The sequence below is a fragment of the Morganella sp. GD04133 genome (genome assembly GCF_029835375.1).
GTDB classification, from domain to species: Bacteria; Pseudomonadota; Gammaproteobacteria; order Enterobacterales; family Enterobacteriaceae; genus Morganella; species Morganella morganii_B.
In genome coordinates this window covers 57,672-115,342 of sequence record NZ_JAODZS010000002.1, presented here as the reverse complement: position 1 = coordinate 115,342, position 57,671 = coordinate 57,672, and the positions used below count along the sequence as shown (strand labels likewise).

Annotated in this window: 50 protein-coding genes (2 of these 50 cut by a window edge); 39 read left to right on the top strand and 11 right to left on the bottom strand. The window is 51.7% G+C overall.

What is annotated here, in order from left to right:
- The 5 genes in view from tssG to tssB are tightly spaced (at most 17 nt apart) and all read right to left on the bottom strand, a layout consistent with a single transcriptional unit that may run on beyond the window.
- A protein-coding gene (gene tssG, locus N7387_RS01410; protein WP_274369193.1) for a type VI secretion system baseplate subunit TssG crosses the window boundary here: on the bottom strand, positions 1-349 show its 5' portion. The gene continues 677 nt to the left of window position 1, outside the view; only the first 349 of its 1,026 coding nucleotides appear in the window; its start codon is at positions 347-349; its stop codon lies off the left edge, out of view.
- Positions 313-2,094, bottom strand: coding sequence for a type VI secretion system baseplate subunit TssF (tssF, locus tag N7387_RS01405; protein WP_279796211.1), 1,782 nt, complete (start codon positions 2,092-2,094; stop codon positions 313-315). The genes tssG and tssF overlap by 37 nt, the downstream gene beginning before the upstream one ends.
- Positions 2,095-2,098: 4 nt before the next feature.
- On the bottom strand, positions 2,099-2,536 hold the full coding sequence (gene tssE / locus N7387_RS01400) for a type VI secretion system baseplate subunit TssE (protein WP_262860906.1): 438 nt from the start codon (positions 2,534-2,536) through the stop codon (positions 2,099-2,101).
- Between the two features lie 5 nt (positions 2,537-2,541).
- Positions 2,542-4,026, bottom strand: a complete 1,485-nt coding sequence (tssC, locus tag N7387_RS01395; RefSeq protein ID WP_045137852.1) for a type VI secretion system contractile sheath large subunit — start codon at positions 4,024-4,026, stop codon at positions 2,542-2,544.
- 17 nt (positions 4,027-4,043) lie between these two features.
- On the bottom strand, positions 4,044-4,541 hold the full coding sequence (gene tssB / locus N7387_RS01390; protein ID WP_025152075.1) for a type VI secretion system contractile sheath small subunit: 498 nt from the start codon (positions 4,539-4,541) through the stop codon (positions 4,044-4,046).
- 1,238 nt (positions 4,542-5,779) lie between these two features.
- Here tssB and N7387_RS01385 point away from each other — a divergent pair.
- Entirely contained in the window at positions 5,780-6,673 is an 894-nt protein-coding gene (locus N7387_RS01385) for a DMT family transporter (RefSeq protein ID WP_262882099.1), read from the top strand.
- A 328-nt stretch (positions 6,674-7,001) separates the two neighbouring features.
- On the opposite strand, the gene N7387_RS01380 is transcribed toward N7387_RS01385, so the two are convergent.
- Positions 7,002-7,337 carry a helix-turn-helix transcriptional regulator gene (locus tag N7387_RS01380; RefSeq protein ID WP_279796210.1) on the bottom strand — a complete coding sequence of 112 codons (336 nt, stop codon included), beginning with the start codon at positions 7,335-7,337 and terminating at the stop codon, positions 7,002-7,004.
- 702 nt (positions 7,338-8,039) lie between these two features.
- On the opposite strand from N7387_RS01380, the gene N7387_RS01375 reads away from it, so the two are divergent.
- Positions 8,040-8,291, top strand: a complete 252-nt coding sequence (locus tag N7387_RS01375; protein WP_262860903.1) for a GDCCVxC domain-containing (seleno)protein — start codon at positions 8,040-8,042, stop codon at positions 8,289-8,291.
- Positions 8,292-9,230: 939 nt separating this feature from the next.
- On the opposite strand, the gene N7387_RS01370 is transcribed toward N7387_RS01375, so the two are convergent.
- On the bottom strand, positions 9,231-9,692 hold the full coding sequence (locus tag N7387_RS01370; RefSeq protein ID WP_279796208.1) for a hypothetical protein: 462 nt from the start codon (positions 9,690-9,692) through the stop codon (positions 9,231-9,233).
- Between the two features lie 344 nt (positions 9,693-10,036).
- On the opposite strand from N7387_RS01370, the gene trpS reads away from it, so the two are divergent.
- From trpS to map, 3 genes are all read left to right on the top strand, one after another.
- Positions 10,037-11,050: a tryptophan--tRNA ligase gene (trpS, locus tag N7387_RS01365; protein ID WP_279796207.1), complete on the top strand. Its 1,014-nt coding sequence runs from the start codon at positions 10,037-10,039 to the stop codon at positions 11,048-11,050.
- A gap of 108 nt (positions 11,051-11,158) precedes the next feature.
- The gene (locus N7387_RS01360; RefSeq protein ID WP_004241949.1) at positions 11,159-11,365 is read left to right on the top strand and encodes a ParD-like family protein; all 207 of its coding nucleotides are present in this window, start codon (positions 11,159-11,161) and stop codon (positions 11,363-11,365) included.
- Positions 11,358-12,134 (top strand): type I methionyl aminopeptidase, encoded by a 777-nt coding sequence (gene map / locus N7387_RS01355; protein WP_262860900.1) that lies wholly within the window; start codon positions 11,358-11,360, stop codon positions 12,132-12,134. The genes N7387_RS01360 and map overlap by 8 nt, the downstream gene beginning before the upstream one ends.
- Before the next feature lie 68 nt (positions 12,135-12,202).
- On the opposite strand, the gene N7387_RS01350 is transcribed toward map, so the two are convergent.
- Entirely contained in the window at positions 12,203-12,796 is a 594-nt protein-coding gene (locus N7387_RS01350) for a TetR/AcrR family transcriptional regulator (protein WP_108657410.1), read from the bottom strand.
- A 144-nt stretch (positions 12,797-12,940) separates the two neighbouring features.
- Here N7387_RS01350 and N7387_RS01345 point away from each other — a divergent pair, with 144 nt between their 5' ends.
- The 3 genes from N7387_RS01345 (at position 12,941) to tadA (ending at position 15,749) form a co-directional block, all read left to right on the top strand.
- Positions 12,941-14,419 carry an MFS transporter gene (locus N7387_RS01345; protein ID WP_279796205.1) on the top strand — a complete coding sequence of 493 codons (1,479 nt, stop codon included), beginning with the start codon at positions 12,941-12,943 and terminating at the stop codon, positions 14,417-14,419.
- A gap of 98 nt (positions 14,420-14,517) precedes the next feature.
- Entirely contained in the window at positions 14,518-15,156 is a 639-nt protein-coding gene (leuE, locus tag N7387_RS01340; RefSeq protein WP_025152083.1) for a leucine efflux protein LeuE, read from the top strand.
- A 65-nt stretch (positions 15,157-15,221) separates the two neighbouring features.
- Positions 15,222-15,749, top strand: coding sequence for a tRNA adenosine(34) deaminase TadA (gene tadA / locus N7387_RS01335; protein WP_279796204.1), 528 nt, complete (start codon positions 15,222-15,224; stop codon positions 15,747-15,749).
- Here tadA and mltF read toward each other — a convergent pair whose 3' ends face one another.
- Complete coding sequence (mltF, locus tag N7387_RS01330) at positions 15,750-17,189, bottom strand: membrane-bound lytic murein transglycosylase MltF (RefSeq protein ID WP_025152085.1); 1,440 nt, start codon at positions 17,187-17,189, stop codon at positions 15,750-15,752.
- Between the two features lie 261 nt (positions 17,190-17,450).
- Here mltF and purL point away from each other — a divergent pair, with 261 nt between their 5' ends.
- The 7 genes from purL to N7387_RS01295 all read left to right on the top strand — a co-directional run bounded on the left by purL (position 17,451) and on the right by N7387_RS01295 (position 28,085).
- Complete coding sequence (gene purL / locus N7387_RS01325; protein WP_279796203.1) at positions 17,451-21,338, top strand: phosphoribosylformylglycinamidine synthase; 3,888 nt, start codon at positions 17,451-17,453, stop codon at positions 21,336-21,338.
- A gap of 659 nt (positions 21,339-21,997) precedes the next feature.
- A complete protein-coding gene (locus N7387_RS01320) occupies positions 21,998-23,437 on the top strand; it encodes a HAMP domain-containing sensor histidine kinase (RefSeq protein ID WP_276023025.1) in 1,440 nt (479 codons plus the stop codon).
- A 21-nt stretch (positions 23,438-23,458) separates the two neighbouring features.
- The gene (gene qseG / locus N7387_RS01315) at positions 23,459-24,292 is read left to right on the top strand and encodes a two-component system QseEF-associated lipoprotein QseG (protein WP_262882090.1); all 834 of its coding nucleotides are present in this window, start codon (positions 23,459-23,461) and stop codon (positions 24,290-24,292) included.
- A 7-nt stretch (positions 24,293-24,299) separates the two neighbouring features.
- Positions 24,300-25,640 carry a two-component system response regulator GlrR gene (gene glrR / locus N7387_RS01310; protein WP_262858836.1) on the top strand — a complete coding sequence of 447 codons (1,341 nt, stop codon included), beginning with the start codon at positions 24,300-24,302 and terminating at the stop codon, positions 25,638-25,640.
- 107 nt (positions 25,641-25,747) lie between these two features.
- The gene (locus N7387_RS01305) at positions 25,748-27,370 is read left to right on the top strand and encodes an NAD+ synthase (RefSeq protein WP_279796201.1); all 1,623 of its coding nucleotides are present in this window, start codon (positions 25,748-25,750) and stop codon (positions 27,368-27,370) included.
- Between the two features lie 12 nt (positions 27,371-27,382).
- Positions 27,383-27,721, top strand: coding sequence for a nitrogen regulatory protein P-II (gene glnB / locus N7387_RS01300; protein WP_004236946.1), 339 nt, complete (start codon positions 27,383-27,385; stop codon positions 27,719-27,721).
- Between the two features lie 94 nt (positions 27,722-27,815).
- Positions 27,816-28,085, top strand: a complete 270-nt coding sequence (locus tag N7387_RS01295) for a hypothetical protein (RefSeq protein ID WP_279796200.1) — start codon at positions 27,816-27,818, stop codon at positions 28,083-28,085.
- A gap of 145 nt (positions 28,086-28,230) precedes the next feature.
- On the opposite strand, the gene hmpA is transcribed toward N7387_RS01295, so the two are convergent.
- Positions 28,231-29,412 carry an NO-inducible flavohemoprotein gene (gene hmpA, locus N7387_RS01290; RefSeq protein WP_279796199.1) on the bottom strand — a complete coding sequence of 394 codons (1,182 nt, stop codon included), beginning with the start codon at positions 29,410-29,412 and terminating at the stop codon, positions 28,231-28,233.
- A gap of 370 nt (positions 29,413-29,782) precedes the next feature.
- Here hmpA and glyA point away from each other — a divergent pair, with 370 nt between their 5' ends.
- Positions 29,783-31,036 carry a serine hydroxymethyltransferase gene (gene glyA / locus N7387_RS01285; RefSeq protein WP_279796198.1) on the top strand — a complete coding sequence of 418 codons (1,254 nt, stop codon included), beginning with the start codon at positions 29,783-29,785 and terminating at the stop codon, positions 31,034-31,036.
- An 80-nt stretch (positions 31,037-31,116) separates the two neighbouring features.
- Positions 31,117-32,268 (top strand): 3-phenylpropionate MFS transporter, encoded by a 1,152-nt coding sequence (locus tag N7387_RS01280; RefSeq protein ID WP_274369167.1) that lies wholly within the window; start codon positions 31,117-31,119, stop codon positions 32,266-32,268.
- Positions 32,269-32,323: 55 nt separating this feature from the next.
- Here N7387_RS01280 and suhB read toward each other — a convergent pair whose 3' ends face one another.
- Entirely contained in the window at positions 32,324-33,127 is an 804-nt protein-coding gene (gene suhB, locus N7387_RS01275; protein ID WP_262858829.1) for an inositol-1-monophosphatase, read from the bottom strand.
- A 119-nt stretch (positions 33,128-33,246) separates the two neighbouring features.
- Here suhB and trmJ point away from each other — a divergent pair, with 119 nt between their 5' ends.
- The 22 genes from trmJ to bamB form a co-directional block, all read left to right on the top strand.
- Positions 33,247-33,984, top strand: coding sequence for a tRNA (cytosine(32)/uridine(32)-2'-O)-methyltransferase TrmJ (gene trmJ, locus N7387_RS01270; RefSeq protein WP_274369165.1), 738 nt, complete (start codon positions 33,247-33,249; stop codon positions 33,982-33,984).
- An 84-nt stretch (positions 33,985-34,068) separates the two neighbouring features.
- Complete coding sequence (gene iscR, locus N7387_RS01265; RefSeq protein ID WP_132275522.1) at positions 34,069-34,560, top strand: Fe-S cluster assembly transcriptional regulator IscR; 492 nt, start codon at positions 34,069-34,071, stop codon at positions 34,558-34,560.
- A gap of 50 nt (positions 34,561-34,610) precedes the next feature.
- Positions 34,611-35,825, top strand: coding sequence for an IscS subfamily cysteine desulfurase (locus N7387_RS01260; protein WP_262861830.1), 1,215 nt, complete (start codon positions 34,611-34,613; stop codon positions 35,823-35,825).
- 25 nt (positions 35,826-35,850) lie between these two features.
- On the top strand, positions 35,851-36,237 hold the full coding sequence (gene iscU, locus N7387_RS01255; RefSeq protein WP_004236936.1) for a Fe-S cluster assembly scaffold IscU: 387 nt from the start codon (positions 35,851-35,853) through the stop codon (positions 36,235-36,237).
- A gap of 102 nt (positions 36,238-36,339) precedes the next feature.
- On the top strand, positions 36,340-36,663 hold the full coding sequence (gene iscA / locus N7387_RS01250; RefSeq protein ID WP_004236935.1) for an iron-sulfur cluster assembly protein IscA: 324 nt from the start codon (positions 36,340-36,342) through the stop codon (positions 36,661-36,663).
- Positions 36,664-36,692: 29 nt separating this feature from the next.
- Complete coding sequence (gene hscB, locus N7387_RS01245; protein ID WP_279796197.1) at positions 36,693-37,211, top strand: co-chaperone HscB; 519 nt, start codon at positions 36,693-36,695, stop codon at positions 37,209-37,211.
- 8 nt (positions 37,212-37,219) lie between these two features.
- Positions 37,220-39,067 carry a Fe-S protein assembly chaperone HscA gene (gene hscA / locus N7387_RS01240; RefSeq protein ID WP_262882084.1) on the top strand — a complete coding sequence of 616 codons (1,848 nt, stop codon included), beginning with the start codon at positions 37,220-37,222 and terminating at the stop codon, positions 39,065-39,067.
- Positions 39,068-39,077: 10 nt separating this feature from the next.
- A complete protein-coding gene (gene fdx / locus N7387_RS01235; RefSeq protein ID WP_046892506.1) occupies positions 39,078-39,413 on the top strand; it encodes an ISC system 2Fe-2S type ferredoxin in 336 nt (111 codons plus the stop codon).
- A gap of 14 nt (positions 39,414-39,427) precedes the next feature.
- Complete coding sequence (gene iscX, locus N7387_RS01230) at positions 39,428-39,628, top strand: Fe-S cluster assembly protein IscX (RefSeq protein ID WP_024473937.1); 201 nt, start codon at positions 39,428-39,430, stop codon at positions 39,626-39,628.
- Between the two features lie 156 nt (positions 39,629-39,784).
- A complete protein-coding gene (gene pepB / locus N7387_RS01225; protein ID WP_279796195.1) occupies positions 39,785-41,080 on the top strand; it encodes an aminopeptidase PepB in 1,296 nt (431 codons plus the stop codon).
- A 103-nt stretch (positions 41,081-41,183) separates the two neighbouring features.
- Positions 41,184-41,606, top strand: coding sequence for an enhanced serine sensitivity protein SseB C-terminal domain-containing protein (locus N7387_RS01220; protein WP_279796194.1), 423 nt, complete (start codon positions 41,184-41,186; stop codon positions 41,604-41,606).
- A gap of 141 nt (positions 41,607-41,747) precedes the next feature.
- A complete protein-coding gene (locus tag N7387_RS01215; protein ID WP_279796193.1) occupies positions 41,748-46,769 on the top strand; it encodes an alpha-2-macroglobulin in 5,022 nt (1,673 codons plus the stop codon).
- Positions 46,770-46,885: 116 nt separating this feature from the next.
- The gene (gene pbpC / locus N7387_RS01210; protein ID WP_279796192.1) at positions 46,886-49,195 is read left to right on the top strand and encodes a peptidoglycan glycosyltransferase PbpC; all 2,310 of its coding nucleotides are present in this window, start codon (positions 46,886-46,888) and stop codon (positions 49,193-49,195) included.
- A gap of 212 nt (positions 49,196-49,407) precedes the next feature.
- Entirely contained in the window at positions 49,408-49,833 is a 426-nt protein-coding gene (ndk, locus tag N7387_RS01205) for a nucleoside-diphosphate kinase (protein ID WP_004236924.1), read from the top strand.
- 135 nt (positions 49,834-49,968) lie between these two features.
- A complete protein-coding gene (locus N7387_RS01200) occupies positions 49,969-50,970 on the top strand; it encodes a hypothetical protein (protein WP_279796191.1) in 1,002 nt (333 codons plus the stop codon).
- A gap of 195 nt (positions 50,971-51,165) precedes the next feature.
- Positions 51,166-52,344 (top strand): bifunctional tRNA (adenosine(37)-C2)-methyltransferase TrmG/ribosomal RNA large subunit methyltransferase RlmN, encoded by a 1,179-nt coding sequence (locus N7387_RS01195; protein WP_262858819.1) that lies wholly within the window; start codon positions 51,166-51,168, stop codon positions 52,342-52,344.
- A gap of 71 nt (positions 52,345-52,415) precedes the next feature.
- On the top strand, positions 52,416-52,766 hold the full coding sequence (locus N7387_RS01190) for a tetratricopeptide repeat protein (protein WP_152689691.1): 351 nt from the start codon (positions 52,416-52,418) through the stop codon (positions 52,764-52,766).
- Positions 52,767-52,818: 52 nt separating this feature from the next.
- Positions 52,819-53,877, top strand: a complete 1,059-nt coding sequence (gene rodZ, locus N7387_RS01185; protein WP_346658582.1) for a cytoskeleton protein RodZ — start codon at positions 52,819-52,821, stop codon at positions 53,875-53,877.
- Positions 53,878-53,956: 79 nt separating this feature from the next.
- Positions 53,957-55,081: a flavodoxin-dependent (E)-4-hydroxy-3-methylbut-2-enyl-diphosphate synthase gene (ispG, locus tag N7387_RS01180; RefSeq protein ID WP_279796188.1), complete on the top strand. Its 1,125-nt coding sequence runs from the start codon at positions 53,957-53,959 to the stop codon at positions 55,079-55,081.
- Between the two features lie 148 nt (positions 55,082-55,229).
- Positions 55,230-56,510 carry a histidine--tRNA ligase gene (gene hisS, locus N7387_RS01175; RefSeq protein ID WP_045138198.1) on the top strand — a complete coding sequence of 427 codons (1,281 nt, stop codon included), beginning with the start codon at positions 55,230-55,232 and terminating at the stop codon, positions 56,508-56,510.
- Between the two features lie 10 nt (positions 56,511-56,520).
- Positions 56,521-57,138 (top strand): tetratricopeptide repeat protein, encoded by a 618-nt coding sequence (locus tag N7387_RS01170; RefSeq protein WP_262858816.1) that lies wholly within the window; start codon positions 56,521-56,523, stop codon positions 57,136-57,138.
- Between the two features lie 14 nt (positions 57,139-57,152).
- A protein-coding gene (bamB, locus tag N7387_RS01165) for an outer membrane protein assembly factor BamB (RefSeq protein WP_279796185.1) crosses the window boundary here: on the top strand, positions 57,153-57,671 show its start. It continues 654 nt past the right edge of the window; only the first 519 of its 1,173 coding nucleotides appear in the window; the start codon lies at positions 57,153-57,155; its stop codon lies beyond the right edge, outside the window.

Here is a 57,671-nt window from a genome sequence, read left to right as displayed (position 1 = left end):
GATTGAGAAAATCTGTGACGCTTTCGGTCTGCTGGGCTTCTTCCCACGCCAGGCTGTCGAGGTAATAGCCCGGCAGCGGAGACTGGCTGCCGTGCAGGCCCAGAAACGCTACTTTGACATCATAGCTGCCGTCCTCACGGCGGGTGACATCGGTTACATCCCGTGTCGGAAAGGCGATGCCGGCACTTGCCGAGAAACGGATACTCTCCTGTGCGGACTTTCCGGCCGCGGTCACGGATTTAATCAGTAACTCTGCCAGCTGATAAAAGTCATACTCCGTCATGGCGGCAGTACCATCGCCGGCGGAGGATGTCAGCGCAGAACGGTGTGATTGACTTTCGCCGGCCATACATACACTTCCCGGTTATCCATATTGATCACTTCCAGCTCATGAAAGGTATTCACGCTGGTATAGAGCCCGAAAAAGTGAGCAATAACGGAACAAAACAAATAGAGCCCGCCCTCGGATGAGAACGCACTCTGATGAACAGATAAGGTGGATTTCAGCCCGCGCACCGGCAATCCCCGGTACAGGTATTCAGCGGGCTGCGTGGTCATGCTCACCAGGGCATCAAGGCATTTCTGTGTCTGACGGGCCGTCTGCTGGTGGAAAACAGAGGTCAGATCATAAAGCTGTAACAGTTGCCGTAATGCATCCAGACTCAGTAGTGACTGATAATTCAGCGACATATTCGTCAGCACAGACCAGTGCAGCGAGTGGTCGAGCAACGGCCGCAATGTTTGTGTCGGTTTCATGATATTGCTGACTGCGGCAATATCCGGCAGTGGTGCCGTGCTGCGGGTAACGGAACCGGCCCGCAGATAACCGGCCACATCCCGGTTGGTGCAGAGCAGAGAAACGGAAATGGTTTCATCACAACCGATCAATGCCGGTTCATTACTGCGGACAAAAGACATCCGGTGGCGGAACCCGCCGTCATCCGGCGACGGCAGTGTGCGCAGGCGGTAATACAGCTCGTCATCACCTTTATTGACCGGCTCCTGATGATGGAAACTTTCAAACTGCGTGTAATGTGTCATTTTTGCCGGTTGTCCGGCACAGCGGCGCAGTCCGTCCACCCGGGTGACAGAAAAAATATCGTAGCTGCCGGGATGAGCAAAGCCCGGACTGAGCGGGTACTCACTTTGTCTGCCGTCCAGCTCAATGGCTTCACTTTCCATCGGGAACAGGTTAGCCGCCGGTACACAGTTAATCCGGATGCTGTCATTGTTAATATCCGCAGCCGGCGGCAGCGGACGGGAAAAGTGAATGGTCAGGGAAAAATGATCACCGGACATCACCGCCGGAATATCATTAAGTCCCTCAATATTCAGAAACAGAAAAGCACGCGGGAAACTGAAGTATTCCTGCAGCAGGCGATGCCCCTCATAACTGTTTTTAGGATAGGGCAGCAGTGCATCCTCACGGCTGAACCCGACTGGTGATACGGTCATGTTTTCCGGCTGATACGTATGCTTTCCGGTGGCCAGTGTTGCGCCGGATACCGCGTGATTCAGCAGAAAATAGAGTTCCTGCGAGGTGTAATCATCCCCGCCGAGATAAATCTGTAACTCCGCCAGACCGGCATCCGCTAACCGGACCGGTTGCGGCAGTGAAAACGAAACCGTGACTGACTGCCTGTCAGCGGTGACAGAGGAGACGGTAAACGGCATCACCCGCAGATCACGGCTTTGTGTGAAATGGCAGGTCATCTGATGCAGAATATCTTCCTCCGCATCACTTTCATCCAGTGTGACGGGCTGACTCTCAAACCGTGTTCCCGCCGGTACCGAAACAGGCCGGCTCAGGGAAGAGGACGGCACGAACTGCATCACTGTCATTGACGGAAACGGCCGGGCATAACTGGGCCACAGCATGGTGACGAGGCTGTTTGATAATTCCGGAAACTGGCGTTCAATCTGACTGCGCAGGGAGGCGGACAGATAAGCGAATCCTTCCAGCAGGCGCAGCACATCCGGATCAGTGCTCTTCTCCGCCAGAAAATTAACCAGATGCGGCTTGTGGCGCGCAACGGTATCTTCCAGCAGTTGCAGATATTCAAGTTCATCAGAAAAACGGGGATTACGTGGCATTCTGTCAGGCCTGCTTCAGTCTGTAATGCCGGTGACTGTCCATCTGCATATTAAATTCAATCAGCTGAGACTGATTTTCCAGTAACACCAGTGCGGTGATCCGGAACTCCAGAAGCAGCGGGTTATGTTCATCAATCACACCTTCCACCGCGACATCACTGATCCGCGGCTCATAGCGCAGGATGCAGTCTCTGATGGACGTTTCCAGACTGGCACGGAAATCCACCGCTGTTGCGGTGGCATCATTGAGATCCGTCACACCCAGTTCACTGCTGCTCTGACAGGTGTCCGGCCGGGTATTCAGCACCTGTGTCAGGTGTGATTTGACCGAATTAATCAGAGCGGCAGTACGGGACTGACGGGAAGCACCGGCGTGCTTCCCTCTTATCCGTTCAAAAAGGCGTACCGGTTGTGAAGACTGACGATGATAATACGCCCCCATGACGGTTATTCCTTATCGAGACGGCCAACCAGTGACAGTTCGAAACTGGCACCCATGTATTTGAAGTGCGGACGCACCTGGATAGCCACCTGATACCAGCCCGGATCCCCTTCGACATCCAGTACCTGAATCTGTGCGGAACGCAGAGGGCGTTTGCTGCGGACATCTGACGGCGGGTTTTCCTGATCGGCAATATACTGCTTCAGCCAGATATTCAGCTCACGCTCCAGATCCTGGCGCTCTTTCCATGCACCGATCTGCTCACGCTGTAACACTTTGATATAGTGTGCCAGGCGGTTGATAATGAACATGTATGGCAGCTGGGTACCCAGTTTGTAGTTGGTTTCTGCCATCTTACCTTCACGGGTGTTCGGGTAATGTTTTGGTTTCTGCACCGAGTTGGCGGAGAAGAATGCGGCGTTATCACTGCCCTTACGCATAGTCAGGGTAATGAAGCCTTCTTCTGCCAGTTCGAATTCACGGCGGTCAGTGATAAGCACTTCTGTCGGGATTTTGGTCTGCAGTTCGCCCAGCGCCTCAAAGCAGTGAACCGGCAGATCACTGACGGCCCCCCCGCTCTGCGGCCCGATGATGTTCGGACACCAGCGGTATTTGGCGAAACTGTTGTTGATCCCGGCTGCCAGCAGAAATGCGGTATTCCCCCACAGATAGTGGTCGTGGTCTTGCTTGACACTTTCACGGTAGTTGAAGTTTTTAATCGGGTTTTCAACCATGTCGTAAGGAAGACGCAGCAGGAAACGCGGCGCGGTCAGACCGAGATAACGGGAATCTTCCGCTTCACGCAGAGAACGCCATTTGGTGTGTGCCGGACCTTCAAAAACAGATTTCAGATCTTTAATCGCCGGCAATTCGGTATAGCTGCTCACACCGAAAAACTCAGGTGAAACAGATGACAGGAACGGGGCGTGAGCCATGGCACCGACAGCACTGACGTATTGAAGCAGCTTCATATCCGGTGTGGTATTACTGAAAGCATAGTTCCCGACGATCGCGGCAACCGGCTCACCACCAAACTGACCATAACCGGCGGAATAGACGTGCTTATAGAAACCGGACTGGACGATTTCCGGTGAAAATTCAAAATCTTCCAGCAGTTCGGATTTGGTGGCATGAATAATATTAATTTTAATATTTTCACGGAAATCAGTGCGATCCACGAGTAACTTCAGGGAACGCCAGGAGGACTCCACTTCCTGAAACTGCGGGTTATGCAGAATTTCATCCATCTGGGTACTGAGTTTCTTGTCCAGTTCGACCAGCATCTTATCAATCAGTAACTTATTGACCGGCTCTTCTTTTGAGTCACTGGCCAGGATGTTACTGATAAAGGCGGCCACACCCTGTTTTGCAATATCGTAGGCTTCGGTTTCCGGGGTCATCCGCGACTGCGACATAATTTCATCAAGCAGGGATGTACCGGCAGGGATCTGGCCTGCTTCCTGTTTTATACTTTCTGTTGCTGTAGACATAATACAATTCCCATCAATTATTTATTACTGACGATATCCAGTTCTTTTAACAGTTGCTCACGGGTGGATTCATTATCCAGCAGAGCCTGAAGCTGTTTACGGAATGCCGGGATATTTCCCATCGGTCCTTTCAGCGCAACTAATGCTTCCCGCAATTCGAGTAACTTATTTAATTCCGGAACATTTTTCGCAATATTGTCAGGGGAAAAATCACGCAGAGATTTAATATCAAGATTGACAGGAATTTCTGAATCACTTTCTTCTTCAAGGTGATTTTTAACAGCGAATGTCAGGTTAATACCTGAATTCTCCATCACGGAATTAAAGTTATTCTGATCGACAGAAACGGTTTTACGTTCTTCAATCGGTGTATCTTCTTCTTTGTTTTTGAAGTCACCAATGACCAGCAAATGATGAGGTAATTCAATTTCTGCCTGGCTTCCGCCGTCATGAGGTGTGTATTTAATATTAATACGTTCTTTCGGCGCAACGCTGCCAAGGTCATTTTTACTCATTGACTGTCCTTATGAATTTTTGAGAGGGAATTAACTGTCCCGTACAGATACATAAGATAAGTGATTGCTGTCACCGGGCTGTGTCACCGGATGAATACACGTAATCTATGTAATTAGTTGTATTTTGTGTTAATTAAAATATTTGGTTTAAGTTCAGATCGTGGAATACGTTAGCGCAGAAGTTATCGCCTGCGGCACGCCCCTGTCAATCAATAAAATTATTTTACTAATAAACCGGGTGTGTTAGTCAAGTGATATACAAATGTTAAATTAATTGCGTTTTTAATTAGTAAAATCTTTTATTAATTACTCATATGAATAGTAGTTAATCAGAGGGTGATTGAAAATAAAGAAAATTATAGAGAAGGCAATTGAAGCATATTAAATAATCAATGCTGTAACTGTACGATAATTGCACTGAGTGAAAATTAAACAGCCCTGTGAGAGAAAGTCTCTGTTTAAATGACGAAATATTATTTTACATTTGCTAATGAAATCATAAATAATTATATGTGTATTTTTTAATTTATAAAAAAAACGCAGAAATTTTAGCATGTGCTTATGTATATTGCATAAATTCGGTTTATTAATAAATGGAAACATTTTTCATGATGAAAAACGATTTTCAGACAAATTCTGCAAACAGAATAGGGCAGTATTGGCGGGTAAAGAGGAAGGGGATGAAGTTATCGGGCGATAAGCGATATTATATTTCGGATATTAAAAAATAACAGTACGATAAAACCGGGATTCTATCGTTCTATATATATTATTTTTTCCGAATGTGTATTTTTTTTGATAAATATCAATCAGATAGTGGTGGTAGTATTCTGTTACCTTTTTTAATTTTTCGGGTCGCAACACAGGATAGCGGCAATGCTTTGTTTTACTGATATTTTTACTTCTTGACTGGTTTTTTGTTGAATACCCGATCTGCCATTGATGAATTTTTAGCCTGAATCGATATTTCGTTATCAATTTAGTTTAGGATTAACATCCTGCCTTTTCAAAAATTCATGCGCAAGTGGATTATTCCGAGAGATGCAGATAGATGCTTTACCCCGGCTGAACGGACTCTGCATTATGTCTGTAACCGCAGCAGTGATAACCGGCCCCGCACTCTGAGTCATACATCTTAAAAATTATTTTAAAATCCATAACTATTTTGATAAATAACAAGCCTGCTCCGGGGGCATCATGTTACGGTCGGATAAATATTGACCAGGCTGGAGCGGGATATGCCTTATTTATTCTTAACGCTGGCGGCGTGTTTCTGGGGCGGGAACTATGTTGTCGGGCATCTTTTGGTATCTGAAGCTGACCCGGTGATTTTATCGCAGCTGCGCTGGCTGGTGACGGCCGTTTTGCTGATGACGCTGTATTTCAGTCAGGTTAAACAGCAGTGGGCGTTTATGAAAAAGGCAAAAGGGATAATCCTGTTTCTGTCATTATGCGGACAGGTTTTATTCCCGGTCACGCTGTATATCGGTTTGCAATATACCACGGCGCTTAATGCCGCTATTTATATGTCAGCGACACCCTCCCTTGTTTTACTAATTAATGCGCTGATATTTAAAGAAAAAATTCAGAGGAAAAATTATATCGGCGTATTACTGAGTACGTTAGGTGTGATTTATCTGATATTCAAAGGTGACCTTAATTTTACAAAAGTCATCAGTCATTTAAATAAAGGGGATTTGTGGGCACTGGGATCTGCTATCAGCTGGGCATTGTATTGTGCTTTCCTGAGACTGAAACCCCGTGAGGTAAACGGTAATGCCTTTGTGGCTATCAGCTCGGTGACCGGCAGTCTGATGATGTTACCGATACTGATTATTTATCTGTTCTTACATGATGTTCAGATCAGTAATACAGGCAATTATGCCTCACCGCTGTTTATCTCCGGGCTTGCCTATCTGGTTATTTTTCCGTCATGGCTCTCATATCTGCTGTGGAATAAAGGCATACTGACTATCGGCGCAACAAGAGGGGAGATCTTCTCTCACCTGATCCCGCTGAGTGGCGGTTTCTTTGGTGTTCTTTTCCTCAGTGAAAAATTACACAGTTATCATTTTTTGAGTGGTGTATTCATTATAGCCGGAATTTATTTTTGTTCTTCAGCGAGAAAATAAAGGGATGTATTGACACACACACCTTCGTCTGTGTGAATAATACACGATGTTATAATGCCGGAGATCGTCTCACCGGCATTATTGTCGGGCAGGGTGGCAATGGCACCGAACGGGATGCTATTGGTGTTCTGTTCAGCGTCACGGAGTTACCCATTGAGCGGTTATTGAATTCCTGTCGGATAGTAATAAAAAATAAAATTGTATTTGTGACTGAATATTCATTAGTTATTTTCAATGAATAAGATAGTATTATTGTCACCGATTTTCGTTTGATTATATTGAAGATTAATACAACAAATATAATATTTCCGATATTAAGTGGTAAATATCAGCTGTAGAATACAGTTTCATCATCATCATTAAATGATGAACGTTTCTTTTTGAAAATTGACAGCATATTTTTACTGTCAGTAAAACCACAATGAATGTTCATCTGGTATAAGAAATCCTCTGGTGTTGTATCCAGAGCAAGCAATATTGCAATGAGCAGGTTTAGTGTCAGATGGTTGCTGCCACGCTCATAGCGGGAAATTTGCTGCTGGCTCAATCCGGTTAAACAGCCTAAATCATAGCCTGACAAATTTTTTTCTTTCCGCAATGATCGAATAACTGCACCAGCTGCCTGATTAATGACAGCGGAATTTCGTTTGTTATTAACGGGCATAAATAAGAACCTTATAAACAGATAAAAAAGTGGATCCCGGAATAATGAGAATAAAGTAATATAATTAATGTATCATGCCTAGCTAATATAAATAATCTGTCTGTGTGACGACGATGTATATTCTACGCACGGTAATTGCTAATGCAATAGTCGTAATGTGGGTACAATATAAATGACTGAAGTGTAATAAATAAGTAGTATATTAGTGAAGTAGTAAATAATCGTTAGTATTCATAGCGTTCGGTATTTTTTATTGAGTTTGGTTAAAAATCACTCGCTTGATATTTTGGGTTATTATTCTGATTTTATGAATATAAGATAATAAAGACAGGCTAAAATAGTGACAATATCCATTGTTAATGAAATCTAATATAACAATAATGAAAATCAGACAGGTTGTATCAACATATTATAATGCAATAAGAAGGATGGTATCAGCGGGAATAAGAAAAAAGACGACAGATTAATTAACATGAATACCGGGATATAGCGGTCGTCTTCCGTTTTTTATGACATTAAAAAAGGATTTCCTGATTCAGACTTAAAGAGTATAGAGTATACAAATGCACATATCACCGCGTTATCTGTAAACCGGTATGTCGCATGTGAAGCCGTCAGCGGCAGCCACTTCGGTGGCTTTTTTGTGCCCGGAGGAAATATGTTATTTTATACGATGTCACATTAAAATCAGGGGTATAAAAAATGGAAAATTCAGCAGCAATTGAATTGCAGTCGACGTTGCGTTGTCCGGTCTGCGGATCAGAAAAAACAGAAACCATGCCGGTGAATGCCTGTCAGTGGTTCTATGAATGCGGACACTGTCATACATTATTAAAACCGCTGACGGGAGACTGCTGCGTCTTTTGTTCTTACGGCACGGTCGCTTGTCCGCCGGTACAGGAAGCCGCACTGACAGGTAAAAAATCCTGCTGCAGCCCATCGTCCGGGGAATAAAAAATACCCGCACAGGTCAGTATGCGGGTAAATAATGTCAGAAAGCGTCCCTGCACAGTCAGGAGCAGGTCAGTAATGTGAATATCAATTAATTAAAACTGCTTATCAATATAACCACTATCTGGAATATGTACAGTATAAAAATGTATCCGTGGTTATTTTTAGTATTTGCACGTAGTGGTTTACATCAGGCAGGGTGTATGTGCCATGGTGTAATTTATTCAGTAAATACAATGTATTGAAAGGTGTTAATCAGAATTTTCTGCAGGAAATAAAAAAAGCCTCTGAACAAACGAAACCGGTTCAGAGGCGTCAGGTGTTACTTTCAGCTTGGTAACATGTCTAAGATAGTTAAGTTATATGAATTAGTCAAAAAATGATTGGTCAAAAAGTGTGTTTTGCCGGGAAGGTAAGGGAGACTACGGTATTGTACAACATCGTAAATAAAACGCCTTTCAGTGTTGGTATAATACTGAAAGGCGTTCAGAGAGATAATGCTGCGTTCATTTAATCATCCCATTTCGGGCTCATGACGGTGGCAAACAGACAGGATAAGATAATAAATCCGAGTGTCAGTAAAAACATATATTCCCCTTAATATAACGTTAGTCTGATCCGATAAACATTCTCCGGCAGAAGGTGATAAATCATAATGTATTTTCACTGACTGATTCTACCGGATAAAGACGGTAACTCAATGAAAGAAAACTGATTTATTGTCATGATTTGTCATTTTTATCCGGACTGCGCTGACAAAGAATAACATATGTAAATAAAAGGGTATTCCCCGGTCATCGTGTCTGTCAGTGTAATAGCAGATGTATTTATGTGAATCTCCTGACGGTAGCGCGTAACGCGATAGCGATTGTACGGCATGCTGAACGTGATATGAAACCGGGCATGTTTTAAGCCGGTCCGCTATGGAAACCATAATTAAATTCAGGCTGACTGACGGAGCGGATAAAGATAATGAATATTGTCTTTCCACTCAACAAAATAGTTATTTTTAATACGTATTGTCAGCAGGTTGTAACCTTCAGTACTCGTAATACGTAAATTAAGAATTTTATTATCTTCATTAACGTCATCAGCTTCTTCAGCTTCTTCAGCTTCTTTAGCTTCTTCAACTTCATCAATTGAAAAATAATCCTTAAAGCCGGGATAAGCCAACTCACGTAATTTTTCGAAGAGTTCCTTTGTTTCAGCTTGGGTTGTGGCAGGATCAGGATGGCATAATTTATGAAGGTATGACATTGCCTCTGTCTGATGAGTACGGCAGAAAAACTCCTTAATTTTCTCCCAGATACTCAGGGTAGGGGGCGCAGTATTATTAAATACATCTAGGACTTTATAAGTATCAATAATACACGGAAAGCAACCGTTACCTATAACTAAAGACATATTTACTTGCCCTATGACTCAGTGATATCCAGATTGACAAACTACCCTGATTGCATCGAAGCCGAAATCATGTGATTGCCTTATTCGCGTTCAGAAAGATCATCTGTCCGTCGCAGCCAAAAAAAGAGTGGTAATAAACCATAAAGGTTGTACATTGTCAGCATGATGAATAATAAAATGGCAGTCTGTTTATCACTCAATACTTGCTGGTGGCGCACAACGTGCGGCGCCGTTTTTGTTATTCAGTTTTAATTGCAAAAATCGCCGCCGGAGTGCGGCGATTTCATTTCAGACATATTGCATTCACCCCGGCGGCCTCTGATCATAATAAAAGAGGAAATCGTATGTCTGCTCATCACACGCAATCCGTTATTCTGACCGGTGACCGTATCACCGGGCCGCTGCACCTCGGGCACTATACCGGCTCGCTGCAACAGCGGGTCAGACTTCAGCATTCTGCCGTGCAGTATATTCTGATGGCGGATATGCAGGGACTGACGGATAACGGCGCGCAACCGGAAAACGTAAACCGTTATTTTTATGATGTGGCGGCGGATTATCTGGCGGCAGGCATCGATCCCGCCCGTTCTGTGATTTGTCTGCAATCGGCGCTGCCCGCACTGGCTGAACTGACACTGCTGTATCTCAATCTGGTGACCGTATCCCGGCTGGAGCGGAATCCGACGGTTAAACAGGAAATCATTCAGAAGCAGTTCTCCCGTACACTGCCGGCCGGATTTCTGATTTATCCGGTCAGCCAGGCGGCGGATATCACTGCGTTTAAAGCTGATCTGGTGCCGGTCGGGGAAGATCAACTGCCGATGATTGAACAAACCAATGAGATTGTCAGCAAAATCAATCATATTACCGGACAGGAATTACTGGTTCATTGTCGTGCTGAAGTCGGTAAAACCGGCCGCCTGCCGGGGATTGATGGTAACGGTAAGATGTCCAAATCACTGGGTAATGCCATTAATCTCTCTGTCAGTGCCGATGAACTGACGCGCGCCGTCAATGCTATGTTTACCGATCCGCATCATCTGCGGGTATCTGATCCCGGCCGGATTGAGGGCAATGTGGTGTTTGCGTATCTTGATGCGTTTCATCCGGATATAGCCCTGGTTGCTGAGATGAAAGCACGTTATCAGGCAGGCGGGTTAGGTGACAGAGAGTGTAAGTCGGTGCTGAACGAATGCCTGCAGACACTGCTGGCACCGATCCGTGAGGAGCGGGCGCGGCTGATGGCGGATAAGCCTTATCTGCTCTCTGTGATCCGCAGCGGAACAGAAAAAGCGCGGGAAGTGACACAGCAGACGCTGGATCGGGTGAAACGGGGAATGGGGCTATTGCTCTTCTGATTGACAGAATATGCTGATTTATCAGGATGCGATTGATTCCCGTTTGCGGGAGGTCTACTATATGAACCATATCTGTTTTATATATGGTTTATCAGTTAAGGATTTCACGTGGGTATTGTTAAAATCTCCGATGAATTACATGAATATCTGCGCCGGGCGAGTACAGTCATGTCGCGCTCTATCAATGCTCAGGCAGAATTCTGGATCAAAATCGGAATGCAGGCTGAAATGAATCCGGATAAAACCTTCACAATGCTTGTCAGCGAAATGCTGGAAAAAGAATCTGTCAGCCGGAAAGGAGAACAGCATGAGTAGTATCGTTATAAAAACACCGGAAGAAATTGCGCTGATGCGGGAATCAGGCCGTCTGCTGGCAAGCGTTTTTGCCATGCTGGATGATTTCATTAAACCGGGTGTGTCCACGCTGGCGATTAATGACAAAGTTGAAGATTATATTGTGAATACCCTTCAGTCACGCCCTGCCAGTAAAGGGCAGTACGGATTTCAGTATGTGCTGAATACCTCGCTGAATGAAGTGGTGTGCCACGGTGTTCCGAAAGCGGACGAACTGGTGAAAGACAAAGATATCATTAATGTGGATATCACACTGGAGAAGAACGGCTTTATTGCCGATTCCAGTAAAATGTATGTCATGCCGGAAGCATCCCCGCTGGCACGTAAACTGGTGAAAACCACCTATGATGCCATGTGGGAAGGTATTCAGCAGGTGAAACCGGGCGCGACGCTGGGCGATATCGGCTCTGCTATTCAGCATTATGCCGAGTCACGCGGCTACAGCGTAGTGCGTGAGTATTGCGGTCACGGCATCGGCCGTGAGATGCATGAAGCCCCGCAGGTGCTGCACTATGGTGTGCGCGGTAAAGGGACGGAACTGAAAGAGGGGATGACCTTTACCATCGAGCCGATGATTAACCAGGGCGGCGCGAAAATTAAAACCAAAAAAGATGGCTGGACAGTGGTGACGCGGGATAAAAAATTATCCGCGCAGTCCGAGCACACCATTCTGGTGACCGCGACCGGCTATGAAGTGTTAACTCTGCGTGCGGATGAAACATTACGCTGATTTTTATCTGTATAAACAACAGAGTGTGAAAAGCCCGGCTGCGACCGGGCTTTTTTTATCAGAGCAGATCAGGCTTTCAGAAAGCGCAGAAACTGTTCATACAGCACGCCGCCCAGCGTCTGTGCGGTGTACTGTCCGGATTGCGGCAGGGTATCCACCGCCGCATGCATACCGTGATAAATAATCATTGCCGTGATATCCGGATGTGCCACCCGCCAGTGACTGTGCTTCTCACCTTCCGCAATCAGGGCAAGCAGCTGATTCAGCACGGCGTTTTCATGGTCATTGCCCTGCTGGTGAAACCCCTGATGGAACAGGACATCATGCAGTTCCTGTTTCTCCGTATAGGCGGTGACAGACCGGTCACACCAGGCGGCCAGTCTGGCATCCGCATCACCCGCCGCACAGGCATCCATCGCCTGCTGCGTCTGTGACAGAAACCAGTCCATATAACGGTGGCGCAATGCCTCGTAAATATCCGGTTTGGCGGCAAAATAGTGGTAATAGGTTCCTTTGGCGACACCGGCCCGCGCCACAATGTCACTGACTGTAGTGGCATCAAATCCCTTTTCGAGAAACAGTGATTCGGCGGCATCCATCAGTTCATTGATCCGGACATCGGCAGGTTTAAAACGGGGTTTGTGTTCTGCTGACTGAGTCATAAATGCGCCTTGTATAACGGAAAACCCTGATTATGCCATTTCCGGGATATGAAGGCGAAAAAAACACGCAAATGAAATACGCTCTCATTTCGATTGACTGTCGGTCGGTCAATGTATATTCTGCTGTTATGAAAGGAGAACACGATGAACAGACTTCGTTATTTTGCCGTTACCACCGCGATTTGCCTGGGTACTTTTATGGCAACACTGGATATCAGCATTGTGAATGTGGCACTGCCGGCCATTCAGCATGATTTGGATGCACCGATGGTGTCATTGCAGTGGCTGATAGATGCTTATGCCTTGTGTTTATCTGCCCTTATCCTGTCCGCCGGGCCGCTGAGTGACCGTTACGGGCGCAAAAAGATGTGGCTGGCGGGTGTGCTGATTTTTACCCTCGGCTCATTGCTTTGCGCCCTGGCGGACACGCTGCCGCTGTTACTGGCGGGGCGGGTGGTACAGGGAATCGCGGCGGCGCTGCTGATCCCCGGCGCATTGTCGCTGATCACACATACCTTTGCGGATAATCAGCAGCGTATCCGTGTGATTGGTATCTGGTCATCGGTCAGTGCGCTGTCACTGATTACCGGGCCGATCCTCGGCGGCGTGCTGGTGCACACCACCGGCTGGGAAGGTATTTTTCTGATCAATATTCCGGTCGGTATAATTACGTTTTTGCTCGGGCAATACGGCATCCGCGAAAGTGCCGACCCGGAAAAAGCAGCGTTTGATCCTGCCGGGCAACTGCTGAGTATTGCGGCGCTGGGTTGCGTGACGTACGGACTGACGGAAGCGGGTACTCACGGCTGGCTGCATCCGCTGACGCTGTTCACTGTCACCGGCGGAATTATTTTTCTTCTGTTATTTCTGTACACCGAAAGCCGGGTGGCAAAACCGCTTCTGCCGCTGGCGGATTTCAGACGCCGCGAGTATCTGCACTATAATCTGGCCTCGTTTGTGATTGGTTTTGCGGCCTACACTAATGTGTTTTTTATTGCCCTGTTTTTACAGAAAGCACAGGGCTGGAATGCCCTTGAAGCAGGATGGCGGATGTCGCCGGAATTTATCGCCATGGCGCTGTTTGCATTCTCTTTCGGGCGGATCGCCCGCAAACTGAGTATCCGGCTGATCCTCGGTACCGGCCTGCTGCTGACCGCGGCATCCTGCGGGCTGATGGCTCTGCTGACACCGTATACGCCATATCCGCTGACAGGGCTGATGCTGTTTATGCTCGGCACCGGCATGGGGTTATCGATTCCCGCCACCGGGGCGCTGATTATGCATGCCGCTGACCCGGCGCGTTCCGGCGTGGCCTCGGCGACACTGAATATGATGCGCCAGACCGGTATGACGCTGGGAGTAGCACTGCTCGGCACCCTGATGATACAGCGGGCGGTCAGTATTGCGCAGCACCGTCAGCTGCCGTCAGCAGAGCAGCTTATCACCGGCGTACAGAGCGGAGAACTGACAAACGCAGTGCAGAATGCGGTTTATGAAGCCTTTGCGGGCGGGTTTAATCTGGCAATGGCAGGCGCAGCATTATCGGCAGTATGGATATTTATCCTGATATTTTATCCCCGCCGCCGCAAAATGCCGCAGGAAAACGGGAAAATAACCTTATAACAGAGAGGGTATATCCGTGGCGTGTATTTTGTGATTTATTAATCTGAACACAAAATAATAAAAAACAGCTGTAAATAGGCACACACCACGGAGGCGTTATGTTTGAAAATCTGGGCATACTGAATATCGGTACTTATATTATCGGTGTTATTTTTATTATCCTTGTGCCGGGGCCGAACTCACTGTATGTCCTTAAATCCAGCGCGACATTCGGATACAAAAAAGGTTACCAGGCTGCGCTGGGCGTATTTACCGGTGATGCGGTACTGATCATGTTGTCATTTCTGGGGGTGGCCTCAGTGATTAAAGCCTCCCCGGCATTATTTACCGCCGTGCGTTACCTCGGTGCCGCGTATTTATTGTATCTGGGACTGAAAATCCTCTATGCCACGTTTATGCAGAAGAAGGGGCGTCATGAGGATAAACCGCTGAAAGCGGAAAATGCCTTTAATAAAGCGCTGATCCTGAGCCTGACAAACCCGAAAGCAATTCTGTTTTATGTCTCTTTCTTTATCCAGTTTATTGATTTTAATTATACCCATCCGGCGGTGAGCTATGGCGTACTGGCGCTGATTCTGGAAACGGTCAGCTTTTTGTATCTTTCCTTTTTAATTTACAGCGGCACGAAGTTATCGCAGTTTTTCCGCCACAAAAAACAGGCGGCAAAAGCGGGTAACAGTACCATCGGGCTGTTTTTCATGGGGTTTGCCGCCAAACTGGCGCTGTTTACGGCGTAAAGACACTGCCTGTCTGCTAAAAGTGACGCTATACTGTGCCTGATTTTAAACAAGCAGGTATTCACGTGACTGACAGTACAACACTTTATAATAATGATGAATTCTGGATGAGGCAGGCGCTGGCGCTGGCGGAAGAGGCCGCACTGGCGGGGGAGATCCCGGTCGGGGCGGTGCTGGTGAAAGATAATCAGCGCATTGCAGGGGGCTTTAATCAGCCGATCCTCAGCCATGACCCGACGGCCCACGCTGAAATTGTCACGCTGCGCGGGGCCGGAGCGGTGCTGGAAAATTACCGGCTGACCGATGCCACACTGTATGTCACCCTTGAACCCTGCATGATGTGTGCCGGAGCACTGATCCACAGCCGGATCAAACGTCTGGTGTACGGCGCGGCAGAGCCCAAAACCGGTGCTGCGGGGTCATTTATTGATTTGCTGACCTTACCGCGTCTCAATCATTATATGGAAGTGACGGGAGGCGTGCTGGGGGAGGCGTGTTCGGCAATGCTCAGTGAATTTTTCCGCCGCCGCCGTGCGGAGAAAAAAGACCTGAAAAAACAGAATACGGACAATCCGCAGACAGAAGGTGAGTGATCAGTATGGTGCGGCAGAGGTCAGAATCTCTGCCGTTTCTTCCTGCGGCTGCTGTAACCGCAGTTCTTCCTGATGTAAATCGAGATAGCCCTGCAAACTGAGCTGGTAACGGCGTACCCCTTCCACATAGCGGTAAGCTTCATGACCGCGCGCATAGCCGTATGGCAGAGACTGATAATAGGCTTTTTTGCTCAGCAGCGGCAGACGGGATTTCACATCCAGCCAGCTGTCCGGGTTCGCCCCCTGCATTTCGGTCAGTTTGCGGACATCCAGCATATGGCCGTAGCCCATATTATAAGCCGCCAGGGCAAACCAGATTTTTTCATCTTCCGGGATAGAGTCCGGCAGTTTATCCATCAGATAATTAATATACGTCCCGCCGCCCTTGATGCTCTGTTCGGGGTCAAGGCGATCCTCAATCCCGAAGAAATCCGCAGTTGGTCGTGTCAGCATCATAATGCCGCGCACGCCGGTCGGTGAGGTGGCGGTCGGGTTCCAGTGTGATTCCTGCCAGGCAATCGCCGCCAGGATCTGCCAGTCCATTTTTCCGGCGTACTTTTCAAACAGCGGGCGGTAAGTGGCCAGCTGGGTATTGATGGCATTAATAAAGGTTTTGGTATCCACATAATTAAACTGGTTCATGTGGCTGAAATACTTCTCTTCCAGGCGTGCCAGAGTGTCGGTTTCCCGTGTCTGGTTGAAAAAATCGAGCAGGGCGGCGTTCAGGCTGCTGTCTTCGCTGCGTTTCAGATACCAGGTCAGCGGCTGATTTTCCGTGATCTCAAAGGCGACCGTGACATTCGGGTGAATATGCTGCTCCTGTGCCACGCTGACGGAGTCACTGACGACATAATCAATCTCACCTTTTGCCAGCCGCTGGAGAAGGTGGCTGCTGTTTTTATCGGTAACCTCACGGATGTCCAGATCCGGATATTTATCTGCTTTAAGCTGGCGGAGCAGCCGGGCGTGAGCACTGCCGGCCGTGACCCAGACCGGGGAGCCGAGATCGCCCAAATCCCGCGGACGTTTGTTACCCATGCGGTAGAGAAGCTGCTGTGCCACGGTGTAGTAAGTCGGGCCGCTCAGCGCAGTGTCCAGGCGGTCTTCATTATAGATAAGCCCGGCAGCGAGCAGGTCGGCATCGTTATTGTCAAGGTCGCTGAACAGATCATTAACGCCGCTGCGTTCCCGCACCACCAGTTTTACACCGAGATAGTCCGCGAAACGCTGTGCCAGTTCGTAATCAAACCCGCTGGCCTGTCCCTGCTTATTAAAGCTGATAAGCGGTGATGCCATCGCGCTGACACGCAGTTCCCCCCGCGCGAGAATACGGTTGAGCTGCGGCTGCTGTGATGGCCAGCTGATATTGATAGCGATCAGCGCCGCAGCGAACAGCGCGACGACGACGATGACGACATAATTTAGTTTTTTATGTACCAAAGGCGTGTCTCACCGGTTACACAAAAAAATGCATTCTGAGGCATAAATTACCATGGTTATATTTCCAGTAATCGGACATTTTGCTCAACATTTTGTCGCTGTGCAACTTTATTCCGTTTTCAGGGGCTGAAATCCGGGAAAAATCCCGCCGGGAAAAAACGTCACGCAAACGGTTTCGTCGGCGTCAGTATTGCTCTATAATGTGCCCGTTTCCCCTCCGGGCCGATGGCTCTGCGTGTTAAAAAGAGAGAACTGACAACTATGGAAATTTTGCGTGGCTCACCTGTGTTATCTGCGTTTCGCGTATCAAAATTTATCAGCGCGTTCACTGAATACCACCTGCCGGTGACCAACATCTATGCGGAATATGTGCATTTTGCTGATCTTTCCGCACCGCTGACCGACGATGAGCACACCAAATTGCAGCAGCTGCTCCGCTACGGTCCGTCGCTGGCGGAACATGCGCCGGAAGGGATCCTGTTTCTTGTCACGCCGCGCCCGGGGACACTGTCTCCCTGGTCATCGAAAGCCACGGATATCGCGCATAACTGCGGTCTGTCAGCCGTTACCCGGCTGGAACGGGGGATCGCCTACTATATTACTGCCACAGGGCTGACAGAGAATGAACGTCAGCAGCTGAGTGTGCTGCTGCATGACCGCATGACAGAAACGGTGTTCAGTGAGCTGTCACAGGCTCAGGCGCTGTTTGCCCGTCATGAACCGGCACCGCTGACCGTGATCGATCTGTCCGGTCAGGGACGCGCGGCACTGGAAAAAGCCAATATTTCGCTGGGGCTGGCGCTGGCGGAAGATGAAATCGATTATCTGGCGGATGCATTCACCAGACTCGGTCGTAATCCGTCCGATGCGGAACTCTATATGTTTGCCCAGGCAAACTCTGAACACTGCCGCCACAAGATTTTTAATGCCGACTGGGTGATTGACGGCGAAGAACAGCCGAAATCCCTGTTCAAAATGATTAAAAACACCTTTGAGAAGACCCCGGATCATGTGCTGTCCGCCTATAAAGATAACGCGGCAGTGATGGAAGGCTCGTCTGCCGGGCGTTTCTTCCCTGAAGGGGAAGCGCGCAGCTATCAGTATCATCAGGAAGAGACCCATATCCTGATGAAAGTGGAAACCCACAACCACCCGACCGCCATTTCCCCGTGGCCGGGCGCGGCAACCGGCTCCGGCGGTGAAATCCGTGACGAAGGTGCGACCGGGCGCGGTGCCAAACCGAAAGCGGGATTAACCGGGTTTTCTGTCTCAAACCTGCGCATCCCGGGTTTTACCCAGCCGTGGGAGCAGGATTTCGGCAGACCGGATCGCATTGTCAGCGCCTATGACATCATGACCGAAGGCCCGCTCGGCGGCGCGGCATTTAATAACGAATTCGGCCGTCCGGCACTGCTCGGCTATTTCCGGACCTATGAAGAGAAAGTCAGCAGCCACAACGGCGAGGAACTGCGCGGTTACCATAAACCGATTATGCTGGCGGGCGGTATCGGCAATATCCGTGCTGACCACGTACAGAAAGGGGAGATCCCGCCGGGCGCGAAACTGATTGTATTGGGCGGCCCGTCGATGAATATCGGCCTGGGCGGTGGTGCGGCTTCCTCCATGACATCCGGTCAGTCGGATGCGGATCTGGATTTTGCCTCTGTGCAGCGCGATAACCCGGAAATGGAACGCCGTTGTCAGGAAGTGATCGACGCCTGCTGGCAACTGGGGGATAACAACCCGATTCTGTTTATCCACGATGTCGGCGCCGGCGGCCTCTCCAACGCCATGCCGGAGCTGGTCAGTGACGGCGGGCGCGGCGGACGTTTTGAGCTGCGTGATATTCTCAGTGACGAGCCGGGCATGAGCCCGCTGGAAATCTGGTGTAACGAATCCCAGGAACGTTATGTGCTGGCAGTCTCGCCGGCGCAGCTGCCGCTGTTTGAAGCACTCTGTCAGCGTGAGCGCGCGCCGTATGCGGTGATTGGTGAGGCGACAGAAAAACGTGACCTGATCCTGAATGACCGCCATTTTGATAATCAGCCGATTGATATGCCGCTGGATATCCTGCTGGGGAAAACCCCGAAAATGCGCCGCGATGTCACCACACTGACGGCGGAAGGGACACCGATTGACCGCCGTGATATCAATCTGCATGAAGCGGTAAAACGTGTGCTGCACTTACCGGCGGTGGCGGAAAAAACCTTCCTGATCACCATTGGTGACCGCACGGTGACCGGCATGGTTTCCCGCGATCAGATGGTCGGTCCGTGGCAGATCCCGGTGGCGGATTGCGCGGTGACCACTGCCAGCCTCGACAGTTATTACGGCGAGGCCATGTCCATCGGTGAACGTGCGCCGGTCGCACTGCTTGATTTTGCCGCGTCAGCGCGGATGGCGGTGGCGGAAGCATTGCTGAATATTGCCGGTGTTCAGATTGGTGATATTAAACGGATTAAATTATCCGCTAACTGGATGGCTGCCGCCGGGCATCCGGGCGAAGATGCCGGGTTATATGCGGCGGTAAAAGCGGTGGGTGAGGAGTTATGTCCGGCGCTCGGCCTGACTATCCCGGTCGGTAAAGACTCGATGTCGATGAAAACCCGCTGGAATGAGCAGGGCGAAGAGCGTGAGATGACCTCGCCGCTGTCGCTGGTGATCACCGCATTTGCCCGCGTGGATGATGTGCGCCGGACAGTGACTCCGCAACTGCGGAGCGATGTGGCGAACCGTCTGCTGTTGGTGGATCTGGGGGAAGGCCGTAATACCCTCGGGGCGACTGCGCTGGCTCAGGTGTATCGTCAGCTGGGACAGAAAGGGGCAGATCTGCGTAATCCGCAGGCGCTGCGTGCATTCTTTGATACCATGCAGACGCTGGTACGGGATGAAAAACTGCTGGCGTATCATGACCGCTCGGACGGCGGTCTGTTTGTCACCCTGGCGGAAATGGCGTTTGCCGGACATTGCGGTGTGAATGCGGATATCAGTGCATTTGATGAGGATATTCTCGGCGCACTGTTTACCGAAGAGCCGGGTGCCGTGCTCCAGGTGCGTGAAACGGATCTGGATGGCGTAGTGCAGGCCTTCACCGATGCGGGTCTGGCAGATATGCTGCATGTTCTCGGTGAAGCCGTGCCGGGGGACGATTTTATTATCCGCAGCCATAATACGGAAGTCTATCACCAGTCCTGCCGTGAACTGCGGATCATGTGGGCAGAAACCACCTGGCAGATGCAGCGTCAGCGTGATAACCCGGCCTGTGCCGATGAAGAGCACGAAGCGAAACAGGATCTGACAGACCCGGGCCTCAACGTGGTACTGACGTTCGATCAGAATGAGGATATCGCTGCGCCGTATATTGCAAAAGGCGTGCGTCCGCGTGTTGCGGTGCTGCGTGAGCAGGGGGTTAACTCCCATGTGGAAATGGCGGCGGCTTTCCACCGTGCCGGTTTTGATGCTATTGATGTGCATATGAGTGATCTGCTGAACGGGCACCTTCCGCTGGACAATTTTCAGGCGCTGGTTGCCTGCGGCGGCTTCTCTTACGGGGATGTGCTGGGTGCCGGTGAAGGCTGGGCGAAATCGATTCTGTTTAATCCGCAGGTACGGGATGAATTTGCACAGTTCTTTGCACGTCCGGACACCTTATCGCTCGGGGTCTGTAACGGCTGTCAGATGATGTCAAACCTGCGGGATCTGATCCCGGGGGCGGATTTATGGCCGCGCTTTACCCGTAACCGCTCTGAACGTTTTGAAGCGCGTTTCAGTCTGGTTGAAGTGGCACAAAGCCCGTCACTGCTGCTGAGCGGCATGGCCGGTTCGCGGATGCCGATTGCGGTGTCTCACGGCGAAGGGCTGGCGGAATTCCGTGATGCGGCACATCAGCAGGCGCTGACGGAACGCGGCCTGGTGGCGCTGCAATATGTGGATAACTACGGGCAGGTCACTGAACGCTATCCGGCCAACCCGAACGGTTCTCCGGCCGGTATCACGGCAGTCACCACCGATGACGGACGCGCGACCATTATGATGCCGCATCCGGAGCGTGTCTTCCGTACGGTCAGCAACTCATGGCATCCGGAAAACTGGGGCGAGGACGGACCGTGGCTGCGGATCTTCCGCAATGCCCGTAAACAATTCGGCTGATTTTTCATTCAGTTATCATCGTGGCGGCGGGGTTATCCCCGCCGTTTTTTTATCTGTTTGCCGAAAAAACATCCGGTGTGTCACAGAAAAGCGACAACAGGGTTTGTGAGTGTCGTTAAAAGGGGACATTTAACTGATTGATATATAAAGAGATAAAAAAGAACAAAAAAGACTGTCGCAAATCAGAGACGGTTTTTCATAAAATAGGGGCAAAACCGGATTCTTATGTGACCATGACCGTATCCTGAAAAGAGTAAAGCTGTTTTTAAAAATATTTATCTTTTAATAACAATGGGTTGATTTTTATTTTCCAAAATTGGCACGGCAGTTGCAATATCTTCTTCAGTTGCTCATTCAATTTTTTATGTCGGCCCGCAATAAGGCGGAAACATGCCACATAAGCCCGGGAATGATGCCAGAGTAAGGTGCCTACCGTCCGTTAATACCGATAACTGCGCAAGCTTTATCAGACACAGGGCGACACGTTGAGTGAGGCACCACCTTAATCTCACTGACGGGACGGCAGGAAACTGTCGTCCCGTCATCATTTTATACCTTCCCTGCGTCTTTTCTGTTCTCTTTTTCGCACTGATGCATGCTGAGACTTTTCTCTTATCCCGGAACCGGTTAGCATCATGCACATGACAACAGGTTAAGAGATGACAATCTTGAAAAAATGGCGATTATTTCCGCGTTCGCTGCGTCAGCTGGTCGTGGTGGCATTCTGTCTGGTATTGCTGCCGTTGCTGGGACTGGCGTGGCAGGCGTATCAGAGTCTTGATGAGCTGAGTAATCAGGCGGCGCAAATCAGTATCTCAACCGTACAGGATGCGCGGCGCAGTGAGGAAATGTCGAGCCTGGCGCTGGAAATGGAGCGCAGCTATCGTCAGTACTGTGTGCTGGGAAATGAAACCCTGAAAAATGTCTGGCACAAACAGTATCTCCGCTATGAGGACTATCTCGTCCGCCAGAAGCAATCCACCCCCGATCCGCGCTATACTGATGATATCGCCGCCAGCCTCGGACAGTTATCTGTCCTGCAGTGTGAAAATGGTGAGCCGGTTGCCGCCATGACCACCCACCTGGAAGCCTTTGCCCGCAGTAATGCTGATCTGGTACAGGCTATCCGTGAGGCGAATTTCCGGCGCGGTGAGGAACTCCAGAATGCTATCGCGCGCAAAGGCCAGTCATTCGGCTGGCAGAGCCTGCTGGTATTTGTTCTGAGCACCGGACTGATTATTCTGTTTACCCGTATGATTATCGGACCGGTGAAGGTGATTGAACGGATGGTTAACCGTCTGGGAGAAGGGCGCAACCTGATACAGCGCCTTGATAATTTTAACGGCCCGAGAGAACTGCGTTCGCTGGCACTGCGGATTGTCTGGCTGAGTGAGCGTCTTGACTGGCTGGAATCTCAGCGTCACGAATTTTTGCGCCATATTTCCCATGAACTGAAAACACCGCTGGCCAGTATGCGGGAAGGTACTGAACTGCTGGCAGATGAAGTGGCGGGACCGCTGACGGCGGATCAGAAAGAGGTGGTATCAATACTGAGTGAAAGCAGCCGCCATTTACAGGTACTGATTGAACAGCTGCTGGAGTATAACCGCACCCTGGTGGACAGCCCGACAGAAGCCAAATGGGTTAATCTCGATACGGTAGTACACGAGGTGGTCAGCGCCCACAGCTTACCGGCGAGAAGCAAAGAAATCACGACGGAAGTCGGGCTGGATGAAACCAGTGTCTGGGCTGAACCGGTCTTATTAACACGTGTACTCGATAATCTCTACTCAAATGCGGTACACTATGGCGCTGAATCGGGTAAGATCCGGATAACCAGCCGGAAAGCCGGTCAGCATATACAGATAGATGTCGCCAATACCGGCACACCGATCCCGGAAGAAGAACAGGAAATGATCTTCGAACCGTTCTACCAGGGTTCGCTGCAGCGCAAAGGTGCGGTCAAAGGCAGCGGGCTGGGGCTGAGTATTGCCCGGGATTGTATTAACCGGATGGGCGGCGAACTGATATTAGTCGGTTCTGAAGGTGCGGATGTGTGCTTCCGTATTCAGCTTCCGTTCCACACCTTACTGGAATAACAGGTCAGCATTAATTTGAAAATGACATTTAAGTCCCTGATTGCCGCCGTCCCGCTGTTGCTGGCCGGTTGTGTAAAAACCGCAACGCCGCCGGATCTTTCCGCGCTGGCGTCTGTCGTCCTGCCGCAGGAGCGGACAACAGATTACCGGATTGCGGATTGTCACGCTATCTGGGAACTCAACTCTGCGGCTGCGACAGAAAATGCGCTTTACTGGCTGCGGATGATGGATTGCGCTGATTTGCTCAGCAGTGATACGGCCCGCATTATGGCGGGAAAAATCACCCCGGACAGTTGGGATTCCGCGCTGCGCCAGAGTATTTTACTCAATAACACCGGCAGCCCGGCCAGTGATAAACGTAAGGTGCTTGAGACCCTGAATACTTACAGTACCGGGTTCCCGGTATCACTGCGCCCGCTGATGACCCTGTGGCGTGCTCAGCTGAAACAGGCGATTACACTGAGTGATGAACGCCAGCGTTACCGCCGCCTGCAGAGTGATACTGACGGCCGGATTGATCAGCTGCGTGCGGTCAATGCCCGGCTGCAGTTTGAACTGCAGAATACCACCCGCAAGCTGGAAAACCTGAGCAACATCGAGCGCCAGCTGGCCGGTCGTAAACAACCGACCAAAGCGGATACGGAACTGGAAAGTACCCTCGAAGAGCGCCGCGAGGCATTAGAAGAGGCGGCAGGTACGGCAGAGCCGAAACCGGCGGAAGCCAAACCTGCTGATGTTAAACCGGCGGAAGCCAAACCGGCAGAAGCTAAACCTGCTGATGTTAAACCGGCAGAAACTAAACCGGCAGAACCGAAAGCCGCAGAAACCAAACCGGCACAGGATAAAAAGGAGTAACCCCGGCATGACAGTACGCCGCAGCGCAAACTTATTATTGGTTGATGATGATCCGGGCTTACTGAAACTGCTGGGCATGCGCCTGAGCAGTGAAGGTTTCCGGGTATCAACGGCAGAAAGCGGCCCTGACGCGCTGAAGGTACTCAATAAAGAAAAAATCGATCTGGTTATCAGCGACCTGAGGATGGATGAAATGGACGGTATGGCACTGTTTGCCGAGATCCAGAAAACCCATTCCGGTATGCCGGTGATCATCCTGACGGCCCATGGCTCCATTCCGGATGCGGTGGCTGCCACCCGTGAGGGGGTGTTCAGCTTTCTGACCAAACCGGTGGATCGCGATGCGTTATATAAAGCGATTGACGATGCGCTGGCCCTCTCCACCACCACGGTCAGTGATGAATCCTGGTGTGAGAGCATTGTGACCCGCAGTCCGCTGATGCTGCGTCTGCTGGAACAGGCGCGTATGGTGGCGCAATCCGATGTCAGTGTGCTGATCAACGGCCAGAGCGGTACCGGGAAAGAGGTACTGGCACAGGCCATTCACAAAGCCAGCCCGAGAGCGAAAAAGCCCTTTATTGCCATTAACTGCGGCGCGCTGCCGGAACAGCTGCTGGAATCAGAGCTGTTCGGTCATGCCAAAGGGGCTTTTACCGGTGCGGTGAGCAGCCGGGAAGGGCTGTTTCAGGCGGCAGAGAGCGGCACACTGTTCCTCGACGAAATCGGGGATATGCCGATGCCGCTGCAGGTCAAGCTGCTGCGTGTTCTCCAGGAGCGCAAAGTGCGCCCGCTCGGCAGTAACCGCGACATTGATATTGATGTCCGCGTCATTTCCGCGACACACCGCGATTTACCCAAGGCGATGGAAAAACACGAATTCCGTGAAGATCTCTACTACCGCCTCAATGTGGTTAACCTGAAAATTCCGACACTCCATGAGCGGGCGGAAGATATCCCGCTGCTGGCCAATCATATTCTGCGCGAAGCGGCGAAAAAACATAAGCCGTTTGTCCGCAGCTTCTCTCCGGATGCCATGAAATGCCTGATGGGCGCGAGCTGGCCGGGCAACGTCCGTCAGCTGCTGAACGTTATCGAGCAGTGCGTGGCGCTGTCTACCGTACCGGTGATCAGTGAGGCGCTGGTGACACAGGCGCTGGAAGGGGAAAACACGGCATTGCCGACCTTTGCGGAAGCCCGTAACCAGTTTGAACTCAACTATTTACGCAAACTTCTCCAGATGACCAAAGGTAACGTGACCAATGCAGCCCGTCTGGCGGGGCGTAACCGGACAGAGTTCTATAAATTACTGTCCCGGCATGAGCTGGATGCGGCCGACTTTAAAGAATAAGCAAAGAATCGGTGCGAACCGGCACATTTTGCTATCATCTTCATTATTAGCTGTTTTATTATTAATTTTTACATACGGTGAGATCTATCCCGGGAGAACAGGATTTTATGCGTCGTACACTTAATATCGCCCTGGCCCAACTGAATTTTCTGGTCGGAGATATCGAAGGCAATGGTGAACGTATTCTGAAAACCATGGCGGAACAGCGGGCGGCAGGGGCTGATCTGGTCATGTTTTCAGAACTGGCATTGTCCGGGTATTCACCGGAAGACCTGGTTTTCCGTCCTGATTTTCATCAGCGGATAGTGCAGAGCCTCACCCTGATCCAACAGGCCAGCGGTGACTGTGCTGTGCTGGTGGGGCACCCGTGGCAGGAAAACGGTCACATCTATAATGCCCTCTCGTTCTTTGAGAAAGGGGCACTCCGCGCACGCTATTTCAAACAGGAACTGCCGAACTACGGTGTGTTTGATGAAAAACGCTGGTTTACGGCAGGGACAGAAACCTGTGTAATCGATTTTCGCGGTTATCGCCTCGGGTTACTCATTTGTGAGGATATCTGGACTGACGGCCCGGTGGATGCCCTGAAAGCGGCGGGTGCGGAAATCATTCTGACACTGAATGCGTCACCGTATTCCACTGATAAAATTGATACCCGGGATGTACTGATACAGGCGCACTGCCGCCGTACCGGGCTGCCGCTGGTCTATCTCAACCAGGTCGGCGGCCAGGATGAGCTGATTTTTGATGGTGATTCTGCAGTTTTCGCCGCAGATGGCAGTGTAACGCATCGTCTTGCGGCGTTTTCAGAGCAAATCGCGCAGTGTCAGTTTACGGATTTAACGATCACGCCGATGGCGGATCCGGCACCGTCATTGTCTGTTCTGGCTCAGGTTTATCAGGGGCTGGTGCTGGCGACACGGGATTATGTCCGCAAAAACGGTTTTCAGGGGGCGCTGCTGGGTCTGTCCGGCGGGATAGACTCCGGCCTGACCGTTGCGATTGCCGCGGATGCACTGGGCAGAGATAAAGTGCAGGCGGTGATGATGCCGTTCCGCTACACCTCCGATATCAGCATCCACGATGCCCGTGAGCAGGCAGAGCTGCTGGGGGTGGAATTTGATGTGGTGTCGATTGAGCCGATGTTTGACGCCTTTATGCACGAACTGGCGCCGAAATTCGCCGGAACACCGGCCGATACCACCGAAGAGAATTTACAGGCCCGCTGCCGTGCTGTGATCCTGATGGCAATGTCTAATAAGCGCCGCCGCATTGTGCTGACCACCAGTAATAAAAGCGAGTGCGCTGTCGGTTACTCCACACTGTACGGGGATATGGCCGGGGGCTTTAATGTCCTGAAAGATGTGCCGAAAACCATGGTGTTTGAGCTGGCAAGATACCGCAACACACTCTCTCCGGCGATTCCGGAGCGGGTTATTACCCGTCCGCCGTCAGCAGAACTGGCGCCGGGTCAGCTGGATCAGGACAGTCTGCCGCCGTATGACATCCTTGACGCTCTGCTGGCCGGGTATGTTGAAAAAGACATGTCCGCCGATGAATTGATCGCCGCCGGGTTTGATGAAGCGGTGGTCCGCAAGGTTATCCGGCTGGTGGATATTAATGAATACAAACGCCGCCAGTCACCGGTAGGACCGCGCATTACCGCCCGGAACTTTGGCAAAGATCGCCGTTACCCGATTACATCCGGGTTTGGCCGCAAAAATTGGTAACAGGATCTGACAATGAAAAAGATTGAGGCAATTATTAAGCCGTTTAAACTCGATGATGTCCGCGAAGCCCTGGCTGAAGTCGGGATCACTGGGATGACCGTAACAGAGGTGAAGGGGTTCGGTCGTCAGAAAGGGCATACCGAACTGTACCGCGGCGCGGAATATATGGTGGATTTTCTGCCGAAGGTGAAAATTGAAATTGTTGTCGCCGATGACATTCTGGAAACCTGCGTGGAAACCATTATGCAGACGGCGCAGACCGGCAAAATCGGTGACGGTAAAATCTTTGTGTTCGATGTGGCACAGGTTGTCCGGATCCGTACCGGGGAACAGGATGAAGATGCTATCTGAGTTCTGCTGAGCATCCCTGCAAATCATACTTATCCGGCGGCTGTTATTTCTGACACCGCCGGATTTTTTTATCTGTCAGCAAAAGGAGAAGGCAGTGCGGGCAATACATGTGCGGGTAATACAATGGATCGTTGCGGTATGTGCGGTGGTGATTATGCTGGTGATGGCCGGTATTATTATTCTGCAGTCAGCACTGAAAGACCCCGGTCAGCATGAATTGCCGGCGCTGTTTGCGCAGGTTTCCGGGATGAATTTAAATAAAGAAGAACGTGACGAGCTGGAAACGTGTATTAATTCAGCCAAGGTGATGTATTTCTCACAGGCAGTAAAAAAATGTGCGAACCGGGCACGGTATAAGAACTGACAGATAAAAAAAAGAGTAACAGTGAACCGGGCGAAAGGATGGGATAGATATAAATTCGGCGGTTATGTCACTGTTACTCAAATGTGCATTTACTTCAGCACATACGCTGAATACTCAGCGTGTTGTTATTGTTGTTCTGTCGCGATTATAAAACTTTGTGCGGACCGAAACATTCATAATGGATCTGGTCTGCACTGACGCCCATGGCGGTCAGCTGACGCGCAATGTGCTGCATAAAGGCCACCGGGCCGCACAGGTAATAATGGCGGGTTTTACTGAGCAGGATATCCTGCTGAGCGGTTAAATCCATCAGCCCGGTCAGGTGCGGATGCGCTTCATCAGCACGCGGCTCTCTGTACCAGACGGTCTGGCTGAACGCCGGCAGCTGAGCACCAAACCGGTTTACTTCCTCCGCAAAGGCATGCACACCGCCGTGCTCTGCCGCATGCAGCCAGGTCACGTCCGCCGGATGCTGTTGTGCGGTGAGTGTTTGCAGCATAGCCATCATTGGTGTTAAGCCGACCCCGGCGGAAATCAGAACCACCGGCGTTTCTTTTTTTGCTTCCAGGAAGAAATCCCCCAGCGGCGGCGTCAGTCTGATCACATCACCTTCCTGCACATTGGCGTGCAGCCAGCCGGAAATCGTGCCTTTGTCCTCACGTTTGACCGCAATACGGTAGGTTTTACCGTCCGGTGCCTGTGTCAGAGAGTACTGGCGGATTTCCTGATTTTCCAGCGCCTCGTCATTGATATAGACACTGATATACTGCCCCGGACGGTAATCCGCGACAGGCTTGCCATCAACCGGTGCCAGTTCAAAACTGGTGATCAGTTCACTCTGCGGCTGTTTGCGGATCACGCGGAATTCACGCAGTCCTTCCCATCCGCCCTGTGACGCCGCTTTTTCCTGATATAACCCGGCTTCACGCTGAATAAAGATATCTGCCAGTACGCCATACGCTTTACCCCAGGCGGTCAGCACTTCTTCACCCGGATTGAGTAACTCTTCAATGGTGGCAAGCAGGTTTTCCCCGACAATCGGGTAATGCTCAGGTTTGATCATCAGACTGGCATGTTTATTGGCAATTTTTTCCACTGCCGCGCCCAGTGCGCCGAGGTTATCAATATTCATGGCATAGGCGCAGACCGCATTAAACAACGCTTCACGCTGCGCACCATTCTGCTGGTGGCTCATGGTGAAGATATCTTTTAATTCCGGATGCTGACGAAACATACGGTCATAAAAATGGGCGGTCAGTTTCGGGCCGGTGGCGGCAATCAGCGGGGCAGTGGATTTTACGGTGGCGATAGTTTGTGCATCGAGCATAGCAGGGCTCCTGAAAAAGCATCACATCAGTGTGAAATTTATAACATGTATTTTTTATGCAACTTATAATGCAGGGCAGAATTTGTAAAGCGCAAATTTTTCTGCTGTTTCTGAAAATCCGCTGAAAATAGCGAAATTGATCAGTGAGCGTGGGTAAGGGGGGATCACAAATCCGGTATTGTGTCCGATGGACAGGATATTCTTATGAAATAATAAGTATGCTAATTACCTGATTTTACCGACATGCAATCGTTTGCGTATTTTTTGTTTCCGGGGCTATCTCAATTCAGAAAAAGGGTTTACACTGTAGGGCATTCGTCCCCGGAAAGGGGTGTTTTTTTATCGGCATCAGGCGAGTCAGGAGAAGCGAATGTTAAAGCGTGAAATGAATATTGCAGATTACGACCCACAACTCTGGCAGGCGATGAAAGACGAAGATCGTCGTCAGGAAGAGCACATTGAATTAATTGCCTCTGAGAACTACACCAGCCCGCGCGTTATGGAAGCTCAGGGCTCCCAGCTCACCAACAAATATGCGGAAGGATATCCGGGCAAACGCTACTACGGCGGCTGCGAATATGTGGATATCGTGGAACAACTGGCGATTGACCGTGCAAAAGAACTGTTCGGCGCAGATTATGCCAACGTTCAGCCGCACTCAGGCTCCCAGGCTAACGTTGCAGTGTACTCCGCACTGCTGTCACCGGGCGATACTGTATTAGGGATGAATTTAGCGGAAGGCGGTCACCTGACTCACGGCTCTCCGGTAAACTTCTCCGGTAAACTGTACAATATCGTCCCTTACGGTATCGATTCTGCCGGTAAAATCGATTATGACGATGTCGCTGAACAGGCGAAAAAACATCAGCCGAAAATGATCATCGGCGGCTTCTCTGCTTATTCCGGTGTGGTTGACTGGGCGAAAATGCGCGAAATCGCTGACAGCATCGGTGCTTACCTGTTTGTTGATATGGCCCACGTAGCCGGTCTGGTTGCTGCGGGTGTTTATCCTAACCCGGTTCCGCATGCTCACGTTGTCACCACCACCACGCACAAAACCCTGGCGGGTCCGCGCGGCGGGATGATCCTGGCGAAAGGCGGTGATGAAGATCTGTACAAAAAACTGAACTCAGCGGTATTCCCGGGCAACCAGGGTGGTCCGCTGATGCACGTTATCGCCGGTAAAGCAGTGGCGTTAAAAGAAGCAATGGAGCCTGAATTTAAAGCAAATCAGGTCCAGGTTGTGAAAAATGCCAAAGCAATGGTTGAAGTCTTCCTGAACCGTGGTTATAAAGTGGTGTCCGGCGGTACTGAGAACCATCTGTTCCTGGTGGATCTGGTCGACAAAGACATCACCGGTAAAGATGCCGATGCTGCACTGGGCTGTGCTAACATCACTGTCAACAAAAACAGTGTACCGAACGATCCGAAGAGCCCGTTTGTGACTTCCGGTATCCGTGTCGGTTCCCCGGCAATTACCCGCCGCGGCTTCAAAGAAGCAGAAGCCCGTGAACTGGCCGGCTGGATGTGTGACGTGCTAGATAACCTCAATGATGAAGCGACCATTGAAGCTGTGAAACAAAAAGTTCTGGCTATCTGCGCGAAATATCCGGTTTACGCATAATCGCGTTACCAATCTGATGTAACCAAAACCCGCTTCGTTCGCCGCGAGCGGGTTTTTTGTATTCCTGAAAGGAGAGGCAGATGTTTGTTCCGTCATCGCTCTGGCTGGCGCTTGATTATTTTACGTATTTTTTTTCCTACGGAATTTTTCTTCCCTACTGGGGCGCATGGCTGAAAGGTGAAGGGCATGATGTGGCAACGGTCGGTATGCTGCTCAGTGTGGGGCTGGTGGCGCGTTTCGTTGGCAGCCTGTTTATCACACCGCTGTTTAAAGATCCGTCACGGCTGATTTTTGCCCTGAGGCTGATGGCGCTCTGCGCTTTTCTGTTCGCGGTGGCGTTTTATTTCGGCTCGCACTGGCTCTGGCTCTTCTTTGTCATGGCCGGATTCAACCTCTTTTTCTCCCCGATGATCCCGCTGGGGGATTCTCTCGCCGCGACCTGGCAAAAACAGTTCCCGATGGACTACGGCTCGATCCGTGTCTGGGGTTCAGTGGCCTTTATCATTGCCACCTCGGTTACCGGGATGCTGATGGATATCTGGAAGCATGAGGTGATCCTGGCAGCATTAGTGGTCAGTACCGGTTCACTGCTGCTGACGTCGCTGCTGCGTCCGCGCATTATGCCGTCCGGGGAAATGAAACAGCGCGGGCCGCAGGTGAGTTTCCGTGTTCTGCTGAAAGATAATGCCGTTGTTCGTTTTCTGCTGTGTGTGAGTCTGTTACAGGGGGCACATGCCGCTTATTACGGTTTCAGTGTGATTTACTGGCAGAAAGTCGGCTATTCTGATGCCGCGATTGGTTATCTCTGGTCACTGGGCGTGGTGGCGGAAGTGATTGTCTTTACCTTCAGTAATAAACTGTTCCGCCGCTGGAGTGCGGCCAGCCTGTTACTGCTTTCCGGTATCTGCGGTATTCTGCGCTGGTCACTGCTGGGCATGTCGGCGGCGCTGCCGGTGCTGATTGTGGCGCAGATCCTGCACAGCGGCACCTATACTGTATGCCATCTGGCGGCGATGCGCTTTATCGGTGCGCGCAAATCCACGGAAATCATTCCGTTACAGGCGGCGTATTCCGCGCTGGCAATGGGCGGGGCGATTGCGGTGATGACGCTGGTGGCGGGGTATCTGTATGAGGATATCCACGGCGGAATATTTTATCTGATGGCGCTGACGGTGGTTCCTGCGCTGTTCCTGCGCCCGAAAGTCCGGCCGCAGACCCCGGAAAACGCATAATAAAAAAGGGTTATGACGAAAGTCATAACCCTTTTTCACATCTGGCGGAACAGAATCAGCGTTTCAGTGACTCAGTCAGCTCATCACGCATTTCTGCCAGCAGTTCGCGGACCACGCGCGGGCTGCCTGCAACGATGTTACCGCTGTCGATATAACGGTGATCACCGGTGAAATCAGTAACGATACCGCCCGCTTCACGGACCAGCAGTTCACCGCCGAGGAAATCCCATGGTTTCAGGCCGATTTCAAAGAAACCGTCCACACGGCCGGCAGCGAGATACGCCAGATCCAGTGCGGCAGAGCCGGTGCGGCGGAAATCTGAACAACGGGTGAACAGTTTGCCGAGAATTTTGATATAGGTATCAGCGTGGTGTTTGGCTTTGAACGGGAAGCCGGTCGCCAGTACCGCGCCGTCGAGATCACGGGCAGTGGCGCCGCGCAGACGGTAGCCGTTTAACTGTGCGCCCTGACCACGGACAGCAGAGAATAATTCGTTACGCATCGGATCGTAAACAACCGCCACTTCAGTGCGGCCTTTGATACGGAATGCGATAGATACCGCGAAGTGCGGGAGACGTTTAACGAAGTTGGTGGTGCCATCCAGGGGATCAATAACCCATTCCATGTCGCTTTCTTCGCCGGCCGACAGGCCGCACTCTTCAGAAATAATGGTATGTGCCGGATAAGATTTGCGGATGATCTCGATAATCATCTGCTCGGCTTCGCGATCTATATTAGTCACAAAGTCATTGGCACCTTTCTGAGTAGTCTCAACAGTGTCAGGCATTTCATAGTGTTTGGCAATCAGGTTGCCGGCCTTACGTGCAGCACGTATGGCGATGGTAAGCATCGGATGCATGGGGTTGTCCACCGGGATGTTAAAGAACGAAAATAAACGCGGCAGAGTATAACAGGTGATCGTCAATCTGACTATTCTTGTGTTAAGATATTGCGATAATTTCTCAAAGAAAGTGTGTTATGTCCGAAAATATCCGAATCGTCCTGGTGGAAACCTCACATACAGGCAATATGGGCTCCGCTGCGCGGGCGATGAAAACAATGGGGTTATCCAACCTTTATCTGGTCAATCCGCAGGTACAACCGGACTCGCACGCCATCGCGCTGTCTGCCGGTGCCAGTGATGTTATCGGCAATGCAAAAATTGTCAGTACTCTGGATGAGGCGATTGCCGGCTGTGAACTGGTGATCGGCACCAGTGCCCGGTCGCGTACGCTGCCGTGGCCGATGGTTGAACCGCGTGAATGCGGGGAAAAAAGTGTTAAAATCGCACAGACCGCACCGGTCGCGATTATTTTCGGCCGTGAACGGGTCGGGCTGACCAACGATGAATTACAGAAGTGTAATTATCACCTTTATATTCCGACCAACCCGGAATACGGCTCGCTGAACCTGGCAATGGCGGTGCAACTGGTCAGTTATGAGATCCGGATGGCATTTCTTGCCTCTCAAACTGAGAGCGAACCGGCAAATAATGATGAGGCAGATGAGGTACACTATCCGCCGGCGGATGATATGGAGCGGTTTTACACGCATCTGGAATCGGTTCTCAATGAATCCGGTTTTATCCGCAAAGCACACCCGGGTCAGATTATGAACCGTCTGCGCCGCTTATTTACCCGCGCGCATCCGGAAACACAGGAGCTGAATATCCTGCGGGGTATCCTGACTTCTGTTGAGAAATGGGCGAAAAAATAGTTGAGTAAATTACTGGGTTAAATAGTTGACTAAATTACTCAGGAATGACACAATTTCTTCACCATTTATCACGGGGATCCGGTTATGAGACTGACATCAAAAGGGCGCTATGCGGTAACCGCTATGCTCGACGTAGCGCTGCACTCCCATGAGGGGCCCGTACCACTGGCTGACATTTCTGAACGTCAGGGTATCTCCCTCTCTTATCTTGAGCAACTCTTCTCCCGTCTGCGTAAAAACGAGCTGGTTTCCAGCGTTCGCGGGCCGGGCGGCGGGTATCTTCTGGCACGCGGTGCCGGTGAAATTTTCATTGCTCAGGTCATCTCAGCCGTCGATGAATCCGTTGATGCGACCCGCTGTCAGGGAACCCGGGAAGGCTGTCAGGGCGGTGACCGCTGTCTGACACACGCGCTGTGGCGTGACCTGAGTGACCGTATTACTGATTTCCTAAGCAGTATCAGTCTGGAAGAGTTAGTAAATCATAAAGAAGTGATTGATGTTGCTGATCGCCAGGATGATAAACGTCGTGCACATAATCTGGCAATTAACGAAACGATTATCAATCTGCAAGCATAAGCAGAAACCTGCGTTAACAACGCAACCGTAGTTCATGGAGCAATTGAGCGATGAAATTACCGATTTATTTAGATTACTCAGCAACCACCCCGGTTGATCCGCGTGTTGCTGAAAAAATGATGCAATGCCTCACAATGGACGGCATCTTCGGCAACCCGGCGTCACGTTCCCACCGCTTTGGCTGGCAGGCCGAAGAGGCCGTCGATATTGCCCGTAACCAGATTGCTGATCTGGTCGGTGCTGATCCGCGTGAAATCGTGTTTACTTCCGGTGCCACCGAGTCTGACAACCTGGCGATCAAAGGGGCTGCCAAATTCTATGAGAAAAAAGGCAAGCACATTATTACCTGTAAAACTGAGCACAAAGCGGTACTCGATACCTGCCGTCAGTTAGAGCGCGAAGGGTTTGAAGTGACCTATCTTGCGCCGCAGCGTAATGGCCTGATCGACCTGGCTGAACTCGAAGCCGCAATGCGTGAGGACACCATTTTAGTTTCCATCATGCATGTGAATAACGAAATTGGTGTGATTCAGGATATCGGCGCTATCGGTGAACTGTGCCGCAGCAAAGGGATCATTTTCCATGTGGATGCCACCCAGAGCGTCGGTAAAGTCCCGGTTGATTTAAGCAAACTGAAAGTGGATCTGATGTCCTTCTCCGGCCATAAGATTTACGGCCCGATGGGTATCGGCGCACTGTATGTCCGCCGCAAGCCGCGTATCCGCATTGAAGCGCAGATGCACGGTGGTGGTCACGAGCGCGGTATGCGTTCAGGTACTCTGGCAGTGCATCAGATTGTCGGTATGGGTGAAGCTTACCGTATCGCCAAAGAAGAGATGGCCGCGGAAGCTGAGCGTCTGTCCGCACTGCGTATGCGTCTGTGGAACGGTATCAAAGATATCGAAGAAACTTATCTGAACGGTTGCCCGGAGCATTCCGCACCGAATATTCTTAACGTCAGTTTCAACTATGTTGAGGGTGAATCCCTGATGATGGCGCTGAAAGACCTCGCGGTATCATCCGGTTCTGCCTGTACGTCCGCCAGCCTGGAGCCGTCTTATGTTCTGCGTGCCCTGGGTATGACCGACGAACTGGCGCACAGCTCAATCCGCTTCTCTCTGGGTCGTTTCACGACAGAGGAAGAGATTGACTATGCTATCAAACTTATCCATAACGCAATTGGCCGCCTGCGCGATCTTTCCCCGCTGTGGGAAATGCACAAGCAAGGTGTTGATATTAACAGCATTGAATGGTCACACCACTAATCAGACGGTTTCAGGAGTATAAACAATGGCTTATAGCGATAAAGTAATCGATCACTACGAAAACCCGCGCAACGTCGGCTCATTCGACAACGAAGACCCGACTGTCGGCAGCGGCATGGTGGGGGCACCGGCCTGTGGTGACGTGATGAAGTTACAGATCAAAGTTGACGATAACGGCGTGATTGAAGACGCGCGTTTCAAAACCTACGGCTGCGGCTCGGCGATTGCGTCAAGCTCACTGGTGACTGAGTGGATGAAAGGGAAGACCCTGGATGAAGCAGAAGCCATCAAAAATACCGCGATTGCGGAAGAACTGGAATTACCGCCGGTGAAAATTCACTGCTCGATTCTGGCTGAAGATGCGATCAAAGCAGCAATTGCGGATTACAAAAGTAAACGCCGGGGCAACTAATAGCCCGCCGCTGCTGATATGCAGCAGGTAAAACAATAAAATAATGGCGGATACTGATCTCATCGGTCATCCGCCATACTGGTTTATAGAGCGAGGTGTGTAATGTCCGTTTCTCTTACAGAAAGTGCGGCAAACCGGGTCACCAGTTTTCTGGCAAACCGTGGTAAAGGAGTAGGTCTGCGGTTAGGCGTGAGAACCTCCGGTTGCTCTGGTATGGCTTACGTACTTGAATTTGCCGATGTCATTAATGAAGATGATGTCGTCTTTGAAGATCACGGCGTAAAAGTGATCATCGACGGAAAAAGTATTGTGTATCTTGACGGTACGGAAGTGGATTTCGTGAAGGAAGGGTTAAACGAAGGGTTTAAATTCAATAACCCGAACGTCAACAGCGAATGCGGCTGCGGCGAGAGTTTCCACGTTTAACTGATCCATTTATCCGCGAAGAGAACACGATGAACTATTTTTCCCTGTTCAGCCTGCCTGTGCGTTATGACCTTGACACTCAGGTACTTGCCGGTCGTTATCAGGATTTGCAGCGCCAGTATCACCCGGACAGATTTGCTGCCGGTGATGCGAAAGAACAAGCGCAGGCACTGACGATGGCCGCGACCATCAATGACGCCTATCAGTCCCTGAAACATCCCCTGAAACGTGCGGAATATATGCTGCTGTTACATGATATTGATATCAATAATGAACAGCACACAATGCATGATACCGCATTTCTGATGGAGCAGCTGGAGCTGCGCGAAGCCCTCGATATCATTGAACAGAAACAGGACAGTGATGAACTGGCCGGTTTTGCTGCCATTATCACTAAAATGACAAAAACCCGGATGGCAGAGATGATTCGTCAGCTGGATGACGAAGAGTGGGCCGCTGCGGCGGACAGCGTGCGTAAATTACGATTTTTAAGTAAACTGACGCAACAAATTGAAAATCTTGAAGAACGTTTGCTCGACAGTTTCTAGGGGAAAATATGGCACTGTTACAAATCAGCGAACCGGGACAGGCTCCCGCCCCGCATCAGCGCCGCCTTGCTGCGGGTATTGATTTAGGCACCACTCATTCACTGGTCGCCACTGTGCGCAGTGGTGAAACAGACGTGCTGCCCGACCACGAAGGGCGTTATTTACTGCCTTCTGTCGTGCAGTACAGCGCGGACAGCCGCCTGGTCGGCTGGGATGCCCGTGCAAACGCAGCGGCAGATCCTCAGAATACCATTATCTCTGTCAAACGCATGATGGGACGCTCACTGACCGATATCACGCAGCGCTACCCTGATTTACCGTATCAGTTACAGGCGGGCGAAAACGGCCTGCCAATCATCCGCACCGCAGCCGGATTGACAGATCCTGTCCGTGTTTCGGCGGATATTCTGTCCGTGCTGGCACAGCGCGCGCAGGAAACCCTTGGCGGTGAACTGGATGGCGTGGTGATCACCGTCCCTGCCTATTTCGATGATGCGCAGCGTCAGGGCACCAAAGATGCTGCCCGTCTTGCCGGGTTACACGTGTTGCGTCTGCTGAATGAGCCGACAGCGGCAGCTATCGCCTACGGACTGGATTCCGGTCAGGAAGGGGTGATTGCGGTTTATGATCTCGGCGGCGGTACGTTTGATATCTCTGTGCTGCGTCTGAGCCGTGGTGTGTTTGAAGTGCTGGCGACCGGCGGTGATACCGCGCTCGGCGGCGATGATTTCGATAACCTGATCGCTGACTGGATTTATGAACAACGCGGCATTCAGTCGCAGGGGCATTCGCAGCACCGCGAAGTATTAAACGCGGCGGCGGAAGCTAAAATTGCACTGTCCGATGCCGCACAAACCACAATTACACTGGATGGCTGGCAGGGTGTACTGACCCGTGACATGTTTGAGGAACGCATTCGTCCGTTGGTCAGAAAAACCCTGATGACCTGCCGCCGTGCCCTGAAAGATGCGGGAACGGATCAGGATGAAGTCCGCGAAGTGGTGATGGTCGGCGGGTCAACCCGCGTACCGCTGGTGCGTGAGCTGGTCGGTGAGTTCTTCAGCAAAGAGCCGCTGACTTCGATTGACCCGGATAAAGTGGTTGCTATCGGTGCCGCGATTCAGGCGGATATTCTGGCCGGTAACAAACCGGACAGTGACATGCTGTTGCTGGATGTGATCCCGCTCTCGCTGGGGCTGGAAACCATGGGCGGCCTGGTGGAAAAAGTCATTCCGCGCAATACCACCATCCCGGCGGCCCGTGCCCAGGAATTCACCACCTTTAAAGATGGTCAGACCGCCATGACCATTCATGTGTTACAGGGCGAGCGGGAAATGGTCAGCGACTGCCGTTCCCTGGCGCGTTTCACCCTGCGCGGTATCCCGCCGATGGCCGCCGGTAACGCCCATATCCGCGTCACCTTCCAGGTGGATGCGGACGGGCTGCTGAGTGTCAGCGCACTGGAGAAATCCACCGGTGTGCAGGCCTCAGTCCAGATAAAACCGTCTTACGGCCTGAGCGATACCGATATCGCCGGGATGATCAAAGATTCACTCGAAAACGCAGAAAACGATTTATCCACCCGCCGTCTGGCGGAACAAAAAGTGGAAGCCGCCCGCCTGCTGGAGAGCCTGACTCAGGCACTTTCAGAGGATGGCAATTTACTGAGCGACGATGAAAATGCGGCTATTGATGCGGCAGTCGGTGCGCTTATTGAGAGCGTTGAAGGCGACTCACCAGCCGCCATTGAAAACGCAATTAAACAACTGGACAAGCAAACACAGGTATTCGCGGCACGCCGGATGGACAATTCTGTCCGCAAGGCACTCGCGGGCCACTCTGTGGATGAGATATAACGGGAAGATTATGCCTAAGATTGTTTTTTTACCGCATGAGTCATTATGCCCTGAAGGTGCGGTATACGACGCAAATGAAGGTGAGTCAATTCTGGATGTTGCCCTGCGTAACGGTATCGAAATTGAACATGCCTGTGAGAAATCATGTGCCTGCACCACCTGCCACTGTATCGTCCGCGAAGGGTTTGACTCCCTGGAAGAGAGCAGTGAGCTGGAAGATGACATGCTGGACAAAGCCTGGGGACTGGAGCCGGAAAGCCGTCTGAGCTGCCAGGCAAAAGTCGCGGATGAAGACCTGGTGGTGGAAATTCCGAAATACACCATCAACCATGCGCGTGAGCACTGATAAAGGAGCCTGAAATGGGACTGAAATGGCAGGACAGCCGTGAAATCGGCGAAGCACTGTATGATCTGTACCCTGACACGGATCCGAAAACCGTGCGTTTCACCGATATGCACCAGTGGATCTGCGAACTGGACGAATTTGACGATGCACCGGAAAAATCTAACGAAAAAGTGTTAGAAGCAATTTTGTTAGTCTGGCTCGACGAATTTGAATGATGTCTTTTGTTACGCGCATCAGGCCGCACAATTGTGTTAGCGTGCGGTCTCTGATGCGCGTATGCTGTTACCGCCTCCTGTGCAGACCGGCACGCCGTGCATTCCTCAAAAAAATCTGACTGTTACGGCAGTCTAAAAGTCAAAAGAGAGAACGAAATGACGCAACTCATCATGCCTGTAACCTTATCGTATGAACCTGCTTCTCCGGCGTGGGGAGAAAAAGCCCTGGTCAGCGCGACTGACAAAGGAATGACGGTTCATTTAAGCCGTAAAGGGATGCTGTGCGCCGTGCAGAGCGCGGGCCGCAAAATCGACGGTCAGGGCATCCGCAATGTGGTGCTGAGCGGCAGCAACTGGGATCTGGAAACCAGTTGGGCCTTCTGGCAGGGCTTCCGTGGTCCGAAAGGCGCACGCTCGATTGAATGGCCGGAATTACCTGAAGCGGATAAAACCGAACTGGAACACCGTATTCGTATCATTGACTGGGTACGCGATATCATTAACACCCCGGCGGAAGAACTGAGCCCGGAACAGCTGGCGCAGCGTGCGGTTGATCTGCTGTGCGGCGTTTCCTGCAATTCTGTCGGTTACCGTATCATCAAAGGGGACGATTTACGCGAGCAGGGCTATATGGGGATCCACACCGTCGGTCGCGGCTCTGTGCGTCCGCCGGTACTGCTGGCGCTGGATTACAATCCGGGCAAACAGGAAAACGCGCCGGTGTTTGCCAGCCTGGTCGGTAAAGGGATTACTTTTGATTCCGGCGGCTACAGCCTGAAACCGTCCTCTTCCATGGACTCCATGAAATCCGATATGGGCGGCGCTGCCACCCTGACCGGCGCACTGGCAATGGCTATCAGCCGCGGCTTGCAAAAGCGCGTCAAACTGTATCTGTGTATCGCGGATAACCTGGTGAGCGGTAATGCCTTCAAACTGGGTGATATTATCCGTTACAGCAACGGTAAATCCGTTGAAATCATGAATACCGATGCGGAAGGGCGTCTGGTACTGGCGGATGGTCTGATTGAAGCGGACAAAGATAACGCCGGGTTTATCATCGATGCAGCGACCCTGACCGGGGCGGCGAAAACAGCCGTCGGTAACGACTATCACGCGGTGATGAGCTTCGATGATGCGCTGTACAATGAACTGATGTCAGCCGCTGATCAGGAAAAAGAGATGTTCTGGCGTCTGCCGCTGGCAGAATTCCACCGCCGTCAGATGCCGTCCTCCTTTGCTGATCTGAGCAACACCGGGGCACCGAATACTGCCGGGGCAAGTACCGCAGCGGCATTCCTGTCTCACTTTGTGGAAGATTACCGCAAAAACTGGCTGCACATTGACTGCTCAGCCACTTACCGCAAAGCACCGTCAGACTTATGGTCTGCGGGAGCCACCGGCTATGGTGTACGCACCGTGGCGGCACTGCTGCTGAAAAAAGCCGGACAGTAACCGGGCATTGCCCTGCTGATTCTGCGGTAAAACGGTCACATAAACATGTGACCGTTTTTCTGTGATATTTAAGAAGACAGATGCTGAAATAAGGAGTTCTGTAATGGCGGATACACTCCCGGTACAGGAAGTAATGATTGAACAGGGCAGCGCACTGCTGCTGAGTGTGCCGGAGAACAAACCGGATGCGGTGCTTGATGCACTGACCGGTGTGTTTAAACAGCACAAACCGGTGCGCCGTGCATTTTGGGTAATGGCAGCCGAAAAAAACAATACTGTCGCGGATGAACCGGTATTGCTGATTGTGCTGGAACTCAGCGAAGAACAGGATGCGGATACCGTGATCCGCCAGGCGGCAGAGGCTGCGATGGAGCACCTCGCTGACGGGGAACATATTGATTTTTGTCTGTTAAACCCGGATGAGAATGACGGGCTGACACACTTCCTTACACAACACATTCAGGCATTTTATCAGCGCCGCCTTGGTGGCTGGCTGCGCAATGCCATTCCGGTAACAGAAGCGTAACAATAATTTATCCGGATGGTGAATATGTATAGTGCATATATTCAGAATAATGCACTATACGCTTGTTTAGGCTTTGTTTACACTTCGTGAAATAATACCGAACAAGTGCCCGTTTTCCGGGCTCACCAGAAAGGATTGATTATGCGTTCTCCGATTGCAGGACAGGCTCCCGGCAAAAAACGCTGCATTGCAGTGCTGCTTGCTTCAGCGCTGGCGCTCATGGGTTGTGATGACACCGGCAGTAACACCACGGCGGCGGGCAGTAATGACAGCACGCCGGCTAATAATAAAGAAAACCCGTCTTCCTCATCTGTTTCCTCCCCGTCTGCGAAAAAAACACAGGATGCTGCATCACTGGCAGAGCTGAGTAAGCGCTATGCCTGGAAAGATGTGACTATCATCGACGCCTCTGAGATCCAGCTTGACGGCGCAAATACGATGGTGGTGACCTTCTCCGTTCCGCTGGATCCGAACCAGGATTTCAGTCAGTTTGCCCGTCTGGTGGACGTGAAAAACGGTAAGCTGGAAGGTGCCTGGGAGCTGTCGGATAATCTGATGGAACTGCGTATGCGCCATCTGCCGCCGTCACGGGAATTGCAGCTGAGTATCGATCGCGGCGTGCGCGGTATCAATGAGCGCACACTGGTTAACGGTTACGATTTAAAACTGACCACTGCGGATGTGGTGCCGAGTGTCGGCTTTGCCAGCCGCGGCTCACTGTTCCCGGCAGATGTCTTACAGGGATTACCGGTATTCGCGCTGAACGTGGACAGTATTGATGTTAATTTCTACCGCATCAAACCGGATTCTCTGGCCTCTTTCCTCGCAAGCTGGCAGTACGGCAACAATCTCCAGTACTGGAATTCGGATGATCTGCTGAATAATACCGATTTGGTCTATACCGGGCGTTTTGATCTCAATCCGCAGAAAAACACCCGCGAAAATATGCAGATCCCGCTGAAGGATATCAAGCCGTTACAGGAAGAGGGCGTGTATCTGGCGGTGATGCAGCAGGCCGGGCGCTACAGCTACACCATGCCTGCCACACTCTTTACCCTGAGTGATATCGGCGTGTCCATGCACAGTTACCTGAATGAACTGGATGTCTTTACGCAGTCGCTGGCGAAAGGCAGCGCGCTGAAAGGCGTGGAAATCCGTTTGCTCGACAGCAAAGGTCAGCTTCTCAGCAAAGCAGAAACCGACAGCAGCGGTCATGCCAAACTGGATCGCGGGGCGGATGCCGCGCTGTTACTGGCGATTAATAACGGCCAGACCAGTATGATCGACCTGAAAAACCCGGCGCTTGACCTGGCAGAGTTTGATATCGCCGGTCCGCAGGGCTATGCAAAACAATTCTTCGTCTTTGGTCCGCGTGATCTGTATCGTCCGGGGGAAACCCTGGTGATCAACGGCCTGCTGCGCGACGGTGACGGCCATCCGGTGAAAGATCAGCCTGTCAAAGTGGATGTGCTGAAAAACGACGGACAGGTAGCCTCCACCTTCGTCTGGCAGCCGGAAAACGGTCTTTATCAGTATCAGTATGCGATTCCGGAAAACATTGAAACCGGTAAGCTGACACTGCGTTTTGATCTCGGGGATAACACGCCGCGCTTCTACAGCGTCAATGTGGAAGATTTCATGCCTGAGCGTATGGCAATGGAAATCAAAACTGACAAACAGCCGATCACCACACAGCAGTCTGCCGACTTTGAAATTGAAGGTCATTATCTCTATGGTGCGCCTGCTGCCGGTAATCAGCTGACCGGACAGCTGTTTATGCGCCCGGATCGTGAAGCGTCCGCCAAACTGCCGGGCTTTGAATTCGGTGACATTCAGGAAGCGAGCCTGACCCGCACCCTGGATGAATTCGACGAAACCATGGATGATGGCGGCGAGCTGGCATTCACCATCAGTAATGATTACTGGAAAGAGGTGAAATCGCCGTTTAAATTGATCCTCCAGGCAAGCCTGATGGAGACCGGCGGTCGTCCGGTGACCCGCCGTGCCGATGTCGCGGTATGGCCTGCGGCGAAAATGGCCGGTATCCGTCCGCTCTTCGCCAAAAAAGAGGTTTACGACTACCGTACTGACAAATATGTGTCGCAGTACAGTATGGATGAAGATTCACTGGCTGAATTTGAAATTGTCTATACCGACCGTCAGGGTAATAAGTTAAAAGCAGATGATCTGAATGCGCGTCTGATTTATGAGCGCCGTGATTATTACTGGCGCTGGTCTGACTCCGAAGGCTGGTCATCCGGGTATGATCAGAAAGACCTCGTAATGTCTGATGACAAAATCAGTATTGCCAAAGACGGTACCGCAAAAGTGACCGTCCCGGTCTCCTGGGGGGCATACCGCCTGGAAGTGGTGGATCCGTCCACCGGGCTGACCAGCAGTGTGCGTTTCTGGGCCGGATACTCCTGGCAGGATAACACCGGCGGTACCGGCGCGGTTCGTCCGGATCAGGTGAAACTGAAACTGGATAAACCAAATTATCACGCCGGTGATAAAGTAAAACTGAATGTGACCGCACCGCAGGCCGGTAAAGGTTATGTGCTGCTGGAATCCAGTGACGGCCCGCTGTGGTGGCAGGAAGTGGATGTGCCGGAAGGCGGCACCGATGTGGAAATCCCGCTGAACAAAGCGTGGACACGTCACGACCTGTACGCGACGGCGGTGGTTGTCCGTCCGGGGGACAGCTCCCGTCAGGCGACCGTCAAGCGTGCGGTCGGTATTCTGCATATCCCGATGGCCGACCCGGGCCGTAAGATTGATGTGACACTGGATACTCCGGCCCGCATCCGTCCGAATCAGGATCTGACCGTTAAAATCAAAGCGAAAGCACAGGACGGCAAACCGGCACCGGAAAAAGTAAATGTACTGATTTCCGCTGTGGATACCGGTGTGCTCAATATCACCGACTACAAAACACCGGATCCGTATGACGCCTTCTTCGGTCGCAAGCGCTACAGTGTGGATCAGTATGATGTCTATGGTCAGCTGATTGAGGGCAGCGGTCGTCTCGGCACACTGCGGTTCGGGGGCGACGGCGGTGATGACCTCGATCGCGGCGGCCTGAAACCGCTGACCGACGTGCAGATTATCGCGCAGCAGGCGGCACCGGTGGAACTGAATGCACAGGGTGAAGGTACCGTTACCCTGTCGATTCCGGATTTCAACGGCGAACTGCGCCTGATGGCACAAGCCTGGACGGATGAAGATTTCGGTCATGCGCAGAATAAAGTGATTGTTGCCGCACCGGTGATCAGCCAGATGGCGCTGCCGCGCTTTATGGCCGGCGGTGACCGTTCGCAGCTGACACTGGATCTGACCAACCTGACCGATGAAACACAGAATCTGACCGTGAATTTCAGCGCGGACGGCATGGTGCATCTCAAAGGGGCAGCAGAGAAAGAAGTCACGCTGGCGAAAGGTCAGCGCACTTCCGTGAATGTCCCGGTTGAAGCCGCCAACGGCTTTGGTCAGGGTGAGGTGTTTATGACGGTCAAAGGGCTGAAACTTCCTGATGACAGCAGCAACACCTACAAAAACAGCTGGAAAATCGGCGTGCGTCCGGCGTATCCGGCTGAAACCGTTTCTTACTCGATGTCACTCGGCAATAGCGGGGAATGGGCGTTACCGGCAGATCAGATCGGCTATCTGGACGCCAATACCGTGTCCGGTGAAATGACGCTGACCAGCCGTCCGCCGCTTGATATCTCGCGTTACATCCGTGAACTCTATGCCTATCCGTACGGCTGTCTGGAACAGACGGTGAGCGGGCTGTATCCGTCCCTGTACTCCTCTGAAGCGGAACTGAAAAAACTGGGCATTAAAACCCAGACTGATGCCGGACGCCGTCAGGCGGTGATGACCGGTATCCCGCATCTGCTCGGCATGCAGCGCAGTGACGGCAGTTTCTCCCTGTGGGATAACAGCGGTGCGGAAGAGCCGTGGCTGACCGCGTATGCGACTGACTTCCTGTTCCGTGCCGGACAGCGCGGCTTTGAGGTTCCGGCAGATGCCATGAGCAATGCCAATAACCGCCTGCTGCGCTATTTACAGGATCGCTCGGTGATCAGCAGTAACTATTACGGCAACAGCGACCAGATGCGCTTTGCGGTACAGGCCTATGCCGGTTATGTGCTGGCACAGCAGCAGAAAGCACCGCTCGGGGCGCTGCGTCAGGTGTATCAGCGCCGTGATGATGCCGCAAGCGGACTGGCTCTGGTGCAGTTGGGTATCGCCCTGAAGAAAATGGGTGATGCGGATCGCGGTAATGAAGCCATCCGTCTGGGTGTGATGAAAAACCGTGACAGCGTCTATACCGGCGATTACGGCAGCACTATACGTGATGATGCCATGATTATTGCCCTGCTGAGTGAGGCGGATTCCAATGCGGATCAGCGTTACGGCAAGTTGCAGGCACTTTCTGCAGAGATACAGAATAACCGTTACTTCTCCACGCAGGAGAGCAACGCGCTGTACCTGGCAGGTCGTCAGTACATTAATCAGAGCGAAAAACCGTGGTCTGCCCTGATCAACGGGCAGGCCCCGGCGGTCAGCCGTGACAGTGCGCTGCGTGAAACCCTCTCTGCCGCACAGCTGAATAACGGTATCAGTGTGGCAAACCGGGGTGATACGGAGCTGTTCGGTCGTGTCAATATCACTGGTTATCCGCTGCAGGCACCACATCCGTCATCGGAAGTGCTGAAGATCAAACGGACGTATATGGATCTGAACGGTAACCCGATCAGCATTGGCCACCTGAGCAGCGGTGATCTGGTGGCTGTTCGTCTGGATATTCAGGCCGACCGCAACGTGCCGGATGCGCTGGTGGTGGATCTGTTACCGGCCGGTCTGGAGCTGGAAAACCAGAACCTGGCGGCAGCCAGTGCAAGTCTGGCTGACAGTGCGCCGAATCTGGCCGAAGCTATTCAGGATATGCAGCAGGCCAATATCCGCCATACCGAGTACCGTGATGATCGCTTTGTCTCCCAGGTGGCGGTGGAAGAGTACCGTCCGGTGACGCTGGTCTATCTGGCCCGCGCGGTCACTCCGGGTAAATACAGTGTTCCTGCACCACAGGTGGAATCGATGTATATTCCGTCCTGGCGCGCCACCGGTGTGACACCGGCAACACTGGAAGTGGTTCGTTAACAGCGCCGTTTGTTGTCCGCAGCCTCCGGGCTGCGGCAGCAAAATAGGTTTTATGCCCTTATAGTCTGTTATAAGGGCATTTTTATCTTAAGAACTCTGATAATGCGGTTTGATACATGAAAGTGTGGTTTAAACGTCTCGCGCTGACCGGCCTGATAACAATGGTTCTGACACCGCCGCTGCTCTGGCTGACCGATAAAATCTGGCCTTTGCCGCTGGATGAGGTGGTGATGGCGCGTACGGTTACGGCTGAGGACGGATCACCGCTGTGGCGTTTCGCCGACAGTAACGGCGTGTGGCGCTACCCGGTCACACTGAAGGATGTATCACCGGAATTTATTGAAGCGCTTCTGACATACGAAGATCGCTATTTCTATCAGCACCCGGGCATCAACCCGGTGGCTATCGGCCGCGCGGCGTTGCAGGATCTGACCTCCGGACGTATTGTCTCCGGCGGCAGCACGCTCTCTATGCAGGTCGCCCGTCTGATCGACCCTCATGACCGCACGCTGACCGGCAAACTGAAACAGGTTTTCCGTACCATTCAGCTGGAATGGCACTATTCCAAAGATGAGATTCTGGAGATGTATCTTAACCGCGCCCCGTACGGCGGCACGGTAGAAGGTATTGGTGCGGCGAGCTGGATGTATCTTGGCAAACCACCGTCGGAACTGACCGCCGGAGAAGCAGCACTGCTGGCGGTTCTGCCGCAGGCACCGAGCCGTCTGCGCCCGGATCGTTATCCGCAGCGCGCGGAAGCGGCCCGTAATAAGGTGCTTGACCGGCTGGCCGAATTTGAGGTGTGGCCGCAGTCAAAAGTGGACGATTTAAAGCAGGAGAGTATCTGGCTGGCACCGCGCCAGGTGCCACATTCCGCGCCGCTGCTGGCACGGCGTGTGGCGCAGGGAGTGAAAGACCCGGTGATCCGCACCACTATCAATCCCGCCATTCAGCGTCAGCTGGAGGAAATGGCCCGCAACCGCAAATATCAGCTGCCGGAGAAAACCTCACTCGGCATTATGGTGGTGGATAACCTCGATATGAGTGTGAAGGGCTATGTCGGCTCTATCGATTTCTCTGATGACACCCGTTTCGGGCATGTGGATGTAAACAGCGCCTGGCGTTCGCCGGGTTCCACACTGAAACCATTTTTATATGCCTTGGCAATGGATGAGGGGCTGATCCACAGTGAATCCCTGTTACAGGATGTGCCGCGCCGCTTTAATGATTACCGGCCGGGCAACTTTGATACCGGGTTCAGCGGACCGGTGAGTGTCAGTGAGGCACTGCGCCGCTCCCTGAATCTGCCGGTGGTTCAGTTACTGGATGTTTATGGTCCGAAGCGTTTCAGTGCCAAACTGCGTAATGTCGGTCTGGAACTGCGTTTTCCGCTCGGCAGTGATCCGAACCTGTCGTTGATCCTGGGCGGGACAGGGGCACGGATGGATCAGCTGATCGCCGCCTACAGCGCGTTTGCCCGTCAGGGCAAAGTGGCACCGGTGCGTTTTCGTCCGGAGGATCCGCTGGCAGAGCGGCAACTGATCTCCCCAGGCGCGGCATGGATCACGCGCCGGGTGATGGCCGGAGAGACGCGTCCGCTGGCGGATGACCGGCTGGCGCAGGATGTGCCGCTGGCGTGGAAAACCGGCACCAGTTACGGCTACCGTGATGCCTGGGCGCTGGGGGTGAATAACCGTTATACCATCGGGGTGTGGGTCGGTCGTCCGGACGGCACGCCGGTAGCCGGACAGGCCGGGTTCGCAACCGCGATCCCGATCCTGTATCAGGTGGACAGTTATCTGCGGGCACGCGGCGGCAAAAAATTGCCGGATCCGAAACCCATCAGTGTCAGCAGTAAAATGATTTGCTGGCCGTCAGGACTGGTGGCGGATAAGCAGGATCCGAACTGCCGTCAGCAACGGATAGCGCTGGTGCTGGATAATACTGTGCCGCCGACACTGCCGTCCGCAGGGCAGGAAAGTCTGTCCGGCACCAATGCCGTGATTTGGGTGAACGGGCAGGGGGAGCGGGTGTCACCGGATTGTCCGGATGCACAGGAGAAAACCGTGGCGCTGTGGCCGATTGCGCTGGAAAGCTGGCTGCCGCCGGGTGAGCGGCGCAGCCACCGTCTGCCGCCGGTCAGCAAAACCTGTCCGCCGTTACGGGTGGAAGCCGCGCCGCTGCTGATTTCCGGGATCCGCGAAGGGGATGTGCTGCGCCGTCTGCCGCTGGCGAAAACCCTTGATCTGCGGGTAGTGACGCAGGGCGGAGAGGGCACTCAGTGGTGGTTTCTTAACGGCGACCAGGCGGGCAGTACCGGAACCGGTGAGCCGCTGCTGCTGACGCTGGACACCCCGGGGCGTTATCAGCTGACCGTGCTGGATCTCAGCGGGCAGGTCAGTTCAGTCAGTTTTACCCTGAAATAGCAGAAACGGCGGGAACAGCAGCGGAAAAAGTGTGATACAGACGAAAAATCTGTGATCTGCTATGCGAAATACTTTGCAAAAATGTTGCGTAACTGTAGGCGAAACAGAGGTGAGCCCGTATAATCATCGCCTTACCACAAGGTGTGGACCGGTCTGCCGTCAGCCGCAAATAACAATGACAACAGCGCACAAGCGCACAATGAGGTCAATTCATGTCTGTACAACGCACATTTTCGATCATTAAGCCAAACGCCGTAAAGAAAAATGCTATCGGGGCCATTTATCACCGTTTTGAAAGCGCCGGTTTCCGTATTATCGCCGCCAAAATGCTGCACCTGACCCGTGAACAGGCGGAAGGATTCTACGCTGAGCACAAAGGCCGTCCGTTCTTTGATGGTCTGGTGGAATTTATGACCTCCGGCCCGATAATGGTACAGGTGCTGGAAGGGGAAAATGCTGTGCAGCGTCACCGAGACCTGATGGGCGCCACCAATCCGGATAATGCACTGGCCGGTACACTCCGTGCGGATTACGCTGACAGCTTCACTGAAAACGCGGTACACGGCTCTGATGCGGAAGAATCCGCCGCCCGTGAAATTGCCTATTTCTTCACTGAAGATGAAATCTGCCCGCGCTGATCACGTATTTCAGCCGGAGCCTCCCGCAGGTTCCGGCTGCTCCCGCCTCTGTCCTCTCTTATATTTTTGTTCCGCTGAGATTGTGCTATAAACATTAAAATTAATGTGGATATTTTATGCTGTCAGGGAACCCGTATGAAAAAATATATTTATATTGCCGGTATACTGCTTGTCAGTATTTTTTTTATCGCACAGATAAGCGGCGGGCCGGACTGTATTGAAGATTACGGTAATAACGTCAGAAAAATATGCACACCGAAAGAAAATGTTATTTTGTGGGAGCAAAACTTCGGGCAATCTGCGGATAATGACGCTGTCAGAAAAGTAAAGTACGACAAAGCGGATTTAAACGATTTCTTTTTCAGCGCAAATACCCGGGTTCATTTTCTGGCAGAGAACGGCAAGGTTTATCATGTCACGATGAACACATTGCGTGACCCGGATTGTCAGGGCAGCAGCGGGGACTTTTCAATTACACCGCTGGTGACGCCGCGTTGCTGGTTTGGTGATAATATCCGTGAATATAATATCCGGCTGGACCTGGTCAGTGAGGACGCGGACAGTTTCAGGTTGTACCCCGAAAATACACGCTATTACAATTATGCGTATGATAAAGAACATGTTTATTTCAATGGTTTTTATCGTTCGGACGATGCGGATCCTGCCACATTCAGGCGTGTGGTTACGGATAATCCGGATAAAAAACTGCCGGAAAAATTGTATACCGATAATCAGCATCTGTATCTCGATTACCGGAAAGTAGCTGATGAATCATGGGATGACCTGACCGATATCCGTATTATCCCGGTGTCAGTGAACTGGAAAACCCTGATGAGCGGGATCATATTAAGGGGAAACCGCGCGGTAAACGATAACAGCGGGTTTACCCTGAAAAAAGGCAGTAAGACCGGCGCGTTATATCTGTTTTCCGATGATAATGTTGCGGTATCAACCGCCGCAGATATTCCGGTAACGGCAGATCAGCAATGTTATCTGAATAATATCGTGGTGTGTCATATCGGCGGCGATTTTTATAAAACAGGCCACCGCTACGGTGACCCGTTGTTTGAAAAAATAACGGATTCAAACCGATCCCGTATCAGTAAAGAGTGGGATAATGTATTATCTTATTACTGAAATGCGGTATCCGGTTTTTTCATTTGCCATATCACCGTTAATGTTTGTACAATGCCGCGCCCCGTTATGATACGGGGCTTTTATATTTCCGCCGTATCCGTGACGCCGTCCGTTTCAGCGGCTATCCTTATTCCTGTATCTGTGATGCGCGCCGCGTGTCACCGCCGAAAGTGTAACAACGAGGCAATGTTAACAATGTCAGAACTGACCACCCAAGACGCCTGTGCAACAGGCTCCGCACCGATTGCTCCTGAAAAAATCAACGGAAAAATTAATTTACTCGATCTGACCCGCAAAGAGATGCGCCAGTTTTTCGCCGATATGGGTGAGAAGCCTTTTCGTGCTGACCAGGTGATGAAGTGGATTTACCACTATTGCTATGATGATTTCGATCTGATGACCGATATCAACAAAGTGCTGCGTACCAAACTGAAAGCGGTGGCGGAAATCCGTGCGCCGGAAGTGTCAGAAGAACAGCGTTCTGCGGACGGTACCATCAAGTGGGCTATCCGTGTCGGCGACCAGGAAGTGGAAACTGTCTATATCCCGGAAGAAGACCGCGCCACCCTGTGTGTCTCTTCCCAGGTCGGTTGTGCGCTGGAATGCAAATTCTGCTCAACCGCACAGCAGGGCTTTAACCGCAACCTGCGGGTATCTGAAATTATCGGCCAGGTCTGGCGTGCCGCGAAAATCATCGGCTCCCTGAAATCCAGCGGTCGCCGTCCGATCACCAACGTGGTGATGATGGGGATGGGTGAACCGCTGCTGAACCTGACCCATGTTGTTCCGGCGATGGAAATCATGCTGGATGACTTCGGTTTCGGGCTCTCCAAACGCCGCGTGACGATTTCCACCTCCGGCGTGGTTCCGGCGCTGGACAAACTCGGTGATATGATTGATGTGGCGCTCGCCATTTCCCTGCACGCACCGACCGATGACGTGCGTGATGAAATCGTGCCGATCAACAAAAAATACAACATTGAGACATTCCTGGCATCTGTGCGCCGTTATCTCGGAAAATCCAATGCGAACGGCGGTCGTGTGACCGTGGAATACGTCATGCTGGATCATATCAATGACAGCACGGATCAGGCACATCAGCTGGCGGCCTGTCTGAAAGACACACCGAGCAAAATCAACCTGATCCCGTGGAACCCGTTCCCGGGCGCCCCTTACGGGCGCAGCTCAAACAGCCGGATTGACCGCTTTGCCAAGGTTCTGATGGAATACGGTTTTACCACCATTGTCCGTAAAACACGCGGTGATGATATTGACGCCGCCTGCGGACAGCTGGCCGGGGATGTTATCGACCGGACCAAACGGACACTGAAAAAACGCATGGCCGGTGAACCAATCGCTGTCAAAGCAGTCTGACAGTAATATTAAGTAACACTCCCGGGTGACACTTTACGTTAATATACCTGCCTTACAGACAAGGAGGCAGTATGATAAGGACGTATTCCCCGGGCTTAATTGCAGTAATGCTGCTGGCAGGATGCCGGACAGCCCCTGTGACACAGACAGTACCGGCTGCGACCGGTACCCGTCTTGCACTGGGTGAGGCTTATCTTCAGGCCGGCCGGTATGATGCCGCACGGTATCATTTTGACCGGGTACTGAAAGCACAGCCGCAGCATACCGGTGCCCTGACAGGCGCAGCGCTGAGTGCAAAATGCGATCAGCAGCCTGAAATCGCGGAAAAATACCTGAATTTAGCCGTGAATTCCCCGTCAGGCAGTGATAGTGTGGTAAAGTACATTTTGGCTTATGAGTGTCCGCCGGATAAGAGTCTGTAAAACAATATAAAAGTAATGTTGTTTTCAGGGTTATTTTATTATTACGGGTGGCATGCTGTATGCCGGAATACGGAACTTCGGTGCGCGGAAAGGCAGATCTCCGCGCTTTCTCGTAACCAGAACTGTTTGTGTCCTGAAACTCATGAATAACTCTCAATCTCAAGATAATCTCCAACTCACTCTTGGCCAATTCTTAACACAACGTCGGGAACAACTTCAGTTATCACGGGAAACAGTCGCCGACAGACTTTGTCTTAAACTGACTACAGTGCGTGAAATCGAAGAAGATGCACTGAAAGAAACCAACCCGACCTTTATCCGCGGTTATATCCGCACCTATGCCAAGCTGCTGCAGATCCCTGAATCTGCAATCATGCCTTATCTTGATAACATCGCACCCGCTCAGATGACCAAAGTCCAGCCGATGAAAAGTGTGACGCTCGGTCGTCAGCGTAAAAAACGCGAAGGCTGGCTGATGAAATTCACCTGGCTGGTACTGCTGGTGGTTCTGGCGCTGGTGGGGGTATGGTGGTGGCAGCAGTATCAGGCACAACAGGCCGATATTGCCTCACTGGCACAGCAGAATGATGTTACCGTGAATGCCGCGGCAGATGCACCGGGTACCGATCCGGCAGATGGTGATGCACCACAGACACTGAATGCCCCGGCAGGCACACCGGATGCCGCACCGGCGGGTAATACCAATACCGCTGCACTGGAATTATCGGCTGCCACCCCGCAGGATCAGGAAATTGACAGCAGCAAAATTGTGCCGCTGCCGGGCAGTGATCGTGTACCGGCGGTCGTTAACCGCGCCGTGGACAGCGAAGGCGGCACACTGCCGACCACCACACAGACACAGGATGGTCTGGTTCTGACCTTCAAAAACACCTGCTGGCTGGAAGTGACCGATAACAAAGGAACAAAAATTTTCAGCGGCACCAAACAAAAAGGGGATACCCTGGAATTTGCGGGCGCAGAACCTTACCGTCTGAAAATCGGCGCACCGGCTGCCGTGGATGTGCAGTTCAAAGGTCAGAGTGTTGATCTGAGCCGCTTCATCAAAGCAAACACGGTGGCAAAACTGAGTGTGCCGAAAGCCGGTGAATAATTGGTTTTTAAATTAAACCTTTACTACACAATAAACACAGCAATGATTAAGGACACAAGGATGTTCCGGAGAAAGACATATGCATAATGAATCCCCGATAAAAAGACGCAAGTCCACCCGAATTTACGTGGGAAATGTGCCGGTCGGTGATGGTGCACCTATCGCCGTGCAATCAATGACAAACACCCGGACAACGGATGTTGAGGCGACCGTCAGACAAATTAAATCCCTGGAGCGTGTCGGCGTGGATATTGTCCGCGTGTCAGTGCCGACCATGGATGCGGCGGAAGCCTTTAAACTGATTAAACAGCAGGTCTCTGTACCGCTGGTGGCGGACATTCACTTTGACTACCGTATTGCGCTGAAAGTGGCGGAGTACGGTGTGGATTGTCTGCGTATCAACCCGGGCAATATCGGCAGTGAGGAGCGTATCCGTCAGGTAGTGGATTGCGCCCGTCATTATAATATCCCTATCCGTATCGGGGTGAACGGCGGCTCACTGGAAAAAGATATCCAGGAAAAATACGGCGAACCGACCCCGGAAGCACTGGTGGAATCCGCCATGCGTCATGTGGATATTCTCGACCGCCTGAATTTCGACCAGTTTAAAGTCAGTGTCAAAGCGTCTGATGTCTTCCTGGCCGTCGGTGCTTACCGTCTGCTGGCGCAGAAAATTGATCAGCCGCTGCACCTGGGGATCACCGAGGCGGGCGGCGCCCGTGCCGGTTCCGTAAAATCAGCGATCGGATTAGGTATGCTGCTGTCGGAAGGGGTCGGTGATACGCTGCGTATCTCGCTGGCGGCTGATCCGGTGGAAGAGGTGAAAGTCGGGTTTGATATCCTGAAATCCCTGCGTATCCGTTCGCGCGGCATTAACTTTATCGCCTGTCCGACCTGCTCCCGTCAGGAGTTCGATGTGATTGGCACCGTGAATGCGCTGGAACAGCGGCTGGAAGATATCATCACACCGATGGATGTGTCGATTATCGGCTGTGTGGTCAACGGTCCGGGTGAGGCAGAAGTCTCCACACTGGGTGTAACCGGGGCGAAAACCCGCAGCGGGTTCTACGAAGACGGTGTCCGTCAGAAAGAGCGTCTGGATAACACGGATATGATCGATCAGTTAGAAGCGAAAATCCGTGCCAAGGCGGCCATGCTGGATCAGAATAACCGGATTGATATCAGTCTGGTTGAGAAAGAATAATCACGGACCGGCTCATGATTAACGGGCCGGTATTGTCTGTTTTGGCGGATATGCGGTTTTAGGACGATATATCCGCCTCCCGATATTGCACCCGCACCGGGTCGCTTTTATAATCGGAAACATATTTCATTGAGTTAAGAGAATTAACGTGGCGACTAAAATCCAATCTGTTCGTGGTATGAATGATTATCTGCCGGCTGATACTGCTGTATGGCAGCGTATTGAAAACACGCTTAAACGCATTCTGACAAGCTACGGGATCAGTGAAATCCGTACACCGATTGTCGAGCATACCCCCCTGTTTCAGCGCGCCATCGGCGAAGTGACCGATGTTGTTGAAAAGGAAATGTACTCTTTTCAGGACCGTGAAGAAAATGTGAGTTTAACACTGCGGCCGGAAGGAACAGCGGGCTGTGTTCGTGCCGGGATTGAAAGAGGCTTACTGTATAATCAGGAACAGCGCCTCTGGTATATCGGACCGATGTTCCGCCACGAGCGTCCGCAGAAAGGGCGCTATCGTCAGTTCCATCAGCTGGGTGCGGAAATTTTCGGTCTGAGCGGACCGGATATCGATGCCGAGCTGATTATGATGACCGCCCGCTGGTGGCGTGAGCTGGGCATTGCGGAGCATGTCACCCTGGAACTGAACTCAATCGGTTCGTTACAGGCGCGTGCAAATTACCGTGAAGCACTGGTGGCCTTCCTGGAACAGCACAAAGACAAACTGGATGAAGACTGCAAACGCCGGATGTACACTAACCCGCTGCGTGTGCTGGATTCCAAAGACAGAGTTGTTCAGGAACTCCTGAACGATGCACCGGCACTGTTTGATTATCTTGATGAAGAATCAAAAGTCCACTTTGACGGCCTGTGCGCCATCTTGGATGCCGCCGGTATTCAGTATCGCATCAACCAGCGTCTGGTCCGTGGTCTGGATTACTATAACCGTACTGTGTTTGAGTGGGTGACCACCGCACTGGGTTCGCAGGGAACAGTCTGCGCGGGTGGTCGTTATGACGGGCTGGTTGAACAGCTCGGCGGTCATAATACCCCGGCGGTGGGTTTTGCCATGGGTCTGGAGCGTATGGTACTGCTGGTTCAGTCTGTCAATCCTGACTTTGTGAGCGAAACTGCGGTGACCGATATTTATCTGGCCTCCTTCGGTGAAGGCAGCCAGGTCGCGGCAATGATGCTGGCGGAACAGATCCGTGACAGCCTGCCGGATGTGCGTATCATGACCAACTACGGCGGCGGCAACTTCAAGCGCCAGCTGAGCCGTGCGGATAAAAACGGTGCGCGCATCGCCCTGATTTTAGGTGAGGATGAAATTGCCAACGGGACAGTCACTGTCAAAGAACTGGCCACCGGTGAGCAGCAGACGCTGGCACAGAGCGGGCTTTCCGCTCGTCTGAGCGAACTTTTAGGTTAAGGAGAGACGTGTGGAAGTCTATACCACAGAAAATGAACAGGTATCAGCGCTGAAGAATTTCTTTGTCGAAAACGGCAAAGCAATCGCGGCAGGTTTGATCATCGGTATCGGCGGTATTGCCGGCTGGAACTACTATCAGTCTCACCAGGTCACCAAATTACAGGATGCGGCGATTGCCTATGAAACGGCGGTCACAGCAAAAGGCACCCCGGCAGAGCAGACAGCCCGTCTGCAGGCGTTTGCGAAAGAAGCCAATAACAACTATGGCGCTATCGCCGGTCTTGATCTGGCGATGAAAGCGGTTGACAGCAACGACCTTCCGGCGGCAGAAAATGCCCTGAGCCAGGCGCTGACAAAAACCGATAATGACGATTTAAAAGATCTGATTAATGCCCGTCTGGCCCGTGTACAGCTGGGTCAGAAAAAACCGGATGCCGCGCTGGCAACGGTGGCGGCAGTGAAAGGGAAAGGCTGGGCGGCTTACGCACAGGATATCCGCGGTGATGCCCTGTTACAGAAAGGGGATGTGAAAGGCGCGCAGGAAGCCTACACCACCGGTATTCAGAGTGAAGGTGCCGGGACTATCAAATCCGTTATGACATTCAAACTCGATAATTTAGCCGGGTGAGGGGACTCTCGATAATGCAACTGCGTAAAACACTGCTGGTAGGATTAGTCGCCTCTGTGCTGCTGGCCGGCTGTTCAAGTGAACAGGATACTATCGTGATGTCACCACTGCCGGAAGTGACAAGTCAGTTCACCCCGGAAACCGTGTGGGATAAATCCGTCGGTGACGGTATCGGTAAATATTATTCTCACCTTTCCCCGACATGGGAAGGTTCCAGTGTTTATGCGGCTGACCGCAATGGCCTGGTCAAAGCCCTGGATGCCGATTCCGGTGTTGAAATCTGGTCAGTGAATCTGGCGGAAAAAACCGGTTTCTTATCCGCCAATATCCCGGCGATGTTATCCGGCGGTCTGACCGTTTCCGGTGAACACGTTTATGTGGGTACAGAGCGCGGTACGCTGATCGCGCTGAACGCGAATGACGGTGAAATTGCATGGACCGCTAACGCCGGTGGTGAAGTGCTGTCCCGTCCGGAAGTCAGTGATGGTCTGGTGCTGGTGCATACCGGTAACGGTCTGTTACAGGCATTTGAT

Bases quoted from the DNA above. Each gene is read 5' to 3' on its own strand.
- iscR (WP_132275522.1), top strand. From the start codon at position 34,069: ATGAGACTGACATCAAAAGGGCGCTATGCGGTAACCGCTATGCTCGAC.
- fdx (WP_046892506.1), top strand. From the start codon at position 39,078: ATGCCTAAGATTGTTTTTTTACCGCATGAGTCATTATGCCCTGAAGGT.
- N7387_RS01190 (WP_152689691.1), top strand. From the start codon at position 52,416: ATGATAAGGACGTATTCCCCGGGCTTAATTGCAGTAATGCTGCTGGCA.
- N7387_RS01220 (WP_279796194.1), top strand. From the start codon at position 41,184: ATGGCGGATACACTCCCGGTACAGGAAGTAATGATTGAACAGGGCAGC.
- N7387_RS01380 (WP_279796210.1), bottom strand. From the start codon at position 7,337: ATGCCCGTTAATAACAAACGAAATTCCGCTGTCATTAATCAGGCAGCT.
- tssF (WP_279796211.1), bottom strand. From the start codon at position 2,094: ATGCCACGTAATCCCCGTTTTTCTGATGAACTTGAATATCTGCAACTG.
- N7387_RS01375 (WP_262860903.1), top strand. From the start codon at position 8,040: ATGGAAAATTCAGCAGCAATTGAATTGCAGTCGACGTTGCGTTGTCCG.
- N7387_RS01320 (WP_276023025.1), top strand. From the start codon at position 21,998: ATGACAATCTTGAAAAAATGGCGATTATTTCCGCGTTCGCTGCGTCAG.
- pepB (WP_279796195.1), top strand. From the start codon at position 39,785: ATGACGCAACTCATCATGCCTGTAACCTTATCGTATGAACCTGCTTCT.
- hscA (WP_262882084.1), top strand. From the start codon at position 37,220: ATGGCACTGTTACAAATCAGCGAACCGGGACAGGCTCCCGCCCCGCAT.
- iscA (WP_004236935.1), top strand. From the start codon at position 36,340: ATGTCCGTTTCTCTTACAGAAAGTGCGGCAAACCGGGTCACCAGTTTT.
- ndk (WP_004236924.1), top strand. From the start codon at position 49,408: ATGTCTGTACAACGCACATTTTCGATCATTAAGCCAAACGCCGTAAAG.
- N7387_RS01200 (WP_279796191.1), top strand. From the start codon at position 49,969: ATGAAAAAATATATTTATATTGCCGGTATACTGCTTGTCAGTATTTTT.
- trmJ (WP_274369165.1), top strand. From the start codon at position 33,247: ATGTCCGAAAATATCCGAATCGTCCTGGTGGAAACCTCACATACAGGC.
- N7387_RS01195 (WP_262858819.1), top strand. From the start codon at position 51,166: ATGTCAGAACTGACCACCCAAGACGCCTGTGCAACAGGCTCCGCACCG.
- leuE (WP_025152083.1), top strand. From the start codon at position 14,518: ATGTTTGAAAATCTGGGCATACTGAATATCGGTACTTATATTATCGGT.
- purL (WP_279796203.1), top strand. From the start codon at position 17,451: ATGGAAATTTTGCGTGGCTCACCTGTGTTATCTGCGTTTCGCGTATCA.
- N7387_RS01385 (WP_262882099.1), top strand. From the start codon at position 5,780: ATGCCTTATTTATTCTTAACGCTGGCGGCGTGTTTCTGGGGCGGGAAC.
- trpS (WP_279796207.1), top strand. From the start codon at position 10,037: ATGTCTGCTCATCACACGCAATCCGTTATTCTGACCGGTGACCGTATC.
- iscU (WP_004236936.1), top strand. From the start codon at position 35,851: ATGGCTTATAGCGATAAAGTAATCGATCACTACGAAAACCCGCGCAAC.
- tssE (WP_262860906.1), bottom strand. From the start codon at position 2,536: ATGGGGGCGTATTATCATCGTCAGTCTTCACAACCGGTACGCCTTTTT.
- ispG (WP_279796188.1), top strand. From the start codon at position 53,957: ATGCATAATGAATCCCCGATAAAAAGACGCAAGTCCACCCGAATTTAC.
- glnB (WP_004236946.1), top strand. From the start codon at position 27,383: ATGAAAAAGATTGAGGCAATTATTAAGCCGTTTAAACTCGATGATGTC.
- suhB (WP_262858829.1), bottom strand. From the start codon at position 33,127: ATGCATCCGATGCTTACCATCGCCATACGTGCTGCACGTAAGGCCGGC.
- N7387_RS01370 (WP_279796208.1), bottom strand. From the start codon at position 9,692: ATGTCTTTAGTTATAGGTAACGGTTGCTTTCCGTGTATTATTGATACT.
- N7387_RS01305 (WP_279796201.1), top strand. From the start codon at position 25,748: ATGCGTCGTACACTTAATATCGCCCTGGCCCAACTGAATTTTCTGGTC.
- qseG (WP_262882090.1), top strand. From the start codon at position 23,459: ATGACATTTAAGTCCCTGATTGCCGCCGTCCCGCTGTTGCTGGCCGGT.
- N7387_RS01260 (WP_262861830.1), top strand. From the start codon at position 34,611: ATGAAATTACCGATTTATTTAGATTACTCAGCAACCACCCCGGTTGAT.
- N7387_RS01280 (WP_274369167.1), top strand. From the start codon at position 31,117: ATGTTTGTTCCGTCATCGCTCTGGCTGGCGCTTGATTATTTTACGTAT.
- rodZ (WP_346658582.1), top strand. From the start codon at position 52,819: ATGCTGTATGCCGGAATACGGAACTTCGGTGCGCGGAAAGGCAGATCT.
- pbpC (WP_279796192.1), top strand. From the start codon at position 46,886: ATGAAAGTGTGGTTTAAACGTCTCGCGCTGACCGGCCTGATAACAATG.
- hmpA (WP_279796199.1), bottom strand. From the start codon at position 29,412: ATGCTCGATGCACAAACTATCGCCACCGTAAAATCCACTGCCCCGCTG.
- N7387_RS01350 (WP_108657410.1), bottom strand. From the start codon at position 12,796: ATGACTCAGTCAGCAGAACACAAACCCCGTTTTAAACCTGCCGATGTC.
- glyA (WP_279796198.1), top strand. From the start codon at position 29,783: ATGTTAAAGCGTGAAATGAATATTGCAGATTACGACCCACAACTCTGG.
- tssB (WP_025152075.1), bottom strand. From the start codon at position 4,541: ATGAGTAAAAATGACCTTGGCAGCGTTGCGCCGAAAGAACGTATTAAT.
- hscB (WP_279796197.1), top strand. From the start codon at position 36,693: ATGAACTATTTTTCCCTGTTCAGCCTGCCTGTGCGTTATGACCTTGAC.
- iscX (WP_024473937.1), top strand. From the start codon at position 39,428: ATGGGACTGAAATGGCAGGACAGCCGTGAAATCGGCGAAGCACTGTAT.
- map (WP_262860900.1), top strand. From the start codon at position 11,358: ATGAGTAGTATCGTTATAAAAACACCGGAAGAAATTGCGCTGATGCGG.
- N7387_RS01215 (WP_279796193.1), top strand. From the start codon at position 41,748: ATGCGTTCTCCGATTGCAGGACAGGCTCCCGGCAAAAAACGCTGCATT.
- glrR (WP_262858836.1), top strand. From the start codon at position 24,300: ATGACAGTACGCCGCAGCGCAAACTTATTATTGGTTGATGATGATCCG.
- tssC (WP_045137852.1), bottom strand. From the start codon at position 4,026: ATGTCTACAGCAACAGAAAGTATAAAACAGGAAGCAGGCCAGATCCCT.
- N7387_RS01345 (WP_279796205.1), top strand. From the start codon at position 12,941: ATGAACAGACTTCGTTATTTTGCCGTTACCACCGCGATTTGCCTGGGT.